Annotated in this window: 52 protein-coding genes (1 of these 52 only partly in view); 34 read left to right on the top strand and 18 right to left on the bottom strand. The window is 66.2% G+C overall.

Going from position 1 to position 56703, the window contains the following annotated elements; all coding sequences use genetic code 11:
• The 4 genes in view from VVR41_RS07650 to VVR41_RS07635 are tightly spaced (at most 29 nt apart) and all read right to left on the bottom strand, a layout consistent with a single transcriptional unit that may run on beyond the window.
• Positions 1-313, bottom strand: partial view of a methionine ABC transporter permease gene (locus VVR41_RS07650; protein ID WP_321103134.1) — the 5' end (the start) only. Its footprint begins 368 nt before the window's first position; only the first 313 of its 681 coding nucleotides appear in the window; its start codon is at positions 311-313; its stop codon lies beyond the left edge, outside the window.
• The gene (locus tag VVR41_RS07645) at positions 310-1338 is read right to left on the bottom strand and encodes a methionine ABC transporter ATP-binding protein (protein WP_368524248.1); all 1029 of its coding nucleotides are present in this window, start codon (positions 1336-1338) and stop codon (positions 310-312) included. The genes VVR41_RS07650 and VVR41_RS07645 overlap by 4 nt, the downstream gene beginning before the upstream one ends.
• On the bottom strand, positions 1339-2229 hold the full coding sequence (locus tag VVR41_RS07640) for a MetQ/NlpA family ABC transporter substrate-binding protein (protein WP_368524247.1): 891 nt from the start codon (positions 2227-2229) through the stop codon (positions 1339-1341).
• Positions 2230-2258: 29 nt separating this feature from the next.
• Positions 2259-3131 carry a MetQ/NlpA family ABC transporter substrate-binding protein gene (locus VVR41_RS07635; RefSeq protein ID WP_368524246.1) on the bottom strand — a complete coding sequence of 291 codons (873 nt, stop codon included), beginning with the start codon at positions 3129-3131 and terminating at the stop codon, positions 2259-2261.
• A 206-nt stretch (positions 3132-3337) separates the two neighbouring features.
• Between VVR41_RS07635 and VVR41_RS07630 the strand changes: the two genes are divergently transcribed.
• From VVR41_RS07630 to VVR41_RS07620, 3 genes are read left to right on the top strand one after another with little or no spacing between them, the layout of a single operon-like run.
• Positions 3338-6469, top strand: coding sequence for an error-prone DNA polymerase (locus VVR41_RS07630; RefSeq protein ID WP_368524245.1), 3132 nt, complete (start codon positions 3338-3340; stop codon positions 6467-6469).
• 44 nt (positions 6470-6513) lie between these two features.
• Complete coding sequence (locus VVR41_RS07625; RefSeq protein ID WP_368524262.1) at positions 6514-6939, top strand: PH domain-containing protein; 426 nt, start codon at positions 6514-6516, stop codon at positions 6937-6939.
• Between the two features lie 5 nt (positions 6940-6944).
• Complete coding sequence (locus VVR41_RS07620; protein ID WP_368524244.1) at positions 6945-8264, top strand: PH domain-containing protein; 1320 nt, start codon at positions 6945-6947, stop codon at positions 8262-8264.
• Here VVR41_RS07620 and VVR41_RS07615 read toward each other — a convergent pair.
• The gene (locus VVR41_RS07615) at positions 8248-9375 is read right to left on the bottom strand and encodes a hypothetical protein (protein ID WP_368524243.1); all 1128 of its coding nucleotides are present in this window, start codon (positions 9373-9375) and stop codon (positions 8248-8250) included. The genes VVR41_RS07620 and VVR41_RS07615 overlap by 17 nt on opposite strands.
• A 121-nt stretch (positions 9376-9496) precedes the next feature.
• On the opposite strand from VVR41_RS07615, the gene VVR41_RS07610 reads away from it, so the two are divergent.
• The 14 genes from VVR41_RS07610 to VVR41_RS07545 all read left to right on the top strand — a co-directional run bounded on the left by VVR41_RS07610 (position 9497) and on the right by VVR41_RS07545 (position 24366).
• A complete protein-coding gene (locus VVR41_RS07610) occupies positions 9497-10156 on the top strand; it encodes an MOSC domain-containing protein (protein WP_321103146.1) in 660 nt (219 codons plus the stop codon).
• Positions 10149-10739 (top strand): TetR/AcrR family transcriptional regulator, encoded by a 591-nt coding sequence (locus VVR41_RS07605; RefSeq protein WP_321103148.1) that lies wholly within the window; start codon positions 10149-10151, stop codon positions 10737-10739. Before VVR41_RS07610 ends, VVR41_RS07605 begins: the two co-directional genes overlap by 8 nt.
• 171 nt (positions 10740-10910) lie before the next feature.
• On the top strand, positions 10911-12485 hold the full coding sequence (locus VVR41_RS07600; RefSeq protein ID WP_368524242.1) for a carboxyl transferase domain-containing protein: 1575 nt from the start codon (positions 10911-10913) through the stop codon (positions 12483-12485).
• Between the two features lie 21 nt (positions 12486-12506).
• The gene (locus VVR41_RS07595) at positions 12507-14579 is read left to right on the top strand and encodes a biotin carboxylase N-terminal domain-containing protein (RefSeq protein ID WP_368524241.1); all 2073 of its coding nucleotides are present in this window, start codon (positions 12507-12509) and stop codon (positions 14577-14579) included.
• A gap of 48 nt (positions 14580-14627) precedes the next feature.
• Entirely contained in the window at positions 14628-15791 is a 1164-nt protein-coding gene (locus VVR41_RS07590; RefSeq protein ID WP_368524240.1) for an acyl-CoA dehydrogenase family protein, read from the top strand.
• Positions 15792-15803: 12 nt separating this feature from the next.
• Positions 15804-16325 (top strand): MaoC family dehydratase, encoded by a 522-nt coding sequence (locus VVR41_RS07585; protein WP_368524239.1) that lies wholly within the window; start codon positions 15804-15806, stop codon positions 16323-16325.
• Complete coding sequence (locus tag VVR41_RS07580) at positions 16325-17236, top strand: CoA ester lyase (RefSeq protein WP_368524238.1); 912 nt, start codon at positions 16325-16327, stop codon at positions 17234-17236. Before VVR41_RS07585 ends, VVR41_RS07580 begins: the two co-directional genes overlap by 1 nt.
• Positions 17233-18960, top strand: coding sequence for an AMP-binding protein (locus VVR41_RS07575; RefSeq protein WP_368524237.1), 1728 nt, complete (start codon positions 17233-17235; stop codon positions 18958-18960). The genes VVR41_RS07580 and VVR41_RS07575 overlap by 4 nt, the downstream gene beginning before the upstream one ends.
• 3 nt (positions 18961-18963) lie before the next feature.
• Entirely contained in the window at positions 18964-19692 is a 729-nt protein-coding gene (locus VVR41_RS07570) for a CoA transferase subunit A (RefSeq protein ID WP_321103094.1), read from the top strand.
• Between the two features lies 1 nt (position 19693).
• Positions 19694-20362, top strand: a complete 669-nt coding sequence (locus VVR41_RS07565) for a CoA transferase subunit B (RefSeq protein ID WP_321103092.1) — start codon at positions 19694-19696, stop codon at positions 20360-20362.
• Positions 20363-20508: 146 nt separating this feature from the next.
• The gene (locus VVR41_RS07560) at positions 20509-21282 is read left to right on the top strand and encodes an electron transfer flavoprotein subunit beta (RefSeq protein WP_368524236.1); all 774 of its coding nucleotides are present in this window, start codon (positions 20509-20511) and stop codon (positions 21280-21282) included.
• A gap of 33 nt (positions 21283-21315) precedes the next feature.
• The gene (locus tag VVR41_RS07555; RefSeq protein WP_368524261.1) at positions 21316-22284 is read left to right on the top strand and encodes an electron transfer flavoprotein subunit alpha/FixB family protein; all 969 of its coding nucleotides are present in this window, start codon (positions 21316-21318) and stop codon (positions 22282-22284) included.
• A 6-nt stretch (positions 22285-22290) separates the two neighbouring features.
• On the top strand, positions 22291-23544 hold the full coding sequence (locus VVR41_RS07550) for a cytochrome b/b6 domain-containing protein (RefSeq protein ID WP_368524235.1): 1254 nt from the start codon (positions 22291-22293) through the stop codon (positions 23542-23544).
• Positions 23545-23592: 48 nt separating this feature from the next.
• Positions 23593-24366, top strand: coding sequence for a thioesterase family protein (locus tag VVR41_RS07545; protein ID WP_368524234.1), 774 nt, complete (start codon positions 23593-23595; stop codon positions 24364-24366).
• On the opposite strand, the gene VVR41_RS07540 is transcribed toward VVR41_RS07545, so the two are convergent.
• The gene (locus VVR41_RS07540; RefSeq protein ID WP_321103088.1) at positions 24363-24833 is read right to left on the bottom strand and encodes a tRNA (cytidine(34)-2'-O)-methyltransferase; all 471 of its coding nucleotides are present in this window, start codon (positions 24831-24833) and stop codon (positions 24363-24365) included. The two genes, VVR41_RS07545 and VVR41_RS07540, sit on opposite strands and share 4 nt — an antisense overlap.
• A gap of 25 nt (positions 24834-24858) precedes the next feature.
• Here VVR41_RS07540 and VVR41_RS07535 point away from each other — a divergent pair, with 25 nt between their 5' ends.
• Both VVR41_RS07535 and VVR41_RS07530 read left to right on the top strand, forming a co-directional pair.
• Positions 24859-25707 (top strand): bifunctional methylenetetrahydrofolate dehydrogenase/methenyltetrahydrofolate cyclohydrolase, encoded by an 849-nt coding sequence (locus VVR41_RS07535; RefSeq protein ID WP_368524233.1) that lies wholly within the window; start codon positions 24859-24861, stop codon positions 25705-25707.
• Positions 25700-26071 (top strand): DUF3017 domain-containing protein, encoded by a 372-nt coding sequence (locus VVR41_RS07530; protein ID WP_368524232.1) that lies wholly within the window; start codon positions 25700-25702, stop codon positions 26069-26071. Before VVR41_RS07535 ends, VVR41_RS07530 begins: the two co-directional genes overlap by 8 nt.
• A gap of 8 nt (positions 26072-26079) precedes the next feature.
• Here VVR41_RS07530 and VVR41_RS07525 read toward each other — a convergent pair whose 3' ends face one another.
• Together VVR41_RS07525 and VVR41_RS07520 are read right to left on the bottom strand one after the other, a co-directional pair.
• Positions 26080-27174: a homoserine O-acetyltransferase gene (locus VVR41_RS07525; protein WP_368524231.1), complete on the bottom strand. Its 1095-nt coding sequence runs from the start codon at positions 27172-27174 to the stop codon at positions 26080-26082.
• 36 nt (positions 27175-27210) lie between these two features.
• Positions 27211-28533, bottom strand: a complete 1323-nt coding sequence (locus tag VVR41_RS07520; protein WP_368524230.1) for an O-acetylhomoserine/O-acetylserine sulfhydrylase — start codon at positions 28531-28533, stop codon at positions 27211-27213.
• A 127-nt stretch (positions 28534-28660) separates the two neighbouring features.
• Between VVR41_RS07520 and VVR41_RS07515 the strand changes: the two genes are divergently transcribed.
• Positions 28661-29572 carry an endonuclease domain-containing protein gene (locus VVR41_RS07515; protein ID WP_368524229.1) on the top strand — a complete coding sequence of 304 codons (912 nt, stop codon included), beginning with the start codon at positions 28661-28663 and terminating at the stop codon, positions 29570-29572.
• 166 nt (positions 29573-29738) lie between these two features.
• Here the strand turns inward: VVR41_RS07515 and VVR41_RS07510 are convergent, their stop codons facing one another.
• The gene (locus VVR41_RS07510) at positions 29739-31961 is read right to left on the bottom strand and encodes an NADP-dependent isocitrate dehydrogenase (RefSeq protein ID WP_368524228.1); all 2223 of its coding nucleotides are present in this window, start codon (positions 31959-31961) and stop codon (positions 29739-29741) included.
• Between the two features lie 109 nt (positions 31962-32070).
• Between VVR41_RS07510 and VVR41_RS07505 the strand changes: the two genes are divergently transcribed.
• On the top strand, positions 32071-32985 hold the full coding sequence (locus VVR41_RS07505; protein WP_368524227.1) for an exodeoxyribonuclease III: 915 nt from the start codon (positions 32071-32073) through the stop codon (positions 32983-32985).
• Positions 32985-33755 (top strand): trimeric intracellular cation channel family protein, encoded by a 771-nt coding sequence (locus VVR41_RS07500; protein ID WP_368524226.1) that lies wholly within the window; start codon positions 32985-32987, stop codon positions 33753-33755. The genes VVR41_RS07505 and VVR41_RS07500 overlap by 1 nt, the downstream gene beginning before the upstream one ends.
• Positions 33756-33906: 151 nt before the next feature.
• Here VVR41_RS07500 and VVR41_RS07495 read toward each other — a convergent pair whose 3' ends face one another.
• Genes VVR41_RS07495 through VVR41_RS07485 form a run of 3 tightly spaced genes read right to left on the bottom strand, consistent with a single transcriptional unit; the run spans position 33907 to position 35629 of the window.
• Positions 33907-34575, bottom strand: a complete 669-nt coding sequence (locus VVR41_RS07495; RefSeq protein ID WP_368524225.1) for a hypothetical protein — start codon at positions 34573-34575, stop codon at positions 33907-33909.
• Between the two features lie 5 nt (positions 34576-34580).
• Positions 34581-35279, bottom strand: coding sequence for an AAA family ATPase (locus VVR41_RS07490; RefSeq protein ID WP_368524224.1), 699 nt, complete (start codon positions 35277-35279; stop codon positions 34581-34583).
• A complete protein-coding gene (locus VVR41_RS07485) occupies positions 35276-35629 on the bottom strand; it encodes a GntR family transcriptional regulator (protein ID WP_368524223.1) in 354 nt (117 codons plus the stop codon). The genes VVR41_RS07490 and VVR41_RS07485 overlap by 4 nt, the downstream gene beginning before the upstream one ends.
• A gap of 73 nt (positions 35630-35702) precedes the next feature.
• Here VVR41_RS07485 and trpS point away from each other — a divergent pair, with 73 nt between their 5' ends.
• Together trpS and VVR41_RS07475 are read left to right on the top strand one after the other, a co-directional pair.
• The gene (gene trpS, locus VVR41_RS07480) at positions 35703-36713 is read left to right on the top strand and encodes a tryptophan--tRNA ligase (RefSeq protein ID WP_368524222.1); all 1011 of its coding nucleotides are present in this window, start codon (positions 35703-35705) and stop codon (positions 36711-36713) included.
• Between the two features lie 87 nt (positions 36714-36800).
• Complete coding sequence (locus VVR41_RS07475; protein ID WP_321101390.1) at positions 36801-37898, top strand: YhjD/YihY/BrkB family envelope integrity protein; 1098 nt, start codon at positions 36801-36803, stop codon at positions 37896-37898.
• Here VVR41_RS07475 and VVR41_RS07470 read toward each other — a convergent pair.
• Positions 37858-39174 (bottom strand): D-alanyl-D-alanine carboxypeptidase family protein, encoded by a 1317-nt coding sequence (locus VVR41_RS07470; RefSeq protein WP_368524221.1) that lies wholly within the window; start codon positions 39172-39174, stop codon positions 37858-37860. The genes VVR41_RS07475 and VVR41_RS07470 overlap by 41 nt on opposite strands.
• A gap of 156 nt (positions 39175-39330) precedes the next feature.
• Between VVR41_RS07470 and VVR41_RS07465 the strand changes: the two genes are divergently transcribed.
• The gene (locus tag VVR41_RS07465) at positions 39331-40032 is read left to right on the top strand and encodes a VIT family protein (protein ID WP_321102385.1); all 702 of its coding nucleotides are present in this window, start codon (positions 39331-39333) and stop codon (positions 40030-40032) included.
• A gap of 19 nt (positions 40033-40051) precedes the next feature.
• Here VVR41_RS07465 and VVR41_RS07460 read toward each other — a convergent pair whose 3' ends face one another.
• From VVR41_RS07460 to VVR41_RS07450, 3 genes are read right to left on the bottom strand one after another with little or no spacing between them, the layout of a single operon-like run.
• Complete coding sequence (locus VVR41_RS07460; protein ID WP_368524220.1) at positions 40052-41290, bottom strand: hypothetical protein; 1239 nt, start codon at positions 41288-41290, stop codon at positions 40052-40054.
• A gap of 11 nt (positions 41291-41301) precedes the next feature.
• Complete coding sequence (locus VVR41_RS07455) at positions 41302-42237, bottom strand: C40 family peptidase (RefSeq protein WP_368524219.1); 936 nt, start codon at positions 42235-42237, stop codon at positions 41302-41304.
• Positions 42234-42533 (bottom strand): hypothetical protein, encoded by a 300-nt coding sequence (locus VVR41_RS07450; RefSeq protein WP_321102391.1) that lies wholly within the window; start codon positions 42531-42533, stop codon positions 42234-42236. The genes VVR41_RS07455 and VVR41_RS07450 overlap by 4 nt, the downstream gene beginning before the upstream one ends.
• A gap of 99 nt (positions 42534-42632) precedes the next feature.
• On the opposite strand from VVR41_RS07450, the gene upp reads away from it, so the two are divergent.
• From upp to VVR41_RS07430, 4 genes are all read left to right on the top strand, one after another.
• Positions 42633-43268: a uracil phosphoribosyltransferase gene (gene upp / locus VVR41_RS07445; RefSeq protein WP_368524260.1), complete on the top strand. Its 636-nt coding sequence runs from the start codon at positions 42633-42635 to the stop codon at positions 43266-43268.
• Between the two features lie 48 nt (positions 43269-43316).
• Positions 43317-43739, top strand: a complete 423-nt coding sequence (locus VVR41_RS07440) for a helix-turn-helix domain-containing protein (protein WP_368524259.1) — start codon at positions 43317-43319, stop codon at positions 43737-43739.
• Between the two features lie 80 nt (positions 43740-43819).
• On the top strand, positions 43820-45019 hold the full coding sequence (locus VVR41_RS07435; RefSeq protein WP_409338293.1) for an amidohydrolase: 1200 nt from the start codon (positions 43820-43822) through the stop codon (positions 45017-45019).
• Positions 45020-45090: 71 nt separating this feature from the next.
• Entirely contained in the window at positions 45091-46497 is a 1407-nt protein-coding gene (locus VVR41_RS07430) for an NAD(P)H-quinone dehydrogenase (protein ID WP_321102394.1), read from the top strand.
• Positions 46498-46517: 20 nt separating this feature from the next.
• Here the strand turns inward: VVR41_RS07430 and VVR41_RS07425 are convergent, their stop codons facing one another.
• Positions 46518-47804, bottom strand: a complete 1287-nt coding sequence (locus VVR41_RS07425; protein WP_368524217.1) for a short-chain fatty acyl-CoA regulator family protein — start codon at positions 47802-47804, stop codon at positions 46518-46520.
• A 165-nt stretch (positions 47805-47969) separates the two neighbouring features.
• Between VVR41_RS07425 and prpD the strand changes: the two genes are divergently transcribed.
• From prpD to VVR41_RS07405, 4 genes are all read left to right on the top strand, one after another.
• Positions 47970-49481, top strand: coding sequence for a 2-methylcitrate dehydratase PrpD (prpD, locus tag VVR41_RS07420; protein WP_368524216.1), 1512 nt, complete (start codon positions 47970-47972; stop codon positions 49479-49481).
• The gene (gene prpB / locus VVR41_RS07415) at positions 49481-50404 is read left to right on the top strand and encodes a methylisocitrate lyase (RefSeq protein WP_368524215.1); all 924 of its coding nucleotides are present in this window, start codon (positions 49481-49483) and stop codon (positions 50402-50404) included. The genes prpD and prpB overlap by 1 nt, the downstream gene beginning before the upstream one ends.
• 15 nt (positions 50405-50419) lie before the next feature.
• Positions 50420-51565, top strand: a complete 1146-nt coding sequence (locus VVR41_RS07410) for a bifunctional 2-methylcitrate synthase/citrate synthase (RefSeq protein ID WP_368524214.1) — start codon at positions 50420-50422, stop codon at positions 51563-51565.
• A 198-nt stretch (positions 51566-51763) separates the two neighbouring features.
• Complete coding sequence (locus tag VVR41_RS07405; RefSeq protein WP_321102405.1) at positions 51764-55180, top strand: pyruvate carboxylase; 3417 nt, start codon at positions 51764-51766, stop codon at positions 55178-55180.
• Here VVR41_RS07405 and VVR41_RS07400 read toward each other — a convergent pair.
• Positions 55177-55686: an N-acetyltransferase family protein gene (locus VVR41_RS07400; protein ID WP_368524213.1), complete on the bottom strand. Its 510-nt coding sequence runs from the start codon at positions 55684-55686 to the stop codon at positions 55177-55179. The genes VVR41_RS07405 and VVR41_RS07400 overlap by 4 nt on opposite strands.
• Before the next feature lie 110 nt (positions 55687-55796).
• Here VVR41_RS07400 and VVR41_RS07395 point away from each other — a divergent pair, with 110 nt between their 5' ends.
• A complete protein-coding gene (locus tag VVR41_RS07395; protein WP_368524212.1) occupies positions 55797-56684 on the top strand; it encodes a hypothetical protein in 888 nt (295 codons plus the stop codon).
• Positions 56685-56703 lie beyond the last annotated feature (19 nt).

Below are 56703 nucleotides of genomic sequence, written 5' to 3'. Positions count from 1 at the left end.
TCACGAACGTTGCGGCCTCGCGGCCGATGGTGGTGCCCACTACCTGCAGGGTGAGCGGGTAGAGCATGGCGATCATGATGATGAACGGAATCGGGCGGAAGAAGTTCACCAGGATGTTGATGATCCAGTAGACCGGCCTGTTGCTTAAGATGCCGCTCGAGCGGGTGCTGTAGAGCAAAACGCCGAGCACGAGGCCGAAGAAGCCGCCGACGAGCATAGTGATGCCTACCATGACCAGGGTGTCGCCGATGGCCTCGAGGAAGGTCGGGCCGAGGCGCTCCCAGTTGGGTTGGGCGAGGATCGTTTCGGTCATCGCGTGATCTCCTCAATGTCGGTGGTCTGCTGCAGGAGGTGCAGGAACTCGTCGATGGAAGCGTCGTCTCCCTTGAGACGCACCGTCATCTTGCCGAAGGAACGCTCCTGCAGCGTCGTGATGCCGGCGTGCACGGGCTGCACGGACACGCCCTGGTCGCGCAGCCGGGAGATTGCGCCGAAGAACCCGGAGTTCTCGGTGAGCCCGACCGTGAACAGGCGTCCCGGCTGGGACAGAAGCTCCGAGACCTCCACCTCGTCCGGTGTGTTGCGCAGGCTCGTGGACACGAAACGCTTCGTGACGTGCTCGCGCGGGTGGGAGAAGACCTCGTAGGTGGAGCCGTACTCGACGACCTTGCCGTTTTCCATCACGGCGACCTCATCGGCAATCGAGCGGATGACCTCCATCTCGTGGGTGATGACAATGATGGTCACACCGAGCTCTTCGTTGGCGCGGCGCAGCACCGCCAGCACTTCTTGGGTGGTTTCGGGGTCTAGTGCGGAGGTCGCTTCGTCCGCGAGGAGCAGAGACGGGTTCGTCGCGAGCGCGCGGGCGATGCCGACGCGCTGCTTCTGCCCGCCCGAGAGCTGCTCGGGGTAGTTGTTGCCGCGGTCGGAGAGCCCGACGAAGTCGAGCAGCTCCGCGACGCGCTTTTTGCGCTCGGCCTTGCCCATCCCGGTGAGCTCGAGGGGGTAGGCGATGTTGCCGGCGGCGGTGCGGGACTGCAGCAGGTTGAACTGCTGGAAGATCATGCCGACGTTGCGGCGGATCGAGCGCAGGTTCTTCTCGCTCATGCCGACGATGTCGGTGCCGTCGAGAAGCAACTGGCCTCCCGTGGGCATGTCGAGACCGTTGATGAGCCTGACCAGCGTTGATTTTCCGGCGCCAGAGTATCCGATGACACCGAGGATCTTTCCGGGTTCGACGGTAAGCGTCACCCCGTCGACCGCAGTGACCGTGCGGCCGCCGGTGGTGAAGACCTTAGATACGTCCCGGAATTCGACCCGGGTGCCTGTGTTAGCCACTTACTTGTACTCCTCAACGAGCTTGTCGAGAATCTCGTTGAGCTCCTCCTTGGGTCGGTTCACCTGGACGGCGGTCCCGCCGGAATCCTGGTTGAGGGCCTCGGTGACGGCGTCGGACTGCCAGGCGTCGACAAGCTTGGCGTACGTCTCATTGTCGATGTCCTCCGCGCGGACGGAGAAGACATTGATGTAGGGCTCGGCGAGCTCGGAGTTCGGGTCGTCGGCGGCGACCGCGGAGGCCGGGTCGATGCCGGCGCGGCCCAGCCAGTTGTTGTTGACGACCGCCGGGCGACCCTCGTTGTAGGCGGACGGGGTCTGGGAGGCGTCGACGGCGACGACCGTGACCGTGGAGTTGGCCTCGTCGATGTCGTTCGGCGTCGGGGTCAGGCGCGGGGCACCGTCGCGCAGCGTCACCAGGCCAGCCTGGACGAGCACGTTGATGGCGCGGCCCTGGTTAGACGGGTCGTTCGGGATGGCGACTTCCTGGCCCTCGATGCCGTCGAGGGAGTCGTGGTCCTTCCAGTACAGGCCGAGGATGTTGATCTCACCGGAGCCGATGATGCGCAGGTCGTTGCCGGACGAGGCGTTGTACTGTGCCTGGTAGTTGATGGTCTGGAACTTGGAGATCTCGATCTGGTTCTCCGCCAGCGCCGGGTTGACCGGCGGGTACTCGGAGAACTGCTGGATGTCGAGGTCGATGCCGCGCTGCTGGGCTTCCTCCTCGAAGGCGGTCCACGCCAGCTGGTCGGCGTCGGTGGTGCCGATTGTCACGATGACCGCGTCGGATTCCCCAGCTGCTGAGGAGGACGAGGACTCGGAAGAACAGGCCACGAGGCCGGTCGCGGCCAAGGTGGCGGCCGCGGTGAGTGCGGCAATACGGGTGGTGCGCATGGTGGTGTCCTTTCTTCAGTAGTGGGGGGCTAGTTCGACTCGAGCTTGGTGAGGATCTCGTTGAGCTCGGCCTTGTCGCGGTTGACCGGGACGGAGGTTCCCTTGGAATCCTGGGCGACTGCCTCGGTGACCTTCGGGTCGTGCCAGATCTCGACGAGCTTGTTCAGCGTCTCGTCATCGACACGGTCGGATTTAGCCGCGAATACGTTGATGTAGGGCTCGGCCTCCGGGGAGTTCGGGTCGTCCTCGAACACAGCGAGCGACGGCTCGATGCCGGAGCGCTCCAGCCAGGTGTTGTTGATGATTGCCGGGCGGCCCTCGTTGTAGGCGGACGGGGTCTGGGAGGCGTCGATCGGGACAACCTTGACCTTGGACTGGCCAGCGTCGATGTCGGCAGGGGTCGGGGTCAGCGGGTCGGCGACGCCGTCCTTCAGGGTGACCAGGTCCGCCTGGGCGAGCACGTTGATGGCGCGGCCCTGGTTGGACGGGTCGTTCGGGATGGCGACTTCCTGGCCCTCGATGCCGTCGAGGGAGTCGTGGTCCTTCCAGAACAGCGCGAGCGGGACGATCTCGGTGGAGCCGACGATGCGCAGGTCGTTGCCGGAGTTCCTGTTGTACTCGGAGAGGTACTTGATGTGCTGGAACTTGTTCACGTCCAGCTCGCCCTGGGCTAGGGCCTCGTTGACCGGGTTGTAATCGGAGAAGGAGACGATGTCGAGCTCAATGCCCTGCTCGGAGGCGAGATCAGAGAACACGGACCAGGCCTGCTGGTCGGCGTCGGTGGTGCCGATCCGGATCGGCGCGTCGGCGCCGTCAGTCGCGGAGTTGGCGGAGCAGGCGGCGAGGCCGGCTGCTGCCAGGGTGGCTGTCGCTGCAAGAGCGGCGATTCGGGTGGCGCGCATAGGGAGTCTCCTTTGTCGTTAGATCTATGTGGAATGTCGGGATGCGTTGTCTCAACGCGCTATCTATTCAGGTTTGTTTAGTACGCGCGCAGTTTCGTGCGCGTGTACGTTGCGAGCCAATGTAGCACCAAATATACCGCTTGGTCTATTTTCTCGAGCACTTTACCGACGTGCGTTCGAACGTAGTGTCGAATATGCTGTGTGCCATGAGATTCCACGGTGGGGAGGCGCTGTCGTGGTCCCGCTTGGAGCGTATTCTCTCCGGCCGGCCGGGGCCCGAACCGATCCCTGTGCAGCACACGCGCCCGTACGGTGATGCTTCCACGAAGCCCCGCGGGCCGGCCGCCCTGCCCTTCGCTGAGCTGCATGCCATTTCGTCCTACAGTTTCTTGGATGGGGCCAGTGAGCCAGCCGACATCGTCGCGCGCGCCGCCGAACTCGGGATTAGCGCGCTTGCAGTGCTGGACAGGGACGGTTTCTACGGTGCGGTGAAGTTTGCTGAGGCGGCCGCGGAGGCGGGTATCCTCACCGTCTTCGGGGCGGAGCTCACCCTCGGTGAACGCACCCTCCCCCTTCTTGCGCGAGGGCCGGTCGGCTATCGGCGCCTGTCCCACGTCATGGCGCGGGCGCACATGTCCACTGGAGAGAAATCGGCGGTGTCGTATCCTCCGCTGGAAGTACTCGCTGCCGAACTTGATGGTTCGTGTGTCGTGCTCGCCGGGTGGCAGTGGGCGGACGAAATCGATCATGTGGTCGATGTGTTCGGAGTAGACCGAGTGGTCAGAGAATACGAGGTTTCACTGACTCCGGAGGACGCCGACCACCACGCTGCCCTCGACGAGTTCCCGCATGTCCCCGCCATCATCTCTGCGGTCCCCGCTGCCGCGACGCGGCACGACGCGCGCTTGGCGGCGGCGAAGCGGGCACTGGGGCGTCGCGAAGCACTCAGTACGGCCCACGGCGAGCTGCACCCGATGGGGGCGAACTGGTTGCGCTCGGGTGAACAGCTTGCCGCACTGTGCCCTGGCAGCGAGGAGAAGATAGCCACCGCGGTCGAGCTTGCCCGCCAATGCGCGTTCACCCTCAACCTCGTCGCGCCCGAGCTGCCGCGCTTTCCCACGCCCGAAGGCCACGACGAGATGAGCTGGCTGGCCGAGATGACGCGGGCCGCGGCCACCCTGCGCTACGCCACCCGACCCGCCGAGATCAGACAGCGCGCGGCGCGCCAGATTGAGCACGAGCTCGAGGTGATCGAACAGCTCGGGTTTCCCGGCTACTTCCTCATCGTCCACGACCTGGTGGACTTTTGCCGCCGCGAGAACATCCTCTGCCAGGGCCGGGGCTCGGCGGCGAACTCGGCAGTCTGCTTCGCCATCGGCATCACAAACGCGGAACCGATCTCGGCCGGGCTGCTCTTCGAGCGCTTCCTGTCCCCGGACCGCGACGGCCCGCCGGATATCGACATCGACATCGAGTCCGGCCGGCGCGAGGAAGTCATCCAGTATGTCTACGCCACCTACGGCCGCGACAACGCAGCTCAGGTAGCCAACGTGATTACCTACCGCACGAAGGGCGCGATCCGCGACGCCGCCCGCGCCCTCGGTTACGCCCAGGGTGCGGCGGATGCGTGGTCGAAGGGGATCGAGGAACCTCCCGAGACGGTGGCGGAGCTCGCGGCGCAGTTCAAAGGCCAACCGCGGCACCTGGGCATCCACTCCGGCGGCATGGTCATCTGCGACCGCCCCATCGCCGACGTTGTGCCCGTGGAGTGGGCGCGCATGGAGAACCGTTCGGTGGTGCAGTGGGACAAGGACGATTGCGCCTCTGCGGGCCTGGTTAAGTTCGACCTGCTCGGCCTCGGCATGCTCGAGGCGCTGCACCACATGATCGACCTGGTGCGCGATACCACCGGGCGCCAGGTCAACCTGTGGGAGCTCGACCTGGCGGACGCCTCGGTCTATGACATGCTCTGCCGCGCCGACGCGGTGGGTGTGTTCCAGGTGGAGTCGCGCGCCCAGCTGTCCACTCTGCCCAGGTTGAAGCCCCGCCGGTTCTTCGACCTGGTCGTCGAGGTGGCGCTGATCCGCCCGGGGCCGATCCAGGGCGGTTCCGTGCACCCGTATCTGCGCCGCCGCGACGGCAAGGAGGCGATCGAGTACGACCACCCCGTGCTGGAGAAGTCCCTCGGCAAGACCCTGGGCGTGCCCCTGTTCCAGGAGCAGCTCATGCAGATCGCGGTGGACGCGGCGGGGTTTTCGGGCCGGGAGGCGGACGCGCTGCGCCGCGCGATGGGGTCAAAGCGCTCCCCGGAAAAGATGGCGGCGTTAAAGGCGAGGTTTTTCGCCGGGTGCTGGGAGACAAACCGAATCGAGGCGGAGACGGCGGAGAAGCTGTGGACCAAGATCGTCGCGTTCGCCGCGTACGGCTTTCCGGAGTCGCACTCCCAGTCGTTCGCGTCGCTGGTGTACTTCTCTGCCTGGTTCAAGCGCTACTATCCGGCGCAGTTCTGTGTTGGCTTGCTGCGCGCCCAGCCAATGGGCTTCTATTCCCCGCAATCGCTGATCCAGGACGCCCGCCGCCACGGCATCACGGTCGAGCCGGTGAGCGTCAACGACTCCGGCGTCGAGGCGCGCTGCCTGGACAACGCGACGATCCGAGTGGGGATGAACCTGGTCAAAGGTCTGGGTATAAGGGCCGCCGAGCGTGTCGAGGCCGCCCAGCCCTTTACCGGCATCCCGGACCTGGCGCGCCGGGCAGATCTTTCGGTCGAGCAGGTCGCGGCGCTGGCGAAGGCGGGGGCGCTGGACTGTTTCGGGGTGGACCGCCGCCAGGCGCTGTGGCAGGCGGGCATCGCCGCGACGGAGCGCGCGGGCATGCTGCCGGGGCTGTCGGCGATTGCCGCACCCGCGCTGCCCGGGATGAACGCGTTTGAGTTAATGGCGGCCGATGTGGCGTCGACAGGCGTCACGCACGATAAACAACCGCTCGAGCTGCTGCGTGAGGCGCTGCGCAGCGACGGCATCTGCACCGCCGCGGATTTGTCGCGTGTCGCCGACGGAACCAGAGTGCGCGTGGCGGGCGTGGTGACGCACCGGCAGCGCCCGCAGACCGCCAGCGGAGTGACGTTTTTCGGAATGGAGGACGAGACAGGTTTGATCAACGTGGTGGTCTCACCGGGATTGTGGAAGCGCCACCACGTGCTGGCGCGCACCGCGAAGGCGCTGATCGTGCGCGGGGTAGTGCAAAACGCCACAGGGGCGGTCAACGTGGTGGCCGACAAATTCGAACCGCTCGCGCTGGGGGACTGGCTCTCGCGCGGGTCCCGGGATTTCCACTAGTTAGGATGGCGTCTGTGAAACTCAATCCTGTCTCGCCGAAACTGATGGTGCCCTACCTCGTGCGCGCTGTCATCGTTGGGGCGGTGCTCGTTGGGCTCGCCAGCTGGGCGGTGGCCGAGTGGGGCGCGTGGTGGTGGATCGCCGTGGCGAACGCTGCGGTGTATATAGTGTGGCATCTCGTTCTCATCCCTTTCCAGGTGCGCAACCTGGGCTGGCTGGAGACGGACAACGAGCTGCTTTTGAGCCGCGGGAAAATGTGGCACACCCTCACGGTTATTCCGTACGGGCGCATCCAGTTCGTCGACGTCACCTCCGGGCCCATCGGGCGCGCGCTGGGGCTGAAGAACCTGATTATCAACACTGCGTCGAGCACATCGAACTCCCGGCTGCCTGGGGTACCGGCGGAGGAAGCAGATGCCCTTCGGGAGCGCTTGGCAGTGAAAGCGCGCGAGCGGATGAGCGGGCTGTAGGCGGCATGGTCTCACAGCTGCGCCGCGTCCACCGGCTCTCCCCGCTGTTGCGGGTGTGGACCACCCTGCTGGCCATCGTGGCTGTCTCCGCGTTCAACTTCGCCGAACCACTTTTCGAGCTCGCCGAGAAAGGTAACCTCGACGCTCCCTCGGCGCTTGTCGCTCTTGGGGCGCTGGCTGCGAGTCTGCTCGTGGTCTTCGCGGTCTCTCAGCTGTGGTGGGCGCGCACGGGCTTCCGGCTCGATGAGGAACAGATTGAGCTGCACCGCGGCTTGCTGACAACGAAGGTGCGCACGGCTCGCTACGATCGCATCCAGGCCGTTGACGTGGTCGAGCCCTTCGCCGCGCGCCTCTTTGGCCTGGCTGCGGTCCGCTTGGAGGCCGCCGGCGGGACAGAGTCGGGCATCGAGATCGCCTACCTGCCACGCGCTGAGGCCGAGCAGGTGCGCGCCGAGATCCTCCACAGCGTCGACCATGATGAGTGCGACGACCATGACCTTGTCACTCCCATCCCGACTGCGCGTTCTCTGGCGGCCACCGCGCTGCGCTTGAGCGCCGTTTTCGCTCTCGCCTGGGCCTCTCTGCCGCTGTGGACGGGCCTGGGAGCCGCCACGGTGTTGCCGGTGCTGATAGGTCTCATCCCTGACATGTGGAAGGCGACCGATCAGTCCTGGCGCTTCACCGCGCGCCTGGATACCGCCGGGCGCCCCAGCGTGAACCTCGCCTACGGGCTCGCTAATCGACGCCGCCAGACCGTACCGCTCGAGCGCATTCACGCAGTCCAACTCGCTCAGCCGGTGTTGTGGCGTGTGTTCGGTTGGTGGACTGTGTCCGTGGCGGTGGCCGGCTATGGCAGGGAAGGCAATGCCGTCACCGGAACCTCGAAGCTGCTGCCGGTGGGTACCTTCGACCAGGCTCTCGAGGTGCTCGCCGTCGTGACACCGTTTACCCCGGATGAGATAGAGCACTTCCGCCCGGAGCTCACCTCGCCGCGCCGGGCGCGGTGGGTCTCTCCCGTGGCCTGGAAGCGCCAGTCCGTGACCGTGACTCGTGGGATGGTGGTGGTCACCAATGGGCGCGTATCGCGCCGGGTGGGGATGGCGAAAGTGCCGCATGTGCAGGAGTTGACCTATAAGCAGGGGGTGCTGCAGCGCCGCCTGGGCCTGGCGCACGTGCGCTGCGACCTAGTGCCGGGGCCGGTGCGTGTGATCGCGCGGGATCTTGATGCGGGGCGGGCTTGGGGGCTCGTCGAGAAGCTGCGTGCCCGCGAGCTACCTGAGCTTGAGCTAACCGACGGCAGCGGCGGGATTACCCGTGGAGGGTAAGGCCCCAATGCTCCATCGCGGAGGCAACCTCCATGGCGCCGGCGTAGGTTTTGTTGGTGTCGGCGACATTCGAGGACACCCCAAGGCCCCAGACTCCGTCGGAGTCGACGGCGAAAACCGCGCCGCCGGAGTCACCGCGGTCATTGATTGAGCGGTAGTAGAACAGGCCGTTGTTGCCGATGTCCTCGAACTTTCCGCAGGAATAGCCCGTCGTGGCGCCGAGACGGCAGATCGCCATATTCCTTGACTGGGCCTCCTGCGGGGTGATGTAGCCCTTCAGCGGGAGGCCGACGGGGAGGGAAGAGTCGACCGGGACGTCGGGGTAGAGCTCGATCAGGCCGATGTCCGTGCCGACAATCGCGCCGCCTGCGCCCTGCTCGACGTAGGATTCGACCACTTCACCTGCGGGGATATAGTTTCCCGCCGAATCTCCCACCACGATCTCGTCGCCCTGGTTGCCGCAGTGGCCCGCCGTGACAATGAAGACGCGCTCGCCGTAGCTGGCGATGAACCCGACAGAGCACATCGCATTCATGGTGCGGTTGCCGATCCTGCCGCCGGGGACGATCTTGCCGGGCTGCTCGAGCCACTTCCAGTCGGTTGAGTTGTGGTAGTAAATCCCCAAATTGTCGTCAGCGCCGGTCTTGCCGGAGGGGTCATTGTTGGGGTCGATCTGGTTGCGCTGGATGGGCGGATCGGCCACGACGCGCGACCGCGGGGAGTCCGACTCGGTGGGAACGGGGCGTGCGGACGTCGATCGTGTGGAGACGGTGGAGTCCGTGGCGTCGACAGAGCCATCGGCCGGCCGGAAATCGAACAACTTGTTGTCTTCCGGAGAGGAGCCGAGCTCGCATTCGGCGGTGAACGGCACCCTGCCGTCTTCGGCGGTGCTGACAATTCCGTTCACCGACCGGGTGGCGGAGGTGGCGCCGGGGGAGACTCCGGAATCGGGGATGTCGACATAGAGGTAGGAAACCCCGTAGCTGTGCAGCTCGTCGCGGATGAGGCTGGCGCACTTCGAGGCGTAGTCACTTGCCGAGTACGAGACGGGTGCTGATTCACCGTCGCTTGCCGAGCATCCCGCGAGCAGCAGTGCGGCGCACGTTGTCATCACACCATTCTTTAAAGGCACAACTATCCTTCCCATAGGTTTAGTTGATGATGCTAACACTGTCCTGGACACTCGTTCATGAACCGGTGGAGTTGCGCGGAACCGACGCTAAACTTGGTCCATGGCATCGATAGCTACGGTGATAAGCACCAACGTCGCGCGTGAGCAGGAGGATCCGGGCGGAGCGCCGCGCGTGAGCGGAATCGACAAACGTCCAGCACCTGAGATCGTCGTGGAGATTCCCGGCCCGAACTACGGGGATGGCCCGGGCGTGCGCGGAGACGTCATCGGTGACACCAAGCACCACGGTGGGCTGCAGAAAGCTGTCTACGCGTTCGCGCGCGAGCGCTACGACTGGTGGGAGGGGCAGCTGGGACGCTCGCTTGACGACGGCACCTTCGGCGACAACCTCACCACCTCCGGCATCGACTGGACGGAGGTGCTGATCAACCAGCGCTTCCGCGTTGGGGAGGCGGAGCTCGAGGTAAGCGTGCCGCGCCAGCCGTGCCGCACGTTCGCTGCGTGGATGGGGGAGAAAGGCTGGGTGAAGCGCTTTGCCCAAAGCGGCGATTGCGGCTGTTACTTCCGCGTTGTCGTTCCCGGAGTAATCCGCCCGGGCGCGGAGATCGTCGCCGTTGACGCCCCTGAGCACGGTGTGACCATGGGCGAAGCCTTTGCCGCGGCGATGGGTGACGCGGACGCGGCGCGGCGTGTGTGGGAGCAGAGGGTTCTTCCCCCGCTGTATCAGGAGCGCCTCGATCGGAGGTTCGGTCGTGACTGAGACGCAACGGCAGCGCGATAAAGCGAAAAAGCGCGCTGAGCTTTTGGCCACCGCGGCGGAGATTATGACGCGCAAGGGCTTCCATCAGACTCGGCTTGCTGACATCGGCGCCGCAGTCGGGATTTCTGGCCCGGGCATGTACCGCTACGTGGAGAGCAAGGATGCCCTGCTCGCGGAGATCCTTGACGAAATCTCGGAGCGGCTCATTGTCGGGGCACGGGAGATTGTCGCTCGTGGTCGGGAGGGCTCCGCGGGGCCGCGGGAGGTGATGGGGGAGCTGGTCGCTTTCCACGTCCACATCGCGGTGACGGAGCCGAACGTGGTCAGTGTCCAGGAGCGCGAGCTGAAAAACCTCGAGCCCGCCAACCAGGAGCCGGTGCGTGCGAAGCAGCGCGAGTACCTGGCGTTGTGGGCGTCGGTCTTGCTTGAGGAGCGGCCGGACCTGGGCGCGGAGGTGGCCGCCATGCGGGTGCAGCTCGTGGCTGGAATGATCAACTCGATCCGCTACGTCATTCGCCGCGCTGGCCCGGAGGCGGTGCGCGAGCACGCGTACCGGATGGCTATGGAGGCGCTCTTCGCCTAGACCCGTGGGGTCTCTGCGGCGGGGCTCTCTTGGGGCAAATCTGTGCGATAAGCGAAAAAATTTCCCAAATGTGTTGTGGAGCACATTGCTCGGGGTTAGATTGGTTCCCACGGGAAAGTTAATCCAGATTAACTGAACCAATGGTGACCGTTTCCGACCCGAAGGGAAGCCATGGACTCTCCGCACACCTACCGCGCACAGCACGAGGAACTCGTCGCTGATCTCCGCCGTCTGCTCGAGGACACCGCCCGAGGCGGATCTGACACAGCACGCGAGCGCCACACCTCGCGCGGCAAGATTCTGCCCCGCGAGCGCATCGACCAGCTCCTCGATCCAGGCTCGCCCTTCCTCGAAGTCGCGCCCCTTGCGGCCTACGGCATGTACGGCGGGAAAGTCGCCGCCGCGGGAGTTATCGCCGGCGTCGGGCTTGTCGAGGGCTGCCGGTGCATGGTCGTGGCCAACGACGCCACCGTCTCCGGTGGAACCTACTACCCGATGACGGTGAAAAAGCACCTCAGAGCCCAGGAGATTGCGGCCGACAACCACCTGCCGTGCATCTACCTCGTCGACTCGGGCGGAGCGATGCTGCTCAACCAGTCCGAGGTGTTCCCGGACCGCGACCACTTTGGCCGCATCTTCTACAACATGGCCACCATGTCCAAGCGCGGCATCCCGCAGATTTCCGCCGTGATGGGATCGTGCACCGCCGGCGGGGCCTACGTTCCCGCGATGGCGGATGAAAACGTCATCGTGAAAAACCAGGGCACCATCTTCCTTGCAGGACCCCCGCTAGTAAAAGCGGCCACCGGTGAGGAAGTCACTCCGGAGGAGCTTGGCGGTGGCGACCTGCACTCAAAGACCTCGGGTGTGACGGATCACTTGGCACTGGATGATTCGGATGCGCTGCTGCGCGTCCGGCGCATCGTCGCTACGCTTCCCCGGGATAAGGAACCCGCCTGGGACGTCGTCGAGACCGTCGAGCCGACCCGCGCGCAGGACGAGCTGTACGACGTTGTGCCTCCCGGCAACCGCGACCCTTACGACGTGCGCGAGGTCATCGAGATTCTTGTCGACGGCGGCGAGTACGACGAATTCAAAGCCGAGTTCGGAACGACTCTGGTCACCGCCTTCGCCAGAATCCACGGGCACCGGGTGGGCATCATCGCCAACAACGGAATCCTGTTGGCGGAGTCGGCGCAGAAGGGCGCGCACTTCATCGAGCTGTGCGACCAACGCGCCATCCCCCTGGTGTTCCTCCAGAACACCACCGGGTTCATGGTGGGCCGCGAGTACGAAGCGGGCGGAATTGCCAAACACGGCGCGAAGATGGTCAACGCCGTGGCAACCACGCGCATGCCTAAGTTCACCGTCGTCATCGGCGGAGCCTTTGGTGCCGGCAACTACTCCATGTGCGGCCGCGCCTACTCGCCGCGGTTTTTGTGGATGTGGCCCAACGCCCGCATCTCTGTGATGGGTGGGCCGCAGGCGGCGATGACGCTGTCCACCGTGCGCCGCAACCAGATCGAGCGCTCGGGCGGGGAGTGGAGCGACGCGGAGCAGGAAGCTTTCGAGGCACCCATCCGCGAGCAGTTCGACACCGAATCCCACCCCTACTACTCCTCGGCGCGCCTCTGGGACGACGGAGTCATCGACCCCGCCGACACGCGCCGCATCCTGGGGCTCGCCCTCGACACCGCCGCGAACGCCCCGCTCGAGGACGCGGGCTACGGCATCTTCCGCATGTAGGCCGACAGGAGGACAGACACCATGAGTACAACGCAGAACACGCCCGTCATCGACACAGTCCTTGTGGCCAACCGCGGTGAGATCGCCTGCCGCGTCATCCGCACCCTGCGCGAACAGGGCGTTCGCTCCGTCGCCGTCTACTCCGACGCGGATGCAGATGCACCGCACGTGCGCGACGCCGACGTTGCTGTGCATATCGGCCCAGCCCCGGCGCGCGAGTCCTACCTCGTGGCGGAGAAGATCATCGACGCAGCGAAGCGGACCGGCGCGCAGGCAATCCACCCCGGGTACGGGTTCTTGTCCGAAAACGCTAGCTTTGCTAGGGCTTGCGAGGAGGCAGGCATTGTCTTTATGGGACCGCCCGCGGCCGCGATCGAGATCATGGGTGACAAGATTTCTGCGCGAGAGGCCGTCGAAAAGCGAAACGTGCCCACAGTGCCGGGGCTGTCACGGCCGGGCTTAAGCGATGCGGAGCTCATCGCGGCAGCACCCGGCGTCGGCTTTCCGGTGCTTATTAAGCCGTCCGCCGGAGGCGGTGGCAAGGGCATGCACCGTGTGGAGCGTGAAGAGGACATGGCTGCGGCGCTGGAAACGGCGCGTCGCGAAGCTGCAGGTGCCTTCGGGGACGATTCGCTGTTCATCGAACACTTCGTGGACACGCCGCGCCACATCGAGGTGCAGATCCTCGCCGACACCCACGGCAACGTCATCCACCTCGGCGAACGCGAGTGCTCCTTGCAGCGCCGCCACCAGAAGGTCATCGAGGAGGCGCCGAGCCCGCTTCTCGACGCCACCACCCGCACCGCCATCGGCGAAGCCGCCTGCGACGCCGCGCGCTCCGTCAAGTACGTCGGCGCCGGCACAGTCGAATTCATTGTCCCCGCGGCCCGGCCAGGTGACTTCTACTTCATGGAGATGAACACCCGCCTCCAGGTGGAGCACCCCGTCACCGAGGAGGTCACGGGACTCGACCTCGTCGCTCTGCAGCTCGCCATCGCGCGCGGGGACGAACTCCCGCTGACCCAGGACGACGTCGCCTTGACCGGCCATTCCGTCGAAGCGCGCATCTACGCGGAGGACCCGGCGAACGGCTTCCTGCCCAGCGGCGGCACGATCACGGCCGTTGTCGAGCCGCACGGGCCGGGAGTGCGCGTGGACTCGGGCGTGACCAGCGGCTCCGAGGTGAGCTCGCTGTACGACCCGATGCTGATGAAAGTGATCACCCACGGCGCCGACCGCGCGCAGGCCATGGACCGCCTCGACGCGGCGCTGTCCCAGCTGGTGGTCGCGGGGATCAGCGTCAACACCGACTTCAACCGGTACCTGCTCGGCGTCCCGGAGGTGCGCTCCGGCGACCTCGACACCGGGTTGCTCGACCGTGTCGCGGCTGGATATACCCCGCGCGAGGCCCCGACGGCGGCGCTCGCGGTGGCCGCTCTCGCCGTGCGGCGGGCGCAGCGGGTGGGTCAGGCCTCCTCCGCGTGGACGCCAACCGACGGCTGGCGTGTGGGGGAGAACTACCCCTATGCGCTGCGCCTGGACGACGGCGCCGGCGAGGTGCTCGTCCGGATCGCCGGCACCGGCTCTCGGGCCGAGATCTCCGTCGAAGACCGCGATCCCTTGGAGCTCACCGTCGGCGAGTGGGACGACAGGAGCCCCCGCAGCTCCCGCGACGCGCCGGGTACCTGGGCGAGCGTGGGTGTGCTTGTCGACGGAGTGCGTGAGACCTGGTTCACCCGCGTCGACAACGACAACGTGATCGTGTCCAACGGTTCCGGTGCCTGGCACCTGACCAGGCGATCCGCCGTGCGCTCCGCGGCGGAGGAAGAAGCCGGCTCCAACACCACGCTCGTCTCGCCGATGCCGGGAACCGTCATCGTCCACTCCGTTGCCGCGGGCGACCGGGTCGAACCCGGCGACGCCGTCCTCGCCGTCGAGGCGATGAAGATGGAGCACGTTTTGCGCGCCGAAGTCGCCGGCACCGTCACCTTCCACTGCGAGGTCGGCCAGCAGGTCCCCGGCGGGCACGTGCTGGCCACCATCGAGCCCGACGGTACCGAGCCCGGCACTGACACCGGGGACACTCCGAGCTGACGTTTTACCCCCACCCATCCATAAAGCACACGAAAGGACAGAGAAGACATGAGTGACATCAACATCTCCCAGCTGCCCGAGGAGTACCGCGAGCTGCAGACCATCGTGCGCGAATTCGCCAACGAGGTCGTCGACCCGGTCGCCTACACCCACGACAAGGACCACACCTTCCCCTACGAGGTCGTCGCCCAGATGGGCGAGATGGGACTGTTTGGCTTGCCCATCCCGGAGGAATACGGCGGAATGGGCGGAGACTATCTGCTGCTGGGCCTCGCCCTCGAGGAGCTCGGGCGCGTGGACCAGTCCGTGGCGATCACCCTGGAAGCCGCCGTCAGCCTGGGGCAGATGCCCATCCTGCGTTTTGGTACCGAGGAGCAGAAGCAGGAACTGCTTCCCGACCTCGCGGCCGGAACAGCCCTAGCGGGTTTCGGCTTGACCGAGGCCGAGGCAGGCTCGGATGCCGGCGCTACCCGCACCACGGCGACGGAGGACGGCGGGGACTTTGTCATCAACGGATCGAAGCAGTTCATCACGAACTCAGGAACCGACATCACCAAGTTCGTCACCGTCACCGCTGTGACCGGGCAGAACAGCGACGGTAAGAAGGAAATCTCCACCATCATCGTCCCGAGTAACACCGAGGGCTTCACCGCTGAACCCGCCTACGACAAGGTCGGCTGGAATGCCTCGGACACCCACCCGCTGACGTTCAGCAACGCCCGCGTGCCCCAGTCCAACCTGCTCGGTGAGCGCGGCCGCGGCTACGCGAACTTCCTGTCCATCCTCAACGAGGGGCGCGTCGCCATCGCGGCTCTGGCCGCGGGTGTGGCCCAGGGATGCGTCGACGAAAGCGTCAAGTACGCGAAGGAGCGCACCTCCATGGGCCGTAAGATCGCCGACTACCAGGCGATCTCCTTCACCATCGCGCGCATGGAAGCTCGCGCCCACAACGCCCGCCTGGCGTGGATGGACGCGGCGGCGAAGATGGTCAACGGGCGCGACTTCCGCCGCGAGGCGTCGATAGCCAAGCTCGTGGCTTCCGAGGCCGCGATGGACAACGCCCGCGACGCCACCCAGATCCACGGCGGCTACGGGTTCATGAACGAGTACCGCGTTGCGCGCCACTACCGCGACTCGAAGATCCTCGAGATCGGCGAAGGCACCAGCGAGGTGCAGCTGCTCCTCATCGCCCGCGAGCTGGGACTGGGATAGGGGTGAAATGTAATGGCTGACCTCACGGAGACAACCACGAAGGCAATCGTGCAACGCGGACTCTGGTACGAGGAGTACGAGACGGGGGTGCGTTACCTGCACCGCCCGGGCCGCACCGTCACAGAGACCGACGACGTCGTCTTCACCACCTTGACCATGAACACCCAGCCTCTGCACCTGGACGCGCACTGGGCGTCAGAGCAGCCGGGGTTCGACGGGCAGCGCCTGGTCAACTCGATGTGGACGCTCTCCACCGTCGTCGGGTTGTCTGTCTCGCAGCTCACCCTGGGCACGATCGTGGCGAACCTGGGATTTAAGGAGGTGTCCTTCCCCGCCCCTATGCTCCACGGCGACACTCTCTACGCCGAGACCGTGTGCACGGCCAAGCGCTTGTCTTCCTCGCGCCCGGGGCAGGGCATCGTCGAGCTCGAGCACATCGGGCGAAACCAGCGCGGCGAGATCGTCTGCCGAGCGGTGCGCACCACGCTTGTCCTGTGCGACCCGGAAGGGGCAAACGCGGGGGAGGTGCCGTGATGAAAACGCAGCAGTGGCTCCCCACAGGCCCCGCGATCCTGTTTGCGCCCGCCGATCGTCCGGAGCGCTTTGCCAAGGCCGCGGCACGCGCGGACATGGTGGTCCTCGACCTCGAGGACGGATGCCAACCCGGTAACCGGGAGCCGGCGCGCGCGAACATCGCCGCATGCGGGCTGGACCCGCAGCGCGTCATCGTCCGGGTCAACCCGGTCGACTCGCCAGATTTCCGCCTCGACGTGGAGGCTCTTGCCAGCACCGCTTTTACCCAGGTCATGCTGGCCAAAGCGGAGGGAAAGGCCGACATCGATCGCCTCACGCAGGCGCTGCCCGGGGCGCAGGTCATCGCCCTGGTGGAAACCCCGCTCGGTGTCATCTCCGCGGCGGAGATCGCTTCCCACGACGCGGTGGTGGCCATGTTCTGGGGCGCCGAAGACCTCACCGCCGGGCTCGGCGGATCCTCCTCCCGCAGGGCGGACGGCACCTACCGCGACGTACCCCGCCTGGCGCGCGCCAGTGTGCAGATCGCCGCTGCCGCGAGCGGGAAGGCCGCACTCGACTCCGTCTACGTTGACATCGCCGACCTTGAGGGGCTGCGCGCAGAAGCGGCGGATGCCGCCGCGCTCGGTTACGCCGGGACCGTGTGCATCCACCCCACCCAAGTCCGTGTCATCCGGGAGGAGTACCGCCCGAGCCCCGAGGAAGCCGACTGGGCGCGACGCCTGCTCGAGGCCGCAGAGACCAACCGCGGAGCCTTCGCCTTCGAGGGCTCCATGGTCGATGAGCCTCTCTTCCGGCAGGCCCAGGCGATCGCGCGCCGGGCCGCGGCAACGGCTACGGAAACAACCGCACCGAAAGTGAACACCCCGAACACAACCACCCCGAGTTCCGACGAGAAAGGCAGCGAACAATGACCAAGGTAGACACCGTCGCCACCGGGGCCACCGAGCCCCGATTCACCTCCACTCCGTGGGGCTCCGTCGCCGTCGACGCGGAGGGCAACCCATTGTCGTGGGTGCGCGGGCAAACGCTGGAGCAGGGCGCGCCTCCGCTTCTGCAACACACGCTCGGCCAGATGTTGCGCGAGGTCGTCGAGCGCTATCCGCAGCGCGATTGCATTGTGGACATGTACGCCGATGCTTCGTTCACCTACGAACGCTTTTACAACCGCGTTCTGCGCCTCGCCTCGGCGTTTATACGCCACGGTCTGCGCAAGGGTGACAGGGTGGCCATCTGGTCGACCAATCGCTGGGAGTGGATCATCGTCCAGTGGGCCTGCCACCACATTGGCCTGATCCTGGTCAACATCAATCCCGCCTACCGCCAGTCCGAGCTGAATTACGTTCTGGAGAAATCCGGCACCAAGGTCGTTTTCGCCGCGCCGCGGTTCAAGGACTCCGACTACCGCTCGATGCTCAACGAAGCCCGCAAGCAGCGCGGCGTGAAGGTGGAGACAGTCATCTACTTCGGGTCGACCGAGTGGTACGACGCCATGCACGGGGAGATCGACGATCTGAGCGAATACACCTCCGAGCTGGACAAGGACGACCCGATCAACATCCAGTTCACCTCGGGCACCACGGGTTTCCCGAAGGGTGCGACGCTGACCCACGCGAACATTCTCAACAATGGCTACTTCGTCGGGGAGAACCAGAACTTCACCCACGAAGACCGCATCGTGGTTCCGGTGCCGTTCTTCCACTGCTTCGGCATGGTCATGGGCACGATCGGGGCGTTCTCCCACGGGGCGACGGTGATTATTCCCTCGCCGTCGTTCAAGTCCCGCGAAACCCTCAAGGCCGCCCAAGTGGGCAAGGCGACGTCCCTCTACGGCGTTCCCACCATGTTCATCCAGGAGCTTGAGGAAGCCCACGACCAGGACGAGTTCGGCAGCCCCTACAAACTCGATGCGCTGCGCACCGGAGTCATGGCCGGCACCTCGTGCCCGTCCAAGACCATGCGCGACGTGATGGAGAAGTTCGGCATGAACGAGGTGACTATCTGCTACGGCATGACCGAGACATCGCCGGTGTCCTTCCAGACCCGCTCCGATTCCCCGGAGGACAAAAGGGTCAATACCGTCGGGCTGATTCAACCCCACCTGGAGTGCAAGCTTGTCGACGAAGCCACGGGCGACGTCCTGCCCATCGGCGAGCAGGGCGAGATTTGGATCCGCGGATACTCGGTGATGAAGGGGTACTGGGAGCACCCGGAGAAGACGGCGGAGGCGATCACCGAGGATGGCTGGATGCGCACCGGAGACTTGGGCACGTTCGACGAGGACGGCTACCTCTCGGTGACGGGCCGACTCAAGGACATGGTGATCCGGGGCGGGGAGAACATCTACCCGCGTGAGGTCGAGGAGTTCCTCTTCTCCCACCCGGACATCGTCGACGCCCAGGTTATCGGCGTGCCGGACGAGAAGTACGGCGAGGAGATCATGGCGTGGATCATCCTGCGCGACGGCGTCGAAACGCTCACCGCAGACGACATCGCCGAGTTCGCCCACGGCAAGCTCTCGCGCCACAAGGTGCCGCGCTACGTCCACGCGGTGAGCGAGTACCCGATGACCGTCTCCGGAAAGGTGCGAAAGATCGAGCTGCGCGAGATGGCGCCTCGCGTGCTGGGGTGGGTGTAGGCCATGGCACTGAACAAGCAGATTCAGCGCGGCGAGCTCGACGAGCTCATGGCCGCGACGGTGCGCGACGGCATGACGCTGGCCGTCGGCGGCTTCGGGCTCAGCGGCAATCCCTTCGAGTTGATCGCCTCTCTCGCGCGTGTCGGCCGCACGGGTTTGACCATCGTGTCCAACAACATGGGCGTCGACGGTCGCGGGCTTGGGATTCTTCTGGAGAACAACCAGGTTGCCCGCGTCGTGGCGAGCTACGTCGGGGAGAACAAGGAGTTCGCGCGCCAGTACCTCGCCGGGGAGCTCGAGGTCGAGTTCAACCCGCAAGGCACCCTCGCGGAGCGCCTGCGCGCCGGCGGGGCGGGGATCCCGGCGTTCTACACCGCCACCGGTGTGGGCACGCAGATCGCCGAAGGCAAACCGACGGCGACGTTCGACGGGCGAGAGTACGTGCTGGAGCGCGGCATCGTTGCGGACGTCGGGCTCGTCCACGCCTACCGCGGTGACGTCGGAGGCAACCTCGTCTACCGCCGCACCGCGCGAAACTTCAACCCCTTGTGCGCGGAATCCGGCGTGGTCACCATCGCGGAAGTAGAGAACATTGGACCTCTTGGCTCCATTGACCCGGACGAGGTGATGACGCCGGGCGTTCACATCGACCACATCCTGCAGGTCGATCCCGGTGACAAACCCATCGAGCAACGCACCGTGCGCCCCCGCCGGGGCAGTGAGGAGGCCTAGTATGAGCGAGAAAGCAACCGGCTGGACGCGCGATGAGATGGCCGCGAAGGCAGCCGCCGAGCTTCGCGACGGCGACTACGTCAACCTGGGCATCGGTATACCGACGCTGGTGGCGAACAACCTGCCCGACGGCGTCGACGTCATCCTGCAAAGTGAAAACGGCATCCTCGGGATGGGCCCGTTCCCCTACGAAGGGGAGGAGGACGCCGACCTGATCAACGCGGGCAAGCAGACAGTCACCCTGCGTGAGGGTGCGGCGGTGTTCGACTCGGCCACCAGCTTCGCCATGATCCGCGGGGCGAAGGTCAAGGTGGCAGTGCTTGGCGCGATGGAGGTCGCGCAGAACGGGGACCTAGCCAACTGGATGATCCCCGGGAAGATGGTCAAGGGCATGGGTGGGGCGATGGACCTGGTGGCGGGAACTCCGCGGGTGATCGTCCTGACGGATCACGTCACCCGCGACGGCGCCCCGAAACTCCTGCGTGAGTGCACCCTGCCGCTGACCGGGGCGGGCGTGGTGGACCGCATCATCACGGACAAGGGGGTGTTCGACGTGTCCACAACCCCAGGCGGCCCGCTTGTGCTGCGCGAGCTCGCCCCCGGGGTGAGCGTGGAGGATATTGCTGCCACGACGGAGGCCGAGTTCGTCGTCGACCTTGATACCACCTGACCTGAGGGAACGCTGCGTCGCGGCACTGCGTCACGCGCCCGGGTACACCCCCGGGCGCGAATTTTTTGCTCTAATCCGTTGTGGCGTGGCTCACTGTCTATTATTTTAGTTAATGACCATTAACTCAAATGTAGAGGGAGGACGGCATGCGGATCGCAGTGCTGGTCAAGGAGGTTCCCGACACCTACGGCACTCGGGTACTCGACCTGGAAACCGGCCTGACCGAACGGACAGGCGAGATGGTCCTCGACGAAATCGGGGAGCGCGCCGTGGAAGCGGCGCTGGTACTTGCCGCGGCGGACGACTCCAGCACAGTCGAGTTGGTCTGCGTCGGCCCAGAGTCGGCGGAGTCCAGCCTGCGCCGCGGCCTCGCAATGGGTGCCGACTCCGCCATCTTGGTCAGCGACGCCGCCCTCGCCGGGGCGGATCTCGGCCAAACCGCGGAAATTATCGCCTCCGTCGCTGGGCGCAACCCCTACGACCTCATCGTGGCGGGCAACCTGTCCACCGACGGCAACGCTGGTGTGCTACCGGCGATGGTGGCGGAGCTGCTCGGTCTGCCACAGCTGACCAACCTCACGGAGATGAGCGTCGCGGGCGGGGTGCTCAGCGCCACCCGCGCCACGGACGACGGCACCGCGACCCTCGAGGCGGAGCTGCCTGCGGTTGTCTCCGTAACCGAGGCATTCCCCGAGCCGCGCTACCCCAACTTCAAAGGTCTGATGGCGGCGAAGAAGAAACCCGTGGAGCGCCCCACCTTGGCCGAGCTCGGCATCGATGCTGGGGACTTCACCCACGCCCGCTCCATCATGATCGAGGTCGCGCAGTGCCCGCCGCGTGAGGCGGGCACCGTCGTCACCGACGACGGCACCGCAGCGCAGCAGCTCGCCGACTACCTCGTGTCCCACCGACTCGTCTAGCACTGCCAGGAGACCGCCATGATTACCTCACACATCAACGAGATCCTCGTCGTTGTCGACCGCGACAGCAGCGGTGCTTTGGCCGCTTCCACAGCGGAGTTGCTCGGCGCCGCGGCGGCCGTTGGTTCCCCCGTCGCCCTGCTCGGCATCGGGCAGGAGGAGGGGCCCGACGAGCTCACCGCTGAGCTCGGACGGCTGGGCGCCCAGCGCGTGATCACTGCGCGCGTCGACAGCTCCCAGCTCACAGTCCCGCTTGTCGACGCCACCTGCGTCGCCGACGACACCCTTTCACCCGCCGCAATCTTGTGCGCGAACTCCGTGCACGGCCGCGATATCGCCGCGCGCGTCGCGGCCCGCCTGCACCGCGCGATCAACGTCGACGCCACCGGCGTGCGCACGGACGAGGAGGGGATTGTCACCGACCACTCGGTCTACGGCGGCGACTTCCTCGCCGTCGCGGCGTCGACGCACAACGCGCCGGTGGTGACGCTGCGCCTCGGTGCCGTGGACCATCGCGCGGAGCCGACCGAACCGTCCGTCGAGGAACTTGAGTACTCGTCGTCGGATACGCGCGCCGCCACGGTCACCGGCACCACACCGCAGGATGACAGCGGTTCACGCCCGGACCTGCGCGGCGCGGCGCGCGTCGTCTCCGGTGGGCGGGCCTTGGGCTCGGAGGAGAAGTTCGAGGAAGTGGTCGGCTCCCTCGCCGACGCCCTGGGCGCGGCGGTTGGAGCGTCGCGCGCGGCCGTGGACGCGGGCTACGTGCCGGCAGCCCACCAGGTGGGTCAGACCGGTGTGGTTGTGTCCCCGCAGCTCTACATCGCGCTCGGCATCTCGGGTGCGATCCAGCACCTCGCCGGCATGCAGACCGCAGGCACGATCGTGGCCATCAACAGTGACCCGGAAGCCCCGATCTTCGACATCGCCGACTTCGGCATCGTCGGAGACGTCTTCCAGGTCGTGCCGCAGCTTGTCGACGCCCTCAACCAGCGAAAGTAGGAGACCATGGTGACCGCACTCAGGAGGGGCCTGCCGCGCGTTCGCGGCGGCGAACCCTGGCCGCCGGCAGACGCCGGGCCACCCGTAGAGACAACTGCCGCCGCAGCTGTCGAGACTCCCGCCCCGGCGCCGGTACCTGGGCCAACGCAGGATCGCCCCGTGCCGCAGATGCGCCGGGGCCTGCCGCGCGTGCGCGGCGGCGAGCCCTGGCCACCGGTGCACGACGTTCCCGCCGCTGCCGCGCAGCACTCAGAGCCCGATCCCGCACCGACACCACAGCCGGAGCCCGCACCAGAGCCCACACCCGCTCCGGCACCCGCGGTGGAGCGCGGCGGGGAGCGGGAGGGCGTCGAGAAGCGAAAGCTCACGTGGGGCCGTTATACAGCAGGTGCCGTCGGGCTCGTGGTGCTGCTGGCGATGGTCGTCATGAGTGCGCGCTACATCCTGCTCACCGAATGGGGCGCGGGATTCGTGGCCCGCTACGACGGAGTTCCGACCATGCCCGCGGGGGCGCCCGAGGGGTTCCCGGTCTGGCTCAACGCTTTGCACCTGCTCAACTTCTTCCTCATGGTGCTCATCATCCGCACCGGCATGGGGGTGCGCCGTGAGCAGAAACCGGCCGCGTACTTCACGCCGCGCGGCGGGGGCAAGAAGATCAGCCTCACCTTGTGGCTGCACCAGTGCCTCGACGCGCTGTGGGTGGCCACCGGCGCAGTGTTCTACATCCTGCTCTTCTCCACCGGGCAATGGATGCGCATCGTGCCGACCAGCTGGGACGTGTTCCCCAACGCTGTGTCCGCCGGGCTGCAGTACCTCACCTTGGACTGGCCGGTGGAAAACGGCTGGGTGCACTACAACGGCCTGCAGCTTCTGGCGTACTTCACCACCGTATTCATCGCGGCACCGCTGGCGATTATCTCGGGTGTGCGCATGAGCGGGCTGTGGAACGAGAAGTGGGAGAGGCTCTCGCGCGCCTACCCGGCGCCGGTGGCCCGGGCGATCCACTTCCCGGTGATGCTGTATTTCCTCGCCTTCATCGTCATCCACGTCGTCCTCGTGATCGCCACGGGCGCGCTGCGCAACCTCAACCACATGTTCGCGGCCCGCGGATCCGCCGACCCCACCGAATACGCCGGGGATTGGACGGGACTGATCATCTTCGCCGTGTCCCTCGTCGTCCTCGCGGGGTTGATGGTGGCGGCGCGACCCGCGCTTATTGCCCCGCTGGCGCGGCTGCGCGGTGAGGTCACAGCCCGCTAGATTCGCGCCGAATATGCGAGTGATCCCAGACTGAAAGGAGCCCCAATGATGAGCCAGCACTACTTCACCCGCACCGGCGAGAACACCTTCGCGCCCACCATCCACTGCGAGGGCGCCTGGTCGCCGGAGGACTACCACTTCGCCTCCCTGGCAGGGCTTGTCGTCCACGTCGCCGAGCGCTCACGCCCAGCTGGTGACACCAAAAAGCTGGCGCGGGTGTCCTACGACATCCTCGGGCGCCTGCCCCTGGCAGAGGCCACCGTTGAGGTGGAGACGCTGCGCCCCGGTCGCAAAATTGAGCTGGTGCAGGTCACAGTAAAGCTCGCCGGGCGCGACGCGATCATCGCCCGCATCTGGTACCTCGAGGCGTGGGATACCAGCGCGGTCGCCGACGCGTTTAGCCAGACATTCCCGCTGCCGGACGACTGCGTCGACCAGGGATTTTCCACGGCGTGGGGTGGCGGCTACATCCGCCAACTCATCGGGCGGAAGGTTGCGGGGCTGCCCGAGGGCGAGTTCTTCACCTGGTTCACCTCGCCGGCCGCACTCGTGGATTCCGACGAGCGCATCCCGCTCGCCGAGTACTTCTCCCGCATCGATACCGCCAACGGCATCACGGCCAAGCACAGCCCCGAGCAGTGGGCCTTCCCCAACGTGGACCTCACCGTGCACATGTACCGACACCCCGAAGGGGAGTGGACCGGGTTGGAGGCCACCAACACGTGGGGTCCGAGCGGGACGGGCGTGACCTCGACGACTCTGCATGACCTCTCTGGCCCGCTCGGTCGGGCCGAGCAGATGCAGGCGCTGGGTAAGCTCTAGACCCCGCCTGGGAAACCCAGCTGGCGCCACGCCTCGTAGCAGGCCACGGCCGCGGTGTTGGAGAGGTTCATTGACCGGCGCCCGGGCAGCATCGGCACCCGCACCTGCCCGGCGACTCGCGGGTGGTGGGAGTGCTCGCGCGGCAGGCCCGTCGGCTCGGTGCCGAAGAGCAGGGCGTCGCCGTCGCGGTAGGCCACCTCGTGGAAGTAGGTGGTTGCTTGGGTGGTGAAGGCGAAGATGCGGGCGTCGATAAGCGTGGCGAAGCACGCGTCGATGTTTTCGTGGACCGTCACGTGCGCGAGGTCGTGGTAGTCAAGGCCAGCGCGGCGCAGGTGCTTCTCGGTGAGGTCGAAGCCGAGCGGCTCGACGAGGTGGAGATGCGCCCCGGTGCCCGCACACATGCGGATCGCGTTGCCCGTATTTGGTGGGATGACCGGATTATCAAAGATAACGTGGAGTGCGCACACGGGCTCCAAGTCTAGGATGGTGGGCGTGACTGCGAAGAAACTGGATGGCAAGCTCTACCGCGAGGAGATTTTCGCGGACTTGAAAACCCGCGTCGAGGCGCTCAAAGCCAAAGGCATCACGCCGGGTCTGGCGACGGTGCTCGTCGGCGAGGACCCCGCGAGCCAGAACTACGTGCGCATGAAGCACAAGGACTGCGCCGAGCTCGGCATCGCTTCGATCATGAAGGAGCTGCCCGCGGACGCGACGCAAGAAGAGCTCGAGGAGCTTATCGACGCCCTCAATAACGACCCCGCCGTCACCGGCTACATCGTCCAGCTGCCGCTGCCGAAGCACCTCGATGAAAACCGCGTCCTCGAGCTCATCGACCCGGATAAGGACGCCGACGGGCTCCACCCGGTCAACCTGGGCAAACTGGTCCTTAACGAGCCCGCGCCGCTGCCGTGCACCCCGAACGGCTCGCTGAAGTTGCTGGAGCGCTTCGGCGTTGAGCTTGACGGCGCGATCGTCTGCGTCATTGGCCGCGGCGTGACCGTGGGCCGCCCGATCTCGCTGATGCTCACCGCACGCTCCATCAACGCCACCGCCGTTTTGTGCCACACCGGCACGAAGGACCTCGCCGCAGAGACCCGCCGCGCCGACGTGATCATCGCCGCGGCCGGCAAGCCGCACATGCTCACCCCCGACATGGTCAAAGAGGGTGCCGCGATCCTGGATGTCGGCGTGTCCCGCGTCGACGGCAAAACCGTGGGCGATGTCCACCCCGACGTGTGGGAGAAGGCCGCGTGGGTCTCTCCGAATCCGGGCGGCGTCGGTCCGATGACTCGCACCTTCCTGGTGCGCAACATCGTCGAGCGCGCCGAGCAGCTTGCCTAGCTTGTCTTTCGGGCGCCTGCGCGAGCGGATTCCCGGACCGGCCGAGGGGCTGAGCCTGGACAACCCCCACGACCTGCGGAATCCGCCCTCGCGCCTGCCGCTGCGCTTGCAGCAGGCGATGGTGGTCGTCTTCGTGGCGGGCTTCGCGCTGTCGGCGCTGTTTTCCGCCACCGAGCACTGGCGCCGCGCCACCTTCACGTTGGGCGCGGCCCTGGTGTGGCTGGCCCTGATGCGCTACACCTGCGACTCGCGCGTCATCGGGCTTGTCGCCGTGCGCTCGCGGCGCACCGACGCCATCTTCTGCGCTGGGGTGGGGCTCGCGATGATGGGCCTGGCCGGTTCGGTTGACGCGCTGGGCAGTTAGCTGGGCAGCTAGCCGATTAGCGAGACGAACTTGCGCAGGACAATGTCCATCGGGCGGGCCTCCACCAGGAAGGCGTCGTGGCCGACGGGGCTGGACAGTTTCGACATGGCCAGCAGGTCCCCGAGGTTGCGCGAGAGGTGTTCTTGCTGGTGGAAGGGGTAGAGGATATCGGTGTCGACGCCGACGACCATCGTCGGCACCCGCGAGGACGCCAGTGCCTTGTTCAGGCCCCCGCGCCCGCGGCCGACGTCGTGGCGGTTCAGTGCATCCGTCAGGGTCACGTAGCACCCCGCGTCGAACCGCTCGGCGAGCTTTCGTCCCTGGTGGTCCAGGTAGCTCTGCACGGCGAAGCGCTGGTCTCTGTCGCGGTAGGGGCCCAGCGGGTTCTCGCCAGGCTGCGCGGAGGTGCCGAAGCGCTCGTCGATCTCGAGTTCGCCGCGGTAGGTCAGGTGCGCGATGCGCCGTGCTGCCGCGAGGCCGGCGGCGGGGCTGCGGCCGGTGCCGTAGTAGTCGCCGCCGAGCCAGTCGGGGTCGCCCGTGACGGCCGAGATCTGGGCGTCCTGGATGCCGATCTGCCAGGCGCTCGCGCGTGCGGAGACCGCGATGACGCAGGCGTAGCTGACGCGATCCGGGTGGAGAAGCGTCCACTCGAGGGTGCGGGCCCCGCCCATCGAGCCGCCGAGCACCGCATGCACGTGGGTGATGCCGATGTGTTCCAGCGCGGCGCGTTCGGCGTTGACCATGTCGCGGATGGACACGGCGGGAAAGCGTGAGCCCCACGCGCGCCCGTCGGGGTGCGTGCTCGCCGGGCCTGTCGATCCGTAGCAGCTGCCCAGAGCGTTCGTGCTGATCACGCACCAATGGTCCGTGTCGAGCGCCTTGCCCGGCCCGATCGCCTCGCACCACCACTCGGCCGCGTTCGAGTCGCCGGTCAGCGCGTGCTCGACGAGCAGCACGTTGTTGGCTCCGTGGGGGTCGCCGCGAAGTTCTCCCCAGCGTCGATAAGCAATGCTCGCCTCGCTTATCGACGCCCCAGCTTCCGTCCCGAACTCACCAATGCTCTGGTGCGCGAGCTGGCCGGGTGGGGGGAGAGGAACGTTCACGGTGTGGGCTCCCTTGGTGGTTGGAGGAGGTAGGCGCTAGATTGCGGCGAATCCGCGCTCGAGGTCGGCGATGATGTCGTCGATGTCCTCGATGCCGACGGACAGGCGCACGGTGGCCTGGGTGATGCCGGCGCGCTTCAGGCCCGCCTCGTCGGACTGGGAGTGCGTGGTGGAGGCCGGGTGGACCACCAGGGAGCGCACGTCACCGACGTTGGCCAGGTTGGAGTGCAGCTTGAGGGCGTCGATAAATGCCCACGCCTTGGTGCGGTCGTTCTCGTCACCCGCGATGTCGAAGGACAAAACAGCACCGGTGTAGGGGATGCCGAGCTTCTCCTTCGTGGCAAAGTACGGCGAATCCGGCAGGCCGGCGAAGTTGACCTTGGACACCTTCTCGTTCGCGGCGAGGAACTCGGCGACGCGCTGGGCGTTCTGGTTGTGGCGCTCCACGCGCAGGCCCAGGGTGTCCAGGCCCTGCAGGGCGACCCACGCGTTGAACGGGGAAATCGCGGCGCCGGTGTCGCGCAGGATGCCGGCGCGCGCCTTGATCGCGAATGCGGGCGCGCCCAGGTCCGCGTACTTCAGGCCGTGGTAGGCGGGGTCCGGGGTAACGAATCCAGCGAAGACCGGTTGGCCGTCGCGCTCGACGGTCCAGTCGAACGTGCCGCCGTCGACGATCACGCCGCCGATGGCCGCGCCGTTGCCCGTGTAGAACTTCGTGGTGGAGGCGACGACGATGTCGGCTCCGAGCTCCAGCGGCTTGACCAGGGCCGCGGTCGCGATGGTGTTGTCCACGATGAGCGGGACGCTGTTGCGGTGGGCTACCTCGGCGACGGCCGGGATGTCCAGGATGTCTGCGATCGGGTTGCCGAAGGTCTCGCCGTAGAAGGCGCGGGTGTTGTCCTGTACCGCCGCCTGCCACGACTCCGGGTCGTCCGGGTTCTCGACGAAGGTGACGTCGATGCCGTAGCGCTTCAGGGTCACCTGGAACAGGGTCTTGGTGCCGCCGTAGAGGCGCGGGGAGGTCACGATGTGGTCGCCTGCCGACGCCAGATTCGTAATCGCCGCGGTCTCAGCAGCCATCCCGGACGCAAAGGTCACGGCCGCGACGCCGCCCTCGAGGCTGGCGAGGCGATCCTCGAGTGCCTGCTGGGTCGGGTTGGTCAGGCGGGTGTAGATCGGTCCGATGTCGGAGAGGCTGAAACGGTCGGCGGCGTGCTGTGCGTCGTTGAAGACGTAGGACGTCGTCATGTAGATCGGCTGATTGCGTGCCGAGTTGTCGGAATCGAGGGTCTGACCTGCGTGGATAGAGCGGGTGCCGAAGCCCCACTCGCTTGCTTGTGTGTTGTCGTATTTTGCCATGGCCACAATGTAACGTGCGGAACGGCCTCTGTGTACCAAGCGGTCTATTGGGTGGCGTGAACTGGGGTTTCGCGTGAATAAAAATCCGTGTTGGAACCTCGGACTGGACAGAGGGGTCTAATTGTTTATGGGGAAGGACAGGGAGGACCCGCAGCTCGGGTTGGAGCGGCTGCAGCGGTGTGAAGAGCTGCGCGCCGGGCTCGTTCCGGCCCGCCCGGGTAGGCCGGTGGTGCAGCTCGGGGCGTGCTGGGGATACCCGCTCGAGGCGTGGGTGGGGCTGCCCGCCCACGAGAGGCAGTTGGTGGAGATCCTGGCCGCGGACAGGGGCAGCTCCGGCAGTGTCTTCGTCGGGCGTTCGGCCGCGCGCCTCATGGGTATGTGGCTGACCCCGCTTACCAGCGAAACCGTGGAACTCTCCCTCCGCAGCGGCGGATCCTCGCCCAGCCGGCAGGGCCACCCGCGCTACACGTTCCGCCACTCCAGGCTTCACGACGCCGACATCCGCACCGTCTCCGGATGCCCCGTCACCTCGGCGGTCCGCACCTTCGCCGACATCGCCCGCTACCACGGCTTCGCCGAAGGGCTGGTCGCGGCGGACTGGCTGCAGTTCCGGGGTCTGAGCCGCGAGCAGTTGCTGCGCGAGGTCAACGGCCTCGGCCGGTTGGCGGGGATCGCGACGGTGCGGCGGTGTGCGTCACTAAGCGTCGCCTGCTCCGATTCCGGGCCGGAGTCGCTCGCCCGCGCGCACCTGCTGTGCGCCGGGATCGGGCCGCTATCCGTGCAGCACAGGATCGGGGATTACCGCGTTGACCTGCTTATCGACGACTGGCTCATCATCGAAATCGACGGCGCCGTCAAGTACCGGGGTCCGGATGCGGAACAGGTTCGGCAGCGCGAATTCAACCGCCAGAAACGCATCGGCAACATGGGGTACGTCTTCCTGCGCTACACCCCGGAATTCGTGCGGCGCCACCCCGACCGGTTCATCGCGGAGGTGCGCGAGACGCTGGAGGTGCGGCGGAGGATGCTCCGGCGGTAAATGCTCGTCATTTCGGTGTGACGCCTGTGACGGGACGAGCATCTAGGCCGTTTTCGGCCCTCCAGGCACCGCAAACAGGCCTAGATGCTCGTTATTTCCCTGAAACGCGTGTGACGGAACGAGCATGTAGCCCCTGGACGACCGCGCCGCGCCGCGCCGCGCCGACCTACTTGGCCGACTCGGCCAGCTCGTCGATGATCGTGTTGAACGTCTCGGACGGGCGCATGACCTCGAAGGTCTTGGCGCGGTCCGGCAGGTAGTAGCCGCCAAGGTCGGCGGGCGAGCCCTGGACCTTGAGCAGCTCGGCGGCGATCTTCTCCTCGTTGGAGCGCAGCGCCTCGGCGACGGGCGCGAAGGTGGAGGCGATGTCGGCGTCGTCGGTCTGCTTTGCCAGCTCCTCCGCCCAGAAGAGAGCGAGGTAGAAGTGGGAGCCGCGGTTGTCGATCTCGCCGGCCTTGCGCGACGGCGACTTGCCGGCCTCCAGGAGGGTCTCGGTCGCCTTGTCGAGGGCGGTGGCGAGGACGCCGGCGCGGTCGTTGCCGTGGTCGGCTTCCAGGCGCAGGGACTCCGCGAGGGCGAGGAACTCGCCGAGGGAGTCCCAGCGCAGGTGGTTTTCCTCCTGCAGCTGCTGGACGTGCTTCGGGGCGGAGCCGCCGGCACCGGTCTCGAAGAGACCACCGCCGGCCATGAGCGGCACGATGGAGAGCATCTTCGCGGAGGTGCCCAGCTCGAGGATGGGGAAGAGGTCCGTGTTGTAGTCGCGCAGGACGTTGCCGGTCACGGAGATGGTGTCTTCGCCGGCGCGCATCCGCTCGACGGTGATGCGGGTGGCCTCGATGGGGGAGGCGATGGAGATGTCCAGGCCGTCGGTGTCGAGGTCGGCCATGTACTTGTTCACCAGGTCGATGAGGGTGGCGTCGTGGGAGCGTCCCTCGTCAAGCCAGAAGATGGTCTTCATGCCGGACTTGCGGGCGCGGTCGACGGCCAGCTTGACCCAGTCGCGGATCGGGGCGTCCTTGGTCTGGCAGGCGCGCCAGATGTCGCCGGCCTCGACGTCGTGGGACATGAGCACGTCGCCGGCGGAGTTGACTACCTGGACGGTGCCGTCGGCAGGAACCTTGAACGTCTTGTCGTGGGAGCCGTACTCCTCGGCCTTTTGTGCCATGAGGCCGACGTTCGGGACGGTGCCCATGGTGGTCGGGTCGTAGGCGCCGTTGGCGCGGCAGTCGTCGATGACGACCTGGTAGATGCCCGCGTAGGAGGAGTCGGGCAGCACCGCGAGGGTGTCCTGCTCCTGGTCGTCGGCGTTCCACATGTGGCCGGAGGTGCGGATCATGGCCGGCATGGAGGCATCGACGATGACGTCGGACGGAACGTGCAGGTTGGTGATGCCCCTGGAGGAGTTGACCATGGCGAGGTCGGGGCCGTCGTCAAGCGCCTGCTCGAAGGCGGAGCGGATCTCCTCGCCGTTGTCGAGCTCGGACAGTCCGTCGAGGATGGCACCGAGGCCGTTCTCACCGTCGAGGCCCGCGGCGAGCAGCTCCTCTCCGTACTTGTCGTAGACGTCCTTGAAGTAGGCGCGGACGACGTGGCCGAACATGATGGGGTCGGAGACCTTCATCATCGTGGCCTTGAGGTGCGCGGAGAACAGCACGCCGTCTTCCTTGGCGCGCTTGATGGCGTCGAGGAGGAACGCGTCGAGGGCCTTGACGGACATGAAGGTGCCGTCGATAACCTCGCCGGCGATGACGTCGAGCTCGGGCTTGAGGATCTCCTCGGAACCGTCAGCGGTAACCAGCTTGATGGTGAGGGTGTCGTCGGAGTCCATGATGACGGTCTTCTCGTTGTCGCGGAAGTCGTCGGCGTCCATGGTGGCGACGTTCGTCTTCGAATCAGCGGACCAGGCGCCCATCGAGTGCGGGTGGTTGCGCGTGTAGTTCTTAACGGCCTCCGGCGCGCGGCGATCGGAGTTGCCCTGGCGCAGGACGGGGTTGACGGCGGAACCGGTGACCGTGGCGTAGAGCTCGTGGATCTCGCGCTCTTCGTCGGTTGCGGGGTTGTCCGGGTAGTCGGGGATGTCGAAGCCCTGCGACTGCAGTTCCGCGATGGCCTTTTTCAGCTGCACGAGGGAGGCGGAAATGTTGGGCAGCTTAATGATGTTGGCGTCTTCACTCAGCGTGAGATCGCCGAGCTCGGCAAGGGCGTCGTGCGCGAACGTGTCGTTGTTGACGCGCTCCGGGAAGAACGACAGGATGCGCCCGGCCAGCGAAATGTCGCGGGTTTCTACGTCGACGCCCGCGTTGATGGTGAAAGCTTTGACGATCGGCTTCAGCGAATAGGTAGCGAGCAGCGGTGCTTCGTCGGTACGAGTCCAGATGATTTTAGCCACTTTTTTGCTCCTCTATGTTCTTGAAACAATCCAGTGACCTAGGATACTCGTTTTGCGAGGGCTTCATACGCTGATTGGCCGTGACAAGCGTCGATGTACTGTGTTGCGCATGAGTCTCACCATTGCGTCCGTCAACGTTAACGGGATTAGAGCCGCAACCAAGGTCCGCAACGATGACAACCTCGGCATGTTGGAGTGGCTGAAGCACACCCCAGCCGATGTCGTTCTCATGCAGGAGGTGCGCGCTTCCGGCCCGCAGGCCGTTGAGGCGCTCCAGCCCGGCCTTGACAACGGGTGGCACCTCGTGGTCGCGCCCGCCGAGACCCCCGGGGCGAAGGGCCGCGCCGGGGTCGGCATTCTCAGCCGCGAGCCGCTTGCCGACGTCGAAATCGGCATCCCCGACTTCGAGGACGCCGGCCGCTTCATCGCCGGCTCGCTTATCGACGGCACCAGGGTCGCCTCTCTCTACCTCCCCTCCGGATCGGCCGGAACCGCGAAGCAGGACGAGAAGTACGCGTTCCTCGACAGGTTCGAGGCCGCGCTCGAGCAGTGGGCGCTCACCCACCCGCGCATGGTTATCGGCGGCGACTGGAACATCTGCCACCGTCGCGACGACCTGAAGAACTGGCGCACCAACCGCACCAAGTCCGGCTTTTTGCCGGACGAGCGCGCGTTCATGGATTCCGTCTTCGGGGCGTTTCCGGATGCCGAGCCGGAAGACCTCGAGGCGAAGCAGCAGTTCGCGTGGGCGGGAGCTGTGGAGTACGGGTCGGAGCGGCGTCGAGAAGCGGCTGCGGAGCCGAAGTGGTTCGACGTGGCGCGGCGCCTGCAACCCGAGGAGACCGCGTACACGTGGTGGACCTTCCGCGGCCAGGCGTTCAACAACGACGCCGGGTGGCGCATCGACTACCAGGCGGCCACCGCCGAGATGCTCGAGCGCGCGCAGCGTAGCTGGGTGGAAAAGGCTCCCACTGTCGAGCAGCGCTGGTCTGACCACTCGCCGTTGATGGTCGAATACAGCTGATGTCCTCTCTCGACACGGCAGCGCTGGTCACCGTCCTCTACCTGATCGGGATCACCGCGGAGGCGATGACCGCGGCGGTCTCGGCGGGGCGGTTGCGCATGGACCTGTTCGGCGTGGTCACCCTGGGTGCGCTCACCGCACTCGGCGGCGGGACGGTGCGCGACGTCCTGCTCGGCTCGTACCCGTTGACGTGGGTCGAAGAGCCGCGCTACCTGCTCGTGGTCATTGTCGCGTCCGTGGTGACGGTGCGCATCAGCTGGCTGATGCACCACGGGCGGCGCTTGTTCCTCGTTGCCGACGCGATCGGCCTGGCCACCTTCGTCGTGATGGGTATTCAAACCGCCCTCGCGGAGGGGCACGGTTTCATCATCGCGTGCGTGGCCGCGGTGACCACGGGTGTGTCTGGAGGCGTCATGCGCGACGTGCTGTCCGGCCGCGTTCCGTTGGTCTTCCGCAAGGAGATGTACGCCTCCACCGCGGTCATCGGTACATGCGTGTGGTGGGTCCTGCTGTACTTCTCCGTGCCGGAGTGGATCAACGTTCTGGTCACCTTGGCCACGGTGCTTGGCCTGCGCTTGCTGTCGCTAAAGCGCGGCTGGAGCCTGCCGGTGTATGAGTACGACGACGAGGCGGTGAAGTCCCTCAACCCGCGCGAGCAAATGGCGGTGTTTTTGCACAGCCAAGGCCGGAAGCTACCCGGGATCGGCCGGGCCTATCGAGGAATTCGCCGGAAGCGTCCAGGACGGCCGGCGCAGCGTGACGACGGTTAGCGTCTAGGTCGCCGCGGCGGCGGCAAGGACGTAGCGGGAAGCCGCGCGAACGCGCTCCATAGGCTCGCCGTGCCGTCCGGAATCGCGCGCCCCGCTCCCGCCCGCAACACTGCGGCAAGCGAAAACAAGACGAAGCGGGCGTTGGCCCAGGCTACGTGGTGGCGCGCGGCGTGCGGGCGAGAACCCATGCGGAACCGAGCGCCATCGCCGCCAAGGCGATGCCGATAGCCGAGAGGACACCCGCGCTCGGGCTCACTGAGCCGAGGGCGAATCCCGCCCCCAGCCCTGCGACGCACGCACTTCCCACCAGGATCGCCGCCGAACTGAAACGCTTTCCGGCGAGCCCCATCGCAACGCCGGTTAACCCCGCGGCGGCAAAGAAGGTGAAGGTCAGCGCCGCGCTCAACAGGACTGTCGAAACAGAGTGGCCGGCGCCGGGGACGACGTAGGGCTCACCGTTGGTGTCGATGAAGGGGGCTGGGCCGCGGGTGATTAGGAAGACGTCAAAAAGCGAGTACCAGGGGTTGTGCAGCAGCTTCACGTGGGCCGCCACCGAGGTGGCAGCGGTGAGGAGGGCGGCGGACAGAACGGTGAACGCGCCACCTCCGCGCAGGAAGCGGCGGTAGCTGGCACCAAGTTGATTCAGTGCCGGCCAGTTTCCCGCCAGGGAAGCGTTGAGCGCGGCAAGCATGACGCCAGCGAGGAGCGTCCAGGTGGTACCAGACCCGGCGATAAAGCGCCCGCCAGCACTAGCGATTGCGATAACCACGACCAAAACCACGGGGACGAGGTACTTGTGAGGGCTGAGAAAAAGCGACATGTCTGTCACGCCTTTCGGGATGCGAGCAGGTCAATGAGCTGGGCGTCATCGGGGTAATCCACCGTCACGCCGGGAATATCACGGTCAAACGGCTCCGCGAGCTGCGCCCGCCACGTGGGGCCGAGTGAGGAAACCTCGATGACGTTGAGGTCGGTGAGGACGTGGTCTGCAGCGACGTCGCTGCTGTGCAGGATGGGGAAGTGCATGCGGGCCTCATCGAGGGCGACTGGGGCCGCTACCTCATGGTCGGAGACGCCGATGATGTACTCCGCCAAACCAGCGAGGTCCTCTGCGCGGTGCGAGGCCATGATGACGGTGCGCGCTGGGTCCGCGGTGATGTGGTCGATCAGTTGCGCGCGCAGTCTGGTTCGGGTGTCGATGTCGAGGCCGTCGAAGGGTTCGTCGAGAAGTAAAAGCGGCTCGTTGGCGGCGAGCGCGACAGCGATGGTGAGTTCGCGGCGCTGACCGACGGACAGGTCGCTGATCCGGGTCGAGGCAGGCACTCTGAACTCGACATCGGCGAGGGGTTTCACTGCGGCGGCCCAGGCGAGGTGGTCGCCCACCGTGCGGCCGACGAAGAGGGCGTCAGCGGCGGCGGGGACGAAGCTTGCACCGGGGCCGAACAGCGAGCGTAGGTAGTGGGTCTTGCCAGCCGCGTTGGGGCCGACGAGCGCGTAGAAGCCGGGGGAGTGGTCGAAAGTCATGTGGTGCGCTCCTTGTTAATCATCTCAGTCAGCTCGGTGGCGCTGATGCCGAGTGTGTCCGCTTCGGCGATCAGCGGTTGAAGGAAGTTCGCCGCGAAGGCGTCGCGCCGGGTGCGCAGTACCTGTTCGCGGGCGGTGGGAAGCACGAACATGCCCAGGCCGCGGCGCTTTTCGAGGAGGCCTTCGTCGAAAAGCGAGGTGAGCGCCTTTGCGGAGGTCGTGGGGTTGACCGAGTGGTAGTGGGACAGTTCGTTGGTGGAGGGGACGCGGTCGCCGGGGGCGAGGCTGCCCGAGGCGATCAGGTCGCGCAGCTCGTCAGCGATCTCTATGTATATGGGTTTACCACTCATGTAGGTAACCGTACAACCTGTGGGCGGTTGCCGCAAGCCACCGCTCAATCGGGACGGTTTAGAATCAGAAACCATGACTGAGAAGCAGCGCGTCCTGTCCGGAATCCAGCCCACCGCCGACTCGTACCACCTGGGCAATTACCTCGGAGCGCTGAAGCAGTGGATCGACCTGCAGGACGGTCACGACGCGTTCTACTTCATCCCCGATCTGCACGCGATCACGGTGGAGCAGAACCCAGAGGAGCTGCGCGAGCGCACCATCAAGGGCTGCGCTCAGCTCATCGCCCTGGGCATCGATCCGGCGAAGTCGACCCTGTTCGTGCAGTCCCACGTCCCCGAGCACGCCGAGCTGACCTGGGTGCTGCAGTGCATCACCGGCTTCGGTGAGGCCTCGCGCATGACCCAGTTCAAGGACAAGTCCGCCAAGCAGGGCCAGGACCGTACCACCGTGGGCCTGTTCACCTACCCAATGCTTATGGCCGCCGACATCCTGCTCTACTCCCCGCAGCTCGTCCCGGTTGGGGAGGACCAGCGCCAGCACCTCGAGCTCACCCGCAACCTCGCCGAGAGGTTCAACTCCCGCTTCGGCACCACCTTCGTCGTTCCCGAGGGCTTCATCCCCGAGGGCGCGGCCAAGATCCAGGACCTGCAGGAGCCGACGGCGAAGATGAGCAAGTCGGGCGCCAACCCGAAGGGCATGATCAACCTTCTCGACGACCCGAAGACCTCCGCCAAGCGCATCAAGTCCGCCGTGACCGACAACGACGGTGTCGTCGCTTTTGACAAGGAGAACAAGCCGGGAGTCTCCAACCTCCTGGTCATCCAGTCGGCGCTGACAGGCACGCCTATCGACGCCCTCGTCACCCGCTACGAGGGTCAGGGCTACGGCGCCCTGAAGACCGACACCGCGGATGCCCTCGAGGCGTTCACCACCCCGCTGCGCGCGCGTTACGACGAGCTCATGGCCGACCGCGCCGAGCTCGAGGGCATCCTGGCTGCCGGCGCGGAGCGCGCCCGCAGCATCGCCGCGCCGCTTTTGGCCCAGGTCTACGAGCGAGTCGGGTTCCTGGCACCAAAACGCTAACGGTTTGACCGCCCCCGGCCCCGGGGGCGGGTATGTGCTCTACGATGAAATGCGGTTAAGCGTTACTTATTCGTAGAGGGAGAGCCCATGTCCACCGCGACTGCGCCGCGAAAGGCGTACACGGACCAGCACGGCATCGAGCGTTCGCGCAAGCAGCAGCAGAAGGGGGCCGTCGATAAGGCGAAGCAGAAGTCGCCCGCCCTCGGACACCTGATGCGGATGAACGAGCGCTACGTCAAAGAAGAGGGAAACCAGCTCGCCGCCGGTATTACCTACTTCTCCGTCCTCGCCCTGTTCCCGCTGGCCATGCTGGTGTTTTCCGGCCTCGGTTTCTTCCTGGCCGCGCGCCCCGACGTGCTCGCGCAGATCCAGGAGCAGATTAACGACGCCGTCGGCGGCGACGTAGGCCAGGTCATCTCCGGCGTGGTGGACACCGCCATCGCGCAGCGCGGCGCTGTCGCCGGCATCGGTTTGCTCACCACCTTGTGGTCCGGTCTGGGGTGGATGAACCACCTGCGCGTCGGCATCTCCGCGATGTGGAAGATCGACGGCGACGAGGGTGGCAACTTCTTTTCCAAGAAGCTGTGGGACCTGCTCGGGTTGATCGGCCTGATCGTGTTGTTCCTCCTCGCCTTCGGCGTCACCGCGCTGGGCACCTCGGGGCTGACCTCTCGGTTGCTGGAGTTCGTGGGGCTCGACGCGGTCCCGGGGTCGCGCTTGTTGGTCTGGGTCGTCGGCCTTGCCGCCGGTCTGCTGGCCAACTTCATCGTCATGGCGTGGCTGATCATCTTCATGCCGCGCACGAAGGTGCACTTTAAGTCCGGCCTGAAGGGCGCCGCCCTCGGAGCCGTGGCCTTCGAGCTGATCAAGCAGTTCGCCACCATCATCATCAGCAGCGCATCAAGCAACCCCGCCGGTGCCATCTTCGGACCGATCATCGCCCTGATGGTCGTGCTCTACCTGATTTGGCGAGTTGTTCTCTACGTCGCGGCGTGGACCGCCACCACACCTGAATCCCTGGAGACCGCCCCGTCGGAGATCCCGGAACCCGCTGTCATCAACGTCCGCAGCGGTGCTGCCGCCCAGGCTCGCCGCGCGAAGTCGGGCCCCGGCCGCGCACTCGGTCTCGGCGCGGCAGCCGGAGCTATCGGCGTCGGCGTCCTGGCGTTGTTGAACCGCGACTAAGCAGGCTCAGCACCAGCGCGGCTAGCGCCAGAACGGCCACCCCGCCCACAATCGCAATGCTTCGCCACATAGTGGCGGCAGATCCAGCGGCCTGATCGGCCGGCGCGGTTGGGGCCTGTGGGGTGGCCGTTTCCGTATCTGCGGGGCGCGCCGAGCCCATGTCAGCTGTCGGCGCGTTCAGGCTCGCGACTGCCTGTGTCGGTTCGAAGCGGTACGCCTCGTGCAGCAGGTGCTGCGCCTGCTCCCACGGACGCGCCCTAGTGGACGCGGTGTCCAGAATGACCGCGAGCAGGCGCCGCCCCTCGTGGTTCACCGCGCCCGCGAAGGTGTGGTTCGCGTCGTCGGTGTAACCCGTCTTGCCGCCGATCCCGTCCGGGTCGTTGAGGTAGAGGTGGTTGTCATTCCACACCTCGAATCCCTCCGCTTCTTCCTGGGCGGGGAAGGGGTAGAAATCAGTGTCTGCGATGCGGGCAAAATCGGGGTTGGCAAAGGCGGCGCGGTACGCCAACGCCAGGTCGAAGGCTGACGACGACATCCCCGGCGCGTCCAAGCCCGAGTAGGTAGCCACCCGCGTATCGGTCATTCCCAGGTTGGCAGCGAGCTCGTTGACCGCGTTTAGCGCCGCAACGTCGCCGCCGAGTTCCTGCGCCAACGCGTGGGCGGCGTCGTTGCCGGACGCGAGCAGCAACCCGTGGAGCAGGTCGTTGACGGTGTAACGCCCTCCCTCGACGATGCCGACAGCCGAGCCCTCTTGGGCCGCCGAGTCGTGGCTCACCACGATTTCCTTGTCCAGGGGCAGGTCGCGGATTGCCACGAGCGCGAGCAACACCTTGATGATCGATGCCGGCCGGTAGCGCCCGTGCGGGTCCTTCATCGCCACGATGTCCCCGGTATCGATATCCGCGACCAGCCAGCTGGAGGCCACGACGTCTTCCGATACTGCGAACCCGGCGGGGGCGCTCACCCCGCAGGGGCCGGTGTACGTCACCGCCAGCGGGGTAGGCGCGCTGCCCGCGCTGACTGCCTCAGACGTGGTGACCGGCTCTGCCGGCCACGTTGCCTGCGGGCACGACTCCGTATCGGGTGCGCTCACACGCACCTCGGGGATAAAGTCATCGCCCTCGTAGTGCCCGCGTACGTTTGCCGTAGGCTCCGGGGCCGGGGTGAGTTCTTGGGCGCTGGCGAACGGGGCGTACACGCAAGTGGCAAAGACGGTGGTGAGGCCGGCGGCAAGGCAGCGGGTGCTGACGCGGTGGGCGGAAGTAGGCAGTGTCATCGGGCGACATGTTAGTCCTGGGTAACACCGTTGAGCGACGCCACGCCCGGCGCGCCCTCACCCTAAGTAAGGCTAGCCTAAAAACAGTCATCTACCTGGGGTAACGTAGGCTTTCCTGAATTGCGGAGCGGGGGTACAGGCGGGTACAACTAGCGCATGACAAATTCAGAATTTACGAATGTGGGCCTCAACGAGAGGCTGAACAAACTGCGCGCCGCCGTCTTAGGAGCCAACGACGGAATTGTGTCCACCGCCGCGGTCGTCCTCGGTGTTGCGGGTGCAACCTCCGACATTAGGGCCATTGCAACGGCCGGTATCGCGGCCGTCATCGGTGGTGCGGTTTCCATGGCGCTCGGCGAGTACGTGTCTGTCTCTTCCCAGCGAGACACTGAGCGCGCCTACATTGCCAAGGAATCGGCGCTGCACACCAACGACCCCGACACTGAGTACGCGCATCTTGTCGACGGCTTCGTCGCCGAAGGCCTCACGCGTGAGACCGCCACGCAGGTGGCTAAGGAGCTCACTGCGTCCAACCCGCTCAAGGCCCACTTAAAGCTGCACTACGGCATTGACGAAGAGGATATTGTTAGCCCGTGGTCCGCAGCCGCGGCGTCGTTTATCAGCTTCTTTGTCGGAGCGCTGCTGCCGCTGGCCGCGGTCCTGCTGCCGCCGGAGGCAATTCGCGTTCCCGCGACGTTCGTTGTCACGCTCATCGCCCTCGCATTGACCGGCGGGGTGTCTGCCCGCATCGGCGGGGCCGACCCGAAGCGCGCGGTGGCGCGCCTTGTCATCGGTGGCGCACTGGGTCTTGCGGTGACGTTCGGGATCGGCTGGGCGTTCGGCTCATCCGGGCTGTAGGGCCCGGCACCGCGCGGCTTTAGAACTTGGAGAAGCGCTTGATCAGCTGGTCCTCCAGGGCGCGCCAGCCGTCGGCCTTGTCATCGAAGGGGGCGGAGGGGACATAACCCGCCGCCTCAGTCGAGCCCATCATGTAGGCGAGGTAGTCCTGCATGCGCGGGTTGGCCAGGAGGAATGCATTAAGGGAGTCGTCTTTGGCCCAGTCGGCGGCGTCGGCAAGCAGCTCGTACGCCTTGGTCATCTGCTCGGTGTCCACGGCGTCGGGGCCCTTGCGGATGTCTTCGGCAAGCCCGTTGAAGGAGTACGCGTTATCCGCGTGGACGGTCACGTCGAGCTCGCCCGCATTCGCGAGGTTGACCAGATCCGGCCAGGTGGCAACGGTGGCGAGGTCGTGCTCGTCGTTGTCCGCCATCCACCGCGCGAGGTGCTTCGCAGAGGGGAAAGTGAAGATCTCGCCGTACTTGCCCAAGAAAACCGGGGCGCCGTCGAGGTAGGTGCGCAAGGTGTAGACGGTCGTGCCCTGGACGGTGACGCGCACCGGGTCGATGCCGGCTGCGGCCCACGGGGAGCTGTCGTAGGGGTCGGCGGCCGCCGCGGACGCGGTGCGCTGCGCCTCTGCTTGACGGCGCTCCTCCGCGCGGCGCTCCGTGGCCTCGGCGATGCGCGCGCGGGCGTCGCTAAGCGTGGCCTCGTCAAACGCGGAGGTATCCGCGACGCGCGTGGCCGCATCCAGGGAGGCAACGACCTTCGCCCAGTTGCCCAACACAACCCGGCCCACGCCGGTCCACTCACTCGCACCGTTCTCGCCGGCGTAGTGCTCCGACCCACGGGAGACGTTGTTCAAAATGGAGTGGGAGGAGAAGAAGATCTGCCCCTGTTCGGTCGCGGTGACTTGGGACAGCGAGCGGGTGATGTGGAAGACCCGGTCCAACGCGGACACGTTGGCGTACGACGGGCGGCCGACGAGGAAGTTCGGGGCGCCAACGATGTCGTAGTAGTGGTCCTCGCTCGGCACAACGCGGTCGGCGCCGGACTGCTCGAAAGTCGCCCATGCCGGGTGGTCGCTTAAGTCGTGGCGCGGGGTCGACTCGATGTAGGCCAACAGCTCCTCCGGGGACCGGAAGACAATGACGGACTTGTCGTCGCCCAAGAATGCCTGCCACTCGGAACCGTGCTCCCTCCAGGTGGGGGCCCACAGCGTGTAGAAGTCACCCTCGGTCAGGGCGATTTTGACGGGAAGAATTGCGCGGGTGCTCATGGGGTCAAACTCTACCCAGTCGGGCGCCAGAACCCGCGAAAGGTCATCCCGAGGTTCTCCGTGCGCACGGGGTTGAGCTGGACTGGGTCGCCGGCCTCGATGTACATGCCGTCGCCGGCGTACATGGCCACGTGGCCGTCCCACACCGCCAGGTCGCCCGGCTGGAGCTCTGCGTGGGAGACCTGACGCCCAATGGCCTGCTCGTGCGCCATGCGGGGAAGCTCCACACCAGCCTGCCGGTACGCCCAGGAGGTGAGCCCGGAGCAATCGAACCCTCCGGGGCCGGTGCCGCCCCAGACGTACGGGGTGCCCACCTGGGATTTCGCGGCTTCTACCGCGGCGCGCCCGGCCGCGCTGCCCTCGGCAGACACGGAGCCAGCGGAGTGGGCCTCCGCAGAGGCGCTAACCGGTTCGTCCGCCACGCCTGCCGACGCCGCGAGCGTGGCCAGCTCGCGCTGGCCGTGCACCCCGGTGTCACTCGGGTTGAGCGGAGGGCGCGCGGCCGCTGCGGCGATCAGGGTGAGGAGTTTCTCCACCAGCGGTGCAAGCTCCGCGGCAAGCTGGGTCAAGCGCATCTGCGCCTGGGTCAGAGTCACCACGGCGGAGCGGGTGAGGTCCGCGAGCGCGCCGGGAAGAGTGAGCGGGTTGAGCAAAAGCGGGGCCGTCGCCAGCGCATCGGCCTGGAAGTGTCCGGCGATGGCCAGCAAATCCTCCCCGGCGGCGGCGATCACAGCACCCGCGGCGCTGGCCGTCTCCGCGATGATGTCCTTATCCGAGGAGAGCGCCTCGGCTGCATCGAGCACCGGCGACGGGTCTGCGCCAACGATCTCGGCGAGGTCGCGGGCCGCTGTGAAAAGAGGCGAGTCGGAGATCTCGGGCGGGTCGAGGGGTGCGGGGATGCGGTTGCGCACAGCATCGGTGACGGCGGCGACAGCGGAGGCAATCACGGCTGCAGCACCCCCAATGCGCGGGCGAGGTCGGTGTCGACCCCGAGCGCGGTGCGCGCGGTCAGATCCATCACGTCGGACAACCGCTGCGCCTCATCGCGCAGCTGCGCGGAGCGCTCGTTGACCGATGCGATCGCGTCGTGGCATGCGCGGGCGAATGCGGCGACGGGGCCGACGGCGGGGATGGTGGGAAAGGGGACGTCGTAAAGCGCGGCAGCGTCGGCGCGCAGCGAAGACGTTAGTTTGTGAACTCTCTCGGCGGACAACTCGAAGGTGGCGGCGTGGTCGATGCTCATGGCTGTATTGGACTGCGCTGAGCCCCGTTCGGTTCCCTGCGCGGTGCTACCGCCACCGGCTGTGTTGGTCGGGGCGCTAGCATGAGCTGCATGGAGACTATGGAGATCACCGTCGTTGACCACCCGCTCGCGGCGTCGCGTTTGACCATCATGCGCGATGCGGCCAGCGACAACGCAGCGTTTCGCGCAGCGCTCGCGGATCTGGGCGCGATGCTGATCTACGAGGCGTCGCGCGAGCTGACCCTCGACACCTTCGACTGCGCCACCCCGGTCGCCACCGCATCCGGGTACCGCCTGGCGCAGCCGCCGATCATCGTGCCGGTCATCCGCGCCGGGCTGGGGATGATCGACCCGGCTCTGTCGATGATTCCGGACGCCCAGGTCGGGTTCATCGGTCTGGCTCGCGACGAGAAAACCCACGAGCCGGTGCCGTACCTCGAGGCACTGCCGGAGGACCTTGCCGGCCAGCCCGTGTTCCTGGTCGATCCGATGCTCGCCACGGGCGGTTCCCTCGTCCACTCGATCGGGCTGCTGCGTGAGCGCGGGGCTGACGACATCACGTGTATTTGCATGGTGTCGGCTCAGCCTGGCGTCGATAAGCTGGCGTCGTTGGGTGTGCCCCTGCGCTTGGTCACGGCGACGATCGACCCCGAGCTCAACGAGGACGCCTACATCGTTCCCGGCCTTGGCGATGCCGGCGACCGCTTGTACGGTCCGCGAAACATCAACTTGTAGTAGCCTGACCCCCACAGGACACAACTGCAGCGGGGGGCTGTGAGGGTTATGACCGATGTTTTGCCGCCGTCGTATTGGGCGAGTTACGGGTTTGCGTTGGCTGGCCGGTTGAGGTCGCTGCGTGCGATGCGCGGGCTGACCCAGCGGCGCCTCGCGGAGCTGTCGGGGGTCTCGCGCAGCCTGATCTCGAATCTCGAGCGCAACCACTACAACAGCTCGCGCAGCGCCGACCCCACGCTGTCCACGATCTACCGCATCGCGCACGCGCTGCATGTCCCGCCGGCGGTGCTCCTGCCGGGCGGGGAGCGGATCGTGGCGAAGCGTTGCCGCGATGTGCCGACGGCGTTGCCGTTGCTAGACGTGACCTGGCCAGCAGCCCCCGAGGACACGGCGCGTTTTTGCGAGCGGTATCTGTTGTCGGGCCCTGTCCAAGCCGACCCGGTTGTGGAGCTGACCTTGGGCAATATGTGATCTACCGGGGTGGCGGGGCCGGTTGATATGGTGAGACCGCAGCGATAATGCCGCGTCGAAATGTATCGAGGAGGAGTTCCGTGCGCGTAGCCACGAGCGTCAGCGCCTGGTTGGAGCACAACCGCGAAACCGTCATCGGCTGGCGCCGCCACCTCCACGCCCACCCGGAGCTGGCCAATTCCGAGGTCGAGACCACAGCGTTTATCTCCGAGGTTCTCCGCGAGCACGGACTGACTCCGGTGCCGTTTCCGGGCACGGGCCTGTACGTCGACCTCGGTCCGAGCACCGGTGACCGCCTCGCATTCCGCGGTGACATCGACGCGCTCGCCGTGCCGGAGCTGACCGGCCTCGAGTTCGCCTCGTCGACCCCCGGGGTGTCCCACGCGTGCGGTCACGACATCCACACCACGGTGATGCTGGCACTTGCCTGCGCGCTGTGCGACGTCGAGCTCGACTCCGGCATCCGCATCATCTTCCAGCCCGCCGAGGAGGTTATGGGCACCGGCGCGGTGGACGTTATCGAGTGGGGCGCTCTCAACGGCGTGGCCGCGATCTATGCCCTCCACGTCGAGCCGCGCCTGCGCGTCGGGCAGATCGGGGTGCGCGCGGGCGCAATCACCTCTGCTGCCGACATCATCAACCTCGAGATCACCGGGCCGGGCGGGCACACCTCCCGCCCGCAGATGACGGCCGATGTCATCTACGGCCTCGGTGCGGTGATCACGCAGCTGCCGGCCCTGTTGTCGCGCCGCGTCGACCCGCGCACCGGCACCGTCGCCGTCTTCGGCAACGTCGAGGCGGGCATTGCGGCCAACGCGATTCCGGAACGCGGCCTGTTGCGTGGCACGATCCGGACCGCGGACATCGGCACGTGGCGCAACATGGAGACGCTCATCAGCGAGCTCATCGAGCAGATCCTCGCACCCACCGGCTGCAGCCACACGCTCCACTACGAGCGCGGGGTGCCGCCAGTGCTTAACGACGACGTGGCGACCGCGCTCATCGTCGACGCGGGACGCGCCATCGACCCGCACGCTGTCGTCTCCACCCAGCAGTCCTCGGGAGGCGAGGACTTCTCCTGGTACCTCGAGCGGGTGCCGGGTGCGATGGTGCGACTCGGCGCATGGTCGGGCAGGGGAGAGAAACAGGACCTGCACCGGGGTGACCTCAACGTCGATGAGCGGTGCATCGGAGTCGGTGTGCGCCTGTTTGGTGCAGTTATTGACAAATACTTTAAAGCTCTCGCGGGTGATGGGGACGACCTGTACACTGGCCCGTGATTTTGCCGATGAACTGCCTAGCCGTGCCGACTGACAGGGGCGCCGCGGCTGAGCGAAGGAGTAGAGCTTAGGTGTCAAAGAAGATCGTCATCATTGGTGGTGGCCCAGCCGGTTACGAGGCGGCCCTGGTTGGTTCCAAGTTCGGGGCAGACATCACCCTGGTTGAGGATCGTGGCATCGGTGGCTCCGGCATCAACCTCGACGTTGTGCCGTCCAAGGGGTTTATCTCCGGCGCGAACATCAAGACCGACCTGCGCCGCGCCGACGACATGGGCCTCAACCACGGCCTCGGCGAGGCGCACCTGCTGCTGTCTGCGCTCAACAACCGCGTCGTCGCCCTCTCCTCCGAGCAGTCCCGCGACATCCGCGTGCAGCTCGAGCGCGCCGGGGTCACAATCCTCCGCGGTCACGGCTCGTTTTCCACCGAACAGAACGGCCGCGCCACCCACAGCGTGAAGGTCACCTACGAAGACGGTGAGTTCGAACGCCTCGACGCCGACATCGTCCTCGTTTGCACGGGTGCCAGCCCGCGTGTGATCAAGGGTGCGGAGCCGGACGGGCGGCGCATTCTCAACTGGCGTCAGGTCTACGACCTCATCGAGCAGCCGGAGCACCTCATCGTCGTCGGTTCCGGTGTCACCGGTGCCGAGATGGTCTCAGCGTTCGCCGAGCTCGGCGTGAAGGTGACGATGGTGTCCTCGGGCAGCCGCATCCTGCCACACGACGACGCGGACGCCGCCGACGTGCTCGAGACCGTCCTGGCCAAGCGAGGCGTGTCCTTGGTCAAGGACGCCTACGCGGAGTCCGTGGTCAACACCGGCGACGGCGTCGTAGTCACGACCAAGGACGGCCGCGAAATCCGTGGCAGCCACGCACTGATGTCGATCGGTTCGATCCCGAACACCGAGGGCCTCAACCTCGAGGGCGCAGGCGTGGCGACGACCCCGTCGGGGCATATCCACGTCGACCGTGTCTCGCGCACGAACGTCCCCGGCATCTACGCCGCCGGCGACTGCACCGACCTCATACCTCTGGCATCCGTGTCCGCAATGCAGGGTCGCATCGCCATGCACCACTCGCTGGGCGAGGGCGTGGAGCCGTTGCGCTTGAAGACGGTGGGAAACGCAGTGTTCACCCGCCCGGAAATCGCCGCTGTGGGTGTGAGCGAAAAGCAGATCACCGACGGTGAGGTCGAAGCCGACGTGATCAAGTTGGACCTGGCCACCAACCCGCGTGCCAAGATGCGCTCGCTGAACCACGGCTTTGTCAAGATCTTCGCCCGGAAGGGCTCGGGCCAGGTCCTCGGCGGTGTCATCGTCGCGCCGACCGCTTCCGAGCTGATTCTGTCCATCACTATCGCCGTGACGAACAACCTCACCGTCAGCCAGTTGGCCGAGTCGATGGCGGTGTACCCCTCGCTGTCCGGGTCGATTACCGAGGCCGCGCGGCGCCTTGTCACCAGCACCGACCTGGACTAACAGCTGACTGGCGCCGAGTCTCACCCGGCCTCGAGGGCGGGGTAGGCGCGCTGCGGGCAGGCGGTGCGCGGGCACGTCTCGCAGCCGGGGCCGATGGGGGTGGCCGACGCCGGATCGAGGTCGAGCCCGTCCGCGTAAATGAGCTGCCCCGCATGGGTGAGGTCGCAGCCTAGGGCGACCGCGTTTTCCTGGCGGGGCACACCGAATCCCTCCGTCGGGCCCTGCACCATGCGCGCCACCCACAGGTACGTGCTGCCGTCTGGCATGACGGATACCTGTCGGGTCACTCGGTTCGGGGTATCGAAGGCGCGGTGGACCACCCACAGCGGACACGTGCCGCCGGTGACGGCAAACGGGAACGACGTAGTGGACTGCCGCTTGGAGACGTTGCCCGCGCGGTCGGTGCGGATGAAGAAGAACGGCACCGCCTTCGCGCCGGGGCGTTGGAGGGTTCCGAGGCGCTGGCAGGTGGATTCGAAGCTGGTGCCGAACTGGGCTGAGATCACCTCGATGTCGTAGCGGGTGGTCTGTGCGGCCTCGAGGATCTCCGCGTACGGCATGGTCACGGCGGCGGCGAAGTACTGGTGCAGGCCGTGGCGGGCGAGGGCGCGGGCGGGAGAATCTGTGCTTCTAGTGGCGGGGTGCGCGTCCAGGTGGGCGTCGATAAGCGTGCCCTGCGTCATCGAGCAGTAGTGATAGGCCAGCTCGAAGCACTGCTGGGCCTCGGTCAGCCCGCTGCGCAGGAGAACCTCGCGGTTGACAGGGTCGAGGCTCGCACGCGGGCCGCCGGTGGCCTGGTTGAAGCGGACCGTGTACCCGAGGTCCCGGTCGAACGCGGCGGCGAGACTGGTTAAGCGCAGCTGGCGCGCGCTTGAGCGGCGGGCGAGTTCCTCGGCGTTGACGTCGAGGTCGTGGAAATAGTTGCGGTGGTCCTGGAAGAAGGTACGTACCGCCATGTACGGGTTGCGCGTGCCTGTGGCGAGCCTGTCGGGGATGTGGGTGATGGCCTCGGCAACAGCAGGGTAGCGCGTAGCCACGTCCGTCAGGATCTCCACGGGAACTGCTGAAAGGAGGCCGCTGAGCTCTGCCACGACACGGCGTTCGTCGTCGCCGGAGAAGTAACTCGGGTCGAGATGGAATGTGCGCGCCAGCTCGACGAGGACGGTGGCGGTCAGCGGCCGCTGGTCGTTTTCGAGCTGGTTGAGGTAGCTAGGTGAGATGCCGATCTGCCGAGCCATCTCCACCTGGGTGAGGTCGTGCTGGGTGCGCAGTGTGCGAATCCGGCCCCCCGAAAACAGCTTGGGCATAGCCTTGTTGCCTCCTTAATGTGCCGTGAACTGCGGATTTGCAGGATTTGCATAAGACTGACGTCAATTTTGCATAATCACACACTCCCACAATATGACCCACGGCACAACCGGCTACCTACTATGAGGCGCACCACTTGCATCGGACGTGAGGAGAGCGCACCCATGATCAATCACGACGTACGTACCCACCGCTCAGCAGAAGACTTCCCCCTCGAAGAACACCTCGCATACAAGGTGGCCAAGGTAGCGGCGGACCCCGTCGACGTTCCCGCGGAGACCACCGAGATGATCATCAACCGCATCATCGACAACGCTTCCGTGGCTGTCGCCTCGTTCGCGCGCCGCCCCGTCACATCTGCGCGCGCCATGGCTCTCGCGCACCCGGTTGCCGAAGGCGGCGCGCAGGTCGTCGGCGTCGACGGCTCGTACTCGGCGGAGTGGGTCGCCTTTGCCAACGGCACGGCCGTACGCGAACTCGATTTCCACGACACCTTCCTCGCCGCGGAGTATTCCCACCCCGGCGACAACATCCCCCCGCTTCTCGCCGTGGCGCAGCACAAGGGCCTCGACGGCACAGCACTGATCCGGGGCATCGCCACCGGCTACGAAATCCAGGTCAACCTGGTCAAGGGGATCTGCCTCCACGAGCACAAGATCGACCACGTCGCCCACCTGGGGCCGTCGGTCGCCGCGGGCATCGGCACCATGCTTGATCTCGACGTCGACACGATCTACCAGGCAGTCGGCCAAGCGCTGCACACCACCACCGCGACCCGCCAATCCCGTAAGGGACTGATCTCCTCGTGGAAGGCATCCGCCCCGGCCTTCGCGGGGAAGATGGCCATCGAGGCTGTCGACCGCGCAATGCGCGGAGAGGGTGCCCCCGCCCCGATCTGGGAGGGTGAGGATGGGTTCATCGCCTGGATGCTGCACTCCCCGGAGCGCACATACGTCGTCCCGCTGCCGGCCGACGGCGAGGCCAAGCGCGCGATTCTAGACACCTACACCAAGGAGCACTCCGCGGAGTACCAGGCGCAGGCACCGATCGACCTGGCCCGCCGGATGAAGGCGACGATCGCGGAGGCGGGCAGGTCCACCGCCGACATCGAATCGATCGTCCTGCACACGTCGCACCACACGCACTACGTCATCGGCACCGGTGCGAACGACCCGCAGAAGATGGATCCGACCGCCTCCCGCGAAACGCTCGACCACTCCATCATGTACATGTTCGCCGTAGCACTTGAGGACGGCACCTGGCATCACGTGGATTCCTACACCCCGGAGCGCGCCGGCCGGCCGGAAACCGTCGAGCTGTGGCACAAGATCACCACCGTCGAGGATCCGGAATGGACCCGCCGCTACCACTCCACCGACCCGAACGAGAAGGCGTTCGGCGCAAAGGCCGTTGTCACCTTCACGGACGGGACCGTTATAGAAGACGAGCTGGCCGTCGCCGACGCCCACCCCCTCGGCGCCCGCCCCTTCCAGCGCGAGGATTACATCCGAAAGTTCCGCACGCTCGCCGAGGGCATTGTCGACCCGGCAGAGCAGGACCGCTTCCTCCACGCCGTGCAGAACCTGGAAAACCTCACCGACTTGGGTGAGCTCAACATCGTTGTCACCGACGACGCCGCGGCCAAGGCACCCGCCACGCCGGAAGGGATCTTCTGATGTTCACCCCCGGCACAACACCACACGAGCGCCGCGTGGCGCTGCGCGACTCGCTTGCGGCAGAGACCATCACGAAGCTGCCCGGTGCGTTCTCCCCGCTGGTTGCGCGCCTGATCGAGGACATCGGCGCTTTTGAGGGCGTCTACGTCTCCGGGGCGGTGGTGGCCAACGACCTCGGCCTGCCGGACATCGGGCTAACCACGCTGACGGAGGTCGCCGCGCGCGCCCGCCAGATCGCGCGGGTGACCGATTTGCCCGTGCTTGTCGACGCCGACACGGGCTTCGGCGAGCCGATGAGCGCCGCGCGCACGGTCTCCGAGTTCGAGGCCGCGGGAGTAGCCGCGCTGCACCTGGAGGATCAGGTCAACCCGAAACGCTGCGGGCACCTTGACGGCAAGAAGGTCGTCCCGCGCGAGCTCATGCTGCGGCGCATCACCGCCGCAGTGCGAGAGCGCAGCGACGACGCCTTCGTGATCTGCGCGCGCACCGACGCCGCGGGCATCGAGGGAATCGACGCCGCGATCGAGCGTGCCAAAGCCTACACGGATGCGGGCGCAGACCTGATCTTCACCGAGGCGCTCTACTCGGTAGAAGACTTCGCCGCCTTCCGCGCCGCGGTGGACGTCCCGCTTCTGGCCAACATGACGGAGTTCGGAAAAACCGACCTGCTCAGCGCGCAGACGCTCCAGGACCTCGGGTACAACGCGGTGATCTGGCCGGTGACGACGTTTCGCACCGCCATGGGCCAGACCGAGGACCTGCTGCGCGACCTGGCCCGGACAGGAACCCAAGAGGCCTGGCTGGACAGGATGCAGCACCGGTCGCGGCTGTACGAGCTTGTCCGCTACGGCGAGTACAACCAGTTCGATCAATCGGTGTTCACCTACTCCGCGGACACCTACACCCGGCAATTCACCAAATAAGAAAGGGAGAAAACCATGACTGAGCAGGACGTACGCAAGGGCCTCTACGGTGTGGTCGCGGACTACACCGCCGTGTCGAAGGTCAACCCTGAGACCAACTCGCTTCTGTACCGCGGATACCCGGTCCAGGAGCTGGCGGAGAAGGTGTCGTTCGAGGAAGTGGCGATGCTGCTGTGGAACGGCGAGCTGCCGAACGACAGCGAGCTGCAGGACTTCTACGACAAGGCGCGCGCCCGCCGCGGGCTCGACGCGGAAACGATCGGCGTCATCGAGGCGATGCCGAAGGACTGCCACCCGATGGATGTGCTGCGCACCGCCGTGTCTTTTCTCGGGGCACGGGATCCACACAAGTTCACCCCGGACGCAGACCACATCCGCGATATCGCGTTGACACTGCTGACCAAACTGCCGACGATCGTCGCGCTCGACATCCGGCGCCGCCGCGGCGAGGGCTACATCGAGCCAGACCCGGCGAAGGGGTATGCGGAGAACTTCCTGTGGATGGTCTTCGGCGACGGCGAGGGCTCGCCAGCTATGCGCGAAAGCGACCTGCGGGCCTTTGAGAAGTCGATGATCCTGTACGCGGAGCACTCGTTCAACGCTTCGACGTTTACCGCCCGCGTGATCACCTCGACCAATTCGGACACCTGGTCGGCTGTCACCGGAGCGATCGGCGCGCTGAAGGGCCCGCTGCACGGTGGCGCCAACGAGTTCGTGATGCACAACTTCGCTGAGATCGGCGAACCGGACCAGGTGGAGGAATGGACGCTGAACAAGCTCAAGAACAAAGAGCTTGTCATGGGCTTCGGTCACCGCGTGTACAAGAAGGGCGACTCCCGCGTGCCCACCATGGAGGCGTGCCTGCGCCAGCTCGCCGAGGATCACGCGGACGAGGGTGCCGGGAAGTGGGTGGAGATGTACGACATCATGGCGAAGGTCATGTACGACAACACCTCCATCAAGATCATGCCGAACCTCGACTTCCCGGCGGGCCCGGCGTATCACATCCTCGGATTCGAGACGGAGTTCTTCACCCCGCTGTTCGTCATGGCGCGCATCACGGGCTGGACCGCCCACATCATCGAGCAGTTCGAGAATCCGACCATCATCCGCCCGCTGTCTAAGTACATCGGGCCGGGGGAGCGCCACGTGACCGGCTAACCCCGTTCGGGGATAGGGGCACTGGCCAAGGAATCTTGATTTTTCCAGGCCAGGCCCGTTTTAATACCCCCGGGGTTAGTGTGTGGCGGCGAATACTTTTGCATACGACGAAGGGGTGACACCACTAGTATCGAGTTGTCCACGTGCACGTCGCCAACCCGCGCGCGAGGTGCGTCGTAAGCGAAAGGAATCAACCCCGTGACCGAGTCGACTCTGCCGTCCTTCGCCAAAGTTCTCGTCGCCAACCGCGGCGAGATCGCAGTACGCGCTTTCCGCGCGGCGTTTGAGACCGGAGCCAAAACCGTTGCTGTGTATCCGCGTGAAGACCGCAACTCGTTCCACCGCCCGTTTGCCGATGAAGCAGTTCGCATCGGTCAGGAGGGGCAGCCAGTCCGGGCGTACCTGGATATCGATGAGATCATTTCGGCTGCCCTCCAGACCGGCGCCGACGCCGTGTATCCGGGCTACGGCTTCCTGTCGGAGCGCTCGGACCTTGCCCGCAGGTGTGCTGAGAACGGCATTAAGTTCATCGGCCCGTCTGCCGAAACGCTTGACCTGACTGGTGACAAGTCCGCCGCAGTCCACGCGGCGCAGCGCGCCGGGCTTCCGGTGCTTACTGACTCTGAGCCCACCGCGGACCCCAAGAAGATCGTCGAATACGCCAAGGACTTCGAGTTCCCGGTCTTTGTCAAGGCCGTTGCCGGCGGTGGCGGGCGCGGTATGCGCTTTATTGAAAAGCCGGAGGACGTCGAAAAGCTTGCAACCGAGGCCTCCCGCGAGGCTGAGGCCGCCTTCGGCGACGCCAGCGTCTACCTCGAGCGCGCTGTCATCAACCCGCAGCACATCGAGGTCCAGGTCCTCGCGGATTCCAAGGGCAACGTTGTCCACCTCTTCGAACGTGACTGCTCCCTGCAGCGTCGCCACCAGAAGGTCGTCGAGATTGCCCCTGCGCAGCACATTACCGAGGAGCAACGCCAGCGCATTTGCGACGACGCCGTGCGTTTCTGCAAGGAGATCAACTACGAGGGCGCCGGCACTGTCGAGTTCCTCGTGGACGAGGCGGGCAACCACGTCTTCATCGAGATGAACCCGCGCGTGCAGGTCGAGCACACCATCACCGAGGAAGTCACCGGTGTGGACATCGTCCGCTCCCAGATGTACATCGCCGCCGGCGCCACCCTGGAAGACCTGGGTCTGCGCCAGGAAGAGATCACCACCACCGGTGTGGCCCTGCAGTGCCGCATCACCACCGAGGACCCGGCCAACGGTTTCCGCCCGGACTCCGGCATGATCACCAGCTACTCCTCCCCGGGTGGCGCGGGTGTGCGCCTCGACGGTTCGGTGGGCGTGGGTACGGAGATCACCCCGAACTTCGACTCGCTGCTGGTGAAGATGAGCTGCCGCGGCAAGGACTTCAATGTGGCCGTTGACCGCGCCCTGCGCGCGCTCAACGAGTTCAACGTCACCGGTGTATCCACCAACATTGGCTTCCTGCGCGCACTGTTGTCCGACCCGGACTTCCGCTACCGCCGCATCAACACCGGCTTCATCTCTGAGCACCCGTACCTGCTCGAGACGCCGACCGCGGCCGACGAGCCGGGCCGCATCCTCGACTACTTGGCCTACGTCACGGTCAACCGCCCCAACGGCGAGCGCCCGACGGACATTCAGCCCTCGAAGAAGCTGCCTCCGCTCGAGGACAAGGAGATGCCCCGCGGTTCCCGCGACGATCTGCTCGAGCTCGGCCCCGTGAAGTGGGCGGAGAAGCTGCGCAAGCAGACTGCACTGGGTGTCACCGACACCACGTTCCGCGACGCACACCAGTCGCTCCTGGCCACGCGCGTGCGCACGAACACGCTCGTCGCTGCTGCGAAGCACGTCGGCCAGCTCACCCCGGAGCTGACCTCTGTCGAGGCATGGGGTGGTGCGACCTACGACGTCGCGATGCGCTTCCTGCACGAGTCGCCGTGGATGCGTCTCGACGAGATGCGCGAGACCATGCCGAACATCAACATCCAGATGCTGCTGCGCGGTCGCAACACCGTCGGCTACACCCCGTACCCGGACTCTGTCACCCGCGCCTTCGTCAACGAGGCAGCAACCTCGGGCGTGGACATCTTCCGCATCTTCGATGCGCTTAACGACGTCACCCAGATGCGCCCCGCCATCGACGCCGTTCTGGAGACCAACACGACCGTCGCCGAGGTTGCGATGGCGTACTCCGGTAACCTTCTGGACCCGGCCGAGGACCTCTACACCCTCGACTACTACCTGAAGCTGGCTGAGGAGATCGTCAACACCGGCGCCCACGTGCTGGCTATCAAGGACATGGCGGGCCTGCTGCGCCCGGGCGCGGCCGCGAAGCTGGTCAGTGCTTTGCGTGAGCGCTTCGACCTGCCGGTTCACGTCCACACTCACGACACCGCGGGTGGCCAGCTGGCCACCTACCTCGCGGCCGCAAACGCGGGTGCCGACGCCGTAGATGTCGCCTCCGCACCGTTGGCGGGCACGACCTCTCAGCCGTCGATGTCGGCCCTCGTCGCTGCCTTTGCTAACACGGAGCGCGACACCGGCCTGTCGCTGCAGGCAGTCTCTGACCTCGAGCCGTACTGGGAGGCCGTGCGCCAGGTCTACGCCCCGTTCGAGTCCGGCATCCCGGGCCCGACCGGGCGCGTGTACAAGCACGAGATCCCCGGCGGCCAGCTGTCTAACCTGCGCACGCAGGCGAATGCGCTGGGCTTGGGCCACCGCTTCGAGCTCATCGAGGACTACTACGCGGCCGTTAGCGAGATGCTCGGCCGTCCGACGAAGGTGACCCCGTCGTCGAAGGTCGTTGGCGACCTCGCCCTCCACCTTGTCGGTGCGGGTGTCGATCCCCACGAGTTTGCTGAGAACCCGCGCAAGTTCGACATCCCGGAGTCCGTCATCGGATTCCTGCAGGGTGAGCTCGGAACGCCTCCGGGTGGCTGGCCGGAGGAGCTGCGTGAGAAGGCTCTGAAGGACCGTGCCACGGTCGACCACACTGTTTCGGTGCCGGAGGAGCTGGCGGGTGTCCTGGCTGGGGAAGATGGCAAGAAGCGTCGCGCTGCGCTGGACAAGCTGATGTTCCCGAAGCAGTACGACGAGTTCCTCGAGCACCGCCGCACCTACGGCAACACCGAGCAGCTGTCCGACAGGACCTTCTTCTACGGTCTTGTCGAGGGCGAGGAGAACCTCATCTACTACGGCGAGCTCGAGGAGGAGAAGACCCCGCTGGTGGTGCGCCTTGAGGCCATCGGTGACCCGGACGCGAAGGGCATGCGCCAGGTCATCCTCACCGTCAACGGCCAGGTTCGCCCGATGTTCGTCCGCGACGAGAACGCCGAGTCCAGCGTTGCCGAGGCGGAAAAGGCCGACCCGTCGAACCCGGGCCACGTCGCCGCGCCGTTCGCCGGTGTGGTCAGCCCCACCGTCAAGGTTGGCGACGAGGTGAAGGAAGGCGACAAGGTCGCCTCGATTGAGGCGATGAAGATGGAAGCGTCCATCTCCGCAACTCGCAGCGGAACGATCGAGCGCGTTGCGCTGGGCCAGGCCACGAAGGTGGAGGGCGGCGACCTCGTCGTCGTGATCTCCTAGTTAGAACCCGCGTCTAGCTCGCGCACCATCGTTACCGGGTGCCGCCCCGAATCCCCGGGCGGCACCTCCGTGAATCCGGAGGCACGGTAGCGGTGGTGCGCGCGTTCGTTGTCGGGGGCGACCCACAGTGCGATGTGGCGCGCGCCTTGGCTGCGGGCGAGCTCGCAGGCGGCGTCGAGAAGCTGCGCGCCGAGCTTGAACCCAGCGAAGCGGTTCTCCACAGCGATTGCGAGCTCGGGGATGTCCGGGCCGAGGTTGGCTAAGCCGTAGTCGTCGGGGGAGGACCAGTAACGCAGCCACACCCCGCCGGCGGGGATGCCGTGCTGGTCGATGGCGATGATGCCGCCATCGCGGTCCGGGTCCCAGTCGTCGACGTAGGCGCTCACGCTGGGCAGAAGGTCCTCGGTGGCGTCCCTGGCTTCGTCGCCAAATACCTCGGTGAGGAAGTTGAGGCGCTGGATGTAGGTCCGGTCTGACTCCGTGGCTCGTCTCAAGGTAAACGTCATGGCGCCCACTGTAGCGAGGCACCACAGGCTCGCTCCAGGGTGGCGGCTGACCTAATATCGACGCTTGTGCAGACACCGCAGTCTGCTCTCTAGATGCAAAGGATGTCACAGTGGGCGCTTTTAGACGCCACGTCGCAGCAGCGACAGCCCTCACAGCCGCATGCCTGAGCACCACCCCGGTGGTGGCCAGTGCCCAGGCGCGCGCAACAGTGTCGCAGGGTTCCGCGGTAGAGATTGGCGGGCGTGCGAGCTGCACGATCGGTTTCAATGACGTTGCTACCGCCACGAGCTACACGGCGGCGCACTGCGGCGGGACCGGCCAGCGGGTCCGCGCCCGAGACGCCGATGGGCTGTGGGTGGAGCTTGGTACCTTCTCCAGATCGAGCGCCTACGTGGACGAGCAGGCCGCGAACGACTGGGCGGTGATCGAGTGGGACCCCGGTGTGGAGGTGGCCAGTAACCACCTGTCGGGTGATTCGGTCGTCGACGTTAGCACGCTGGCACCGGGCGACGAGGTGTGCACCTATGGGGCGAGATCCCGAGCCGTAGCCTGCGGTCCCGTCATCGGCGTGATTAACTCCACCGTGTACTGGGACGGCCCCAACGGCCTGCAGGGTGACTCGGGCGGCCCGGTGTGGCTCAAGGGCGCCGGACTCGTTGCGCTGTACTCCGGGTTCAACATTTTCCGCCCGGTCGACGGCGACTCCGCGGCGGACACGTTCTACTCCCAGCGGGCATCAGCTCCTGTTCTCGGCGAGCCCGTGCCGGAGGCGGAGGAGATGGATCTGGTCGTGGGCTACTTTGCCAACCGGCCCGCCAAGCCTGGCGACGTCCAAGAGATCGTGCAGCCACCCACTGTCACCGGTGCTGAGACCGGTGACGCCTTGTCGAGTGGCGACCCGGTCATCTTCGCGACCATCGTGGGCATCGTGCTCACCCTCGCTGTCGCGGTCCTGCCTCTGCTGGCTGGCCTGCAGCTGCCCGGCTTCTCTGTGTAGCCAACCGTGCAGTTCCTAG

Origin of the sequence: Corynebacterium sp. LK2510 (genome assembly GCF_040946405.1) — a bacterium.
In the GTDB taxonomy this organism is placed as follows: domain Bacteria; phylum Actinomycetota; class Actinomycetes; order Mycobacteriales; family Mycobacteriaceae; genus Corynebacterium.
This window is presented reverse-complemented; position numbering and strand designations above follow the sequence as displayed.

What these genes read in the sequence shown, in the direction of transcription:
- VVR41_RS07640 (WP_368524247.1), bottom strand. Translation starts at nt 2,229, where the DNA reads ATGCGCACCACCCGTATTGCCGCACTCACCGCGGCCGCCACCTTGGCC.
- VVR41_RS07635 (WP_368524246.1), bottom strand. Translation starts at nt 3,131, where the DNA reads ATGCGCGCCACCCGAATCGCCGCTCTTGCAGCGACAGCCACCCTGGCA.
- VVR41_RS07630 (WP_368524245.1), top strand. Translation starts at nt 3,338, where the DNA reads ATGAGATTCCACGGTGGGGAGGCGCTGTCGTGGTCCCGCTTGGAGCGT.
- VVR41_RS07625 (WP_368524262.1), top strand. Translation starts at nt 6,514, where the DNA reads ATGGTGCCCTACCTCGTGCGCGCTGTCATCGTTGGGGCGGTGCTCGTT.
- VVR41_RS07620 (WP_368524244.1), top strand. Translation starts at nt 6,945, where the DNA reads ATGGTCTCACAGCTGCGCCGCGTCCACCGGCTCTCCCCGCTGTTGCGG.
- VVR41_RS07615 (WP_368524243.1), bottom strand. Translation starts at nt 9,375, where the DNA reads ATGACAACGTGCGCCGCACTGCTGCTCGCGGGATGCTCGGCAAGCGAC.
- VVR41_RS07610 (WP_321103146.1), top strand. Translation starts at nt 9,497, where the DNA reads ATGGCATCGATAGCTACGGTGATAAGCACCAACGTCGCGCGTGAGCAG.
- VVR41_RS07600 (WP_368524242.1), top strand. Translation starts at nt 10,911, where the DNA reads ATGGACTCTCCGCACACCTACCGCGCACAGCACGAGGAACTCGTCGCT.
- VVR41_RS07595 (WP_368524241.1), top strand. Translation starts at nt 12,507, where the DNA reads ATGAGTACAACGCAGAACACGCCCGTCATCGACACAGTCCTTGTGGCC.
- VVR41_RS07590 (WP_368524240.1), top strand. Translation starts at nt 14,628, where the DNA reads ATGAGTGACATCAACATCTCCCAGCTGCCCGAGGAGTACCGCGAGCTG.
- VVR41_RS07585 (WP_368524239.1), top strand. Translation starts at nt 15,804, where the DNA reads ATGGCTGACCTCACGGAGACAACCACGAAGGCAATCGTGCAACGCGGA.
- VVR41_RS07580 (WP_368524238.1), top strand. Translation starts at nt 16,325, where the DNA reads ATGAAAACGCAGCAGTGGCTCCCCACAGGCCCCGCGATCCTGTTTGCG.
- VVR41_RS07575 (WP_368524237.1), top strand. Translation starts at nt 17,233, where the DNA reads ATGACCAAGGTAGACACCGTCGCCACCGGGGCCACCGAGCCCCGATTC.
- VVR41_RS07570 (WP_321103094.1), top strand. Translation starts at nt 18,964, where the DNA reads ATGGCACTGAACAAGCAGATTCAGCGCGGCGAGCTCGACGAGCTCATG.
- VVR41_RS07565 (WP_321103092.1), top strand. Translation starts at nt 19,694, where the DNA reads ATGAGCGAGAAAGCAACCGGCTGGACGCGCGATGAGATGGCCGCGAAG.
- VVR41_RS07560 (WP_368524236.1), top strand. Translation starts at nt 20,509, where the DNA reads ATGCGGATCGCAGTGCTGGTCAAGGAGGTTCCCGACACCTACGGCACT.
- VVR41_RS07550 (WP_368524235.1), top strand. Translation starts at nt 22,291, where the DNA reads ATGGTGACCGCACTCAGGAGGGGCCTGCCGCGCGTTCGCGGCGGCGAA.
- VVR41_RS07545 (WP_368524234.1), top strand. Translation starts at nt 23,593, where the DNA reads ATGAGCCAGCACTACTTCACCCGCACCGGCGAGAACACCTTCGCGCCC.
- VVR41_RS07520 (WP_368524230.1), bottom strand. Translation starts at nt 28,533, where the DNA reads ATGGCAAAATACGACAACACACAAGCAAGCGAGTGGGGCTTCGGCACC.
- VVR41_RS07515 (WP_368524229.1), top strand. Translation starts at nt 28,661, where the DNA reads ATGGGGAAGGACAGGGAGGACCCGCAGCTCGGGTTGGAGCGGCTGCAG.
- VVR41_RS07505 (WP_368524227.1), top strand. Translation starts at nt 32,071, where the DNA reads ATGAGTCTCACCATTGCGTCCGTCAACGTTAACGGGATTAGAGCCGCA.
- VVR41_RS07500 (WP_368524226.1), top strand. Translation starts at nt 32,985, where the DNA reads ATGTCCTCTCTCGACACGGCAGCGCTGGTCACCGTCCTCTACCTGATC.
- VVR41_RS07495 (WP_368524225.1), bottom strand. Translation starts at nt 34,575, where the DNA reads ATGTCGCTTTTTCTCAGCCCTCACAAGTACCTCGTCCCCGTGGTTTTG.
- VVR41_RS07490 (WP_368524224.1), bottom strand. Translation starts at nt 35,279, where the DNA reads ATGACTTTCGACCACTCCCCCGGCTTCTACGCGCTCGTCGGCCCCAAC.
- VVR41_RS07485 (WP_368524223.1), bottom strand. Translation starts at nt 35,629, where the DNA reads ATGAGTGGTAAACCCATATACATAGAGATCGCTGACGAGCTGCGCGAC.
- trpS (WP_368524222.1), top strand. Translation starts at nt 35,703, where the DNA reads ATGACTGAGAAGCAGCGCGTCCTGTCCGGAATCCAGCCCACCGCCGAC.
- VVR41_RS07475 (WP_321101390.1), top strand. Translation starts at nt 36,801, where the DNA reads ATGTCCACCGCGACTGCGCCGCGAAAGGCGTACACGGACCAGCACGGC.
- VVR41_RS07470 (WP_368524221.1), bottom strand. Translation starts at nt 39,174, where the DNA reads ATGACACTGCCTACTTCCGCCCACCGCGTCAGCACCCGCTGCCTTGCC.
- VVR41_RS07465 (WP_321102385.1), top strand. Translation starts at nt 39,331, where the DNA reads ATGACAAATTCAGAATTTACGAATGTGGGCCTCAACGAGAGGCTGAAC.
- VVR41_RS07460 (WP_368524220.1), bottom strand. Translation starts at nt 41,290, where the DNA reads ATGAGCACCCGCGCAATTCTTCCCGTCAAAATCGCCCTGACCGAGGGT.
- VVR41_RS07450 (WP_321102391.1), bottom strand. Translation starts at nt 42,533, where the DNA reads ATGAGCATCGACCACGCCGCCACCTTCGAGTTGTCCGCCGAGAGAGTT.
- upp (WP_368524260.1), top strand. Translation starts at nt 42,633, where the DNA reads ATGGAGATCACCGTCGTTGACCACCCGCTCGCGGCGTCGCGTTTGACC.
- VVR41_RS07440 (WP_368524259.1), top strand. Translation starts at nt 43,317, where the DNA reads ATGACCGATGTTTTGCCGCCGTCGTATTGGGCGAGTTACGGGTTTGCG.
- VVR41_RS07425 (WP_368524217.1), bottom strand. Translation starts at nt 47,804, where the DNA reads ATGCCCAAGCTGTTTTCGGGGGGCCGGATTCGCACACTGCGCACCCAG.
- prpD (WP_368524216.1), top strand. Translation starts at nt 47,970, where the DNA reads ATGATCAATCACGACGTACGTACCCACCGCTCAGCAGAAGACTTCCCC.
- prpB (WP_368524215.1), top strand. Translation starts at nt 49,481, where the DNA reads ATGTTCACCCCCGGCACAACACCACACGAGCGCCGCGTGGCGCTGCGC.
- VVR41_RS07410 (WP_368524214.1), top strand. Translation starts at nt 50,420, where the DNA reads ATGACTGAGCAGGACGTACGCAAGGGCCTCTACGGTGTGGTCGCGGAC.
- VVR41_RS07400 (WP_368524213.1), bottom strand. Translation starts at nt 55,686, where the DNA reads ATGACGTTTACCTTGAGACGAGCCACGGAGTCAGACCGGACCTACATC.